Origin of the sequence: Pantoea sp. UBA4549 (genome assembly GCF_002387285.1) — a bacterium.
Classification (GTDB): domain Bacteria; phylum Pseudomonadota; class Gammaproteobacteria; order Enterobacterales; family Enterobacteriaceae; genus Pantoea; species Pantoea borealis.
This window is the reverse complement of the sequence record NZ_DGLH01000005.1, coordinates 56,936-114,606: the sequence shown is the minus strand read 5'-3', so window position 1 is coordinate 114,606 and position 57,671 is coordinate 56,936. Positions and strand designations below refer to the sequence as shown.

The window sequence follows — 57,671 nt, the reverse complement described above, 5'->3', positions numbered from 1 at the left end:
CATCCGGCGCACGTCGCCTGAACTGCCGCCAGGCGAGACGTAAACCCTCCAGCTTTAACGCGGTAACAGCCGGATAATCCACCCACTCGCTGTCACGCGCGGCCGCAAGCCGCTGCTGCGTATCAGGCTGCTGCCACCACGCCTGCGCCGCATCACTGAGCCTGAAATCCTCCACGCTATTGATATCGATATAGAGCACGTTCAGCCAGCGGCGTGAAGAGGGGCTGTAAGGGCTGGCACCGTCAGGATTGGCCGGAAAGAGAGCATGCAGCGGATTGAGTCCGATAAACGCACCGCCGCGCTGTGCGATCTCTGCTGCCATCCGGCGCAGATCGCCAAAATCGCCGATGCCCCAGTTATGCTGCGATCGCACCGTATAGAGCTGCACACAGCAGCCCCAGAGTTTGTCGCCGGCCAGCAGTGCAGGAGGCTCGTAGCAGCGCGACGGCGCAATAATCAGGCTGCAGCGCGACAGCAGCACTGGCTGCGTCAGGGTCAGCTGGTGATAGCCTTCCGGCAGCGCCGGCAGCGTCAGCGTTTCATCAGGCTGACACTCACCTGACCAGCGCTCACCCGCTTCACTGGTCAGCTCCCATGTTGCCGCTGTGCTCAGCACCGGCTGTAATACGGCGGCTTCTCCGTGACGAAAAATCGCGACCGGGGGCAGCGCTGACGGCGTGGCGACTGGCGGCTGTATAACTGAGTGCAGCCATTGTGCGGTAGCTGCGGGAATACGCCGCGGTTTGCCGTGAGCGTCAATATATTCCGGCGCAATCAGCGTATCCGGGTTAAGGGTTGTCATTGTCATGTTTAGCGCGCCGCCTGCCAGATACGTTGCTGATAATCACGGATAGCGCGATCGGCGCTGAACATACCGCAGCGTGCGGTGTTCAGGATCGCCGCGCGGGTCCAGGCTTCGCTGTCAGCCCAGCGTTTTTCTGCATCCTGCTGTGCATTAAGATAGTGACGGAAATCGGCCAGTACCAGATAGGGATCGCCACCCTCCGCCCCGAGACTTTTTACCAGCGCGTCAAACGCAGTGCGATCGCCGTTGCTAAAGGTGCCATCTTCCAGCGCGGTCAGCACCTGATGCAGCTGTTTATCTTTCCTGCGCCACACCGCCGGGGCGTAGCCCGCTTTTTTCAGCGCGCTGACCTGTTCCACGGTATGGCCAAATATAAAGATATTTTCCTCACCCACCTCGCGGGCAATCTCCACATTAGCGCCATCCAGCGTACCAATGGTCAGGGCACCGTTCAGCGCCAGCTTCATATTGCCGGTGCCTGACGCTTCTTTACCGGCCGTAGAGATCTGCTCAGAGAGATCGGCCGCCGGGATCAGCCTCTCTGCTACAGAGACGTTATAGTCCGGGATGAATACCACTTTGAGCCGGTCGCCAACACGCGGATCGGCATTTACCGTCATGGCGACTTTATTGATGGCATAGATAATATTTTTTGCCAGCGCATAACCAGGGGCGGCTTTTGCACCAAACAGCATCACGCGTGGCGTGACATTGGCCTGCGGATCGCTCACCAGCGTTTGCCACAGCGCAATGATATGCAGCAGCATCAGATGCTGACGCTTGTACTCATGCAGTCGTTTTATCTGTACATCAAACAGCGCGTCCGGATTGATCACAATGCCGGTTTTTTGCAGTACCCACTGCGCCAGATCGCGCTTGTTCTGCTGTTTGATGGCGCGATATTCCGCACGAAATGCCGCGTCTTCTGCCAGTGGCTCCAGCGCGCGCAGGGCGTCAAGGTCGGTCAGCCAGGGTGTATCCAGCCTGCGGTTGATAAGCGCAGCCAGTGCCGGATTGCACTGGTTGATCCAGCGCCGCGGCGTGACGCCGTTGGTCACATTGTGGAATTTTGCCGGCCAGAGTGCGTGATACTCCGGGAAGAGATCTTCTGTTACCAGTTTCGAGTGCAGGGCAGCCACGCCGTTAACGGCAAAGCAGGTCACCACACAGAGATTGGCCATACGCACCTGATGATTATGCACCACCGCCAGTCTGGCCCAGAGGGCGGCATTGCCGGGCCACTGCGCCTCAACCTGCTGCTTCAGCGCCGCATTGATCGTATTGATGATCATCATGTGGCGCGGCAGCAGGGTACGGAACAGCGTCAGGTCCCAGCACTCCAGCGCCTCCGGCATCAGCGTGTGGTTGGTATAGGCGAAGGTGCGCTGCGTCAGCTGCCAGGCGCGATCCCAGCTAAAGTCGTATTCATCCAGCAGCAGGCGCATCAGTTCCGGAATCGCCAGCGTGGGGTGGGTATCATTGAGCTGAATGACTTCGTGCCCGGCCAGCGTTTCAATAGGGTGACCCGCCTGCTGATGGCGGCGCAGGATATCCGCCAGCGAACAGGCGCACTGGAAATATTGCTGCATCAGGCGCAGTTTTTTACCCGCCTGATGGTTATCGTTGGGGTAGAGCACTTTAGTCAGTTTCTCTGCATCGATGCCCTGCTTCTCCGCCCGTAAAAAATCGCCGTTATTGAAACGCTGCAGATCAAACGGCTGCGCATGGCTCGCCTGCCACAGGCGCAGCGGCTGCACGACACCGTTCTGATAACCCACAACCGGCAAATCCCAGGCTTCGCCCTGCAGCTGAAACGCCGGGATCCAGCGGGTTTTTTCCTGCCCGGTTTCCACCTTACCGCCCAGACTCACCGTTACCGTCAGCGCTGCATTATGACGGAACCAGGGGTAACGATTTCGCCCCCAGTCATCCGGCTGCTCCTGCTGCGCGCCGTCGGTAAAATGCTGACGAAACAGCCCGTATTGATAGTTAAGGCCGTAACCGATAGCGGGCTGGCCGGTGGTTGCCATCGCATCCAGGAAACAGGCAGCCAGACGCCCCAGCCCTCCGTTTCCCAGCGCCGGATCGGTCTCCTGTTCCAGCACATCGCTCAGCGACTGCCCCTGCTGCTGCAGCAGGTCATTCAGCGCCGGATACCAGCCGAGATTAAGCAGGTTATTTCCGGTCAGCCGGCCGGTGAGAAACTCCATCGAAATATAGTTAACGTGGCGCTGCGGTCCCGTCGCCGGCTGTGCCGGCAATTCGGCCAGCAGTTCGGCCAGCGCACCGCTCAGCGCGTGCCACCACTGCTGCCGGCTCATGGCCTGCGCGTTCTGCAGGCCAAAGCGCTGCCACTGTCGCGTGAGTGCAGCAGAAAAACGGTCGGAATCAAAAGGTAACTGGGTCATGGCTTAAGCATCCGTCAAGGGAAGAGGTCAGTATGTAGTTTGCCTGCGCCGGTTGCGCCTCTCCTCCTCCCCGGCACGATTCCGGCAGGAGGAGTGGGAGGGAGGAGAGGGTAAGGAAACTCCGAAAGCGTGACAGGAGTGTGATACTCCTCGCTTTTGTTAAGCCGCGCTGCTGAGTTCGCTTGCATTAGATGAGCGTATGGATAACGTGTATGTCGAATAATTACGAAGCGTAAAATAATACTGCGCAGACGTTAACGGAGGAGCGTGCGTCGATGTTGATCCCGTCAAAACTGAGTCGTCCTGTGCGCCATGACACTATGGTGATCCGTAGCCGTCTGCTGCAGAAACTGAACGCCGCTGCCGTTTACCGGTTGGTGTTAATTACCAGTCCGGCAGGGTACGGTAAAACCACGCTGATTTCGCAGTGGGCGGCAGAAAAGCGCGATCTCGGCTGGTATTCGCTGGATGAGGGGGATAACCAGCCAGAACGGTTTGCTGACTACCTGATCGCAGCGCTGCAGCAGGCCACTCAGGGCAGCTGCAGTCGCAGTGAATCACTGGCGCAGAAGCGACACTACGTGAATCTGAACGCGCTGTTCTCACAGCTGTTTATTGAGCTGGCCGACTATCAGCGCCCGGGCTGGCTGGTGATTGACGATTATCATCATATTACGAATCCGGTTATTCATGAAGCGATGCGCTTTTTTCTGAAGCATCAGCCAGAAAATCTGACGCTGGTTGTACTGTCACGCGGTCTGCCACAGCTGGGCATCGCCAACCTGCGCGTACGTGAACAGCTGCTGGAGCTGAGCAGTCAGCAGCTGGCCTTTACGCATGATGAGGCGAAACAATTTTTTGATACCCGCCTGCAGGCTCCTCTGGCCAGTGAAGAGAGCGGCCAGCTGTGTGACGATGTGGCAGGCTGGGCAACCGCACTGCAGCTTATTGCTATTTCAGCCCGGCAGGGAGCAGGCTCTGCTCAGGACTCTGCACGCCGTTTATCAGGTATCAACGCCAGCCATCTCACTGATTATCTGGTAGAAGAGGTTCTGGATACTGTCGATGCTGATACCCGCCAGTTCCTGCTGAAGAGTGCGCTTCTGCGATCGATGAATGATGCCCTGGTGACCTGTGTCACGGGTGAAGATAATGGCCGCATGCGGCTGGAGGAGATTGAGCGGCAGGGGCTGTTTTTGCAACGCATGGATAATGCGGGTGAGTGGTTCAGCTACCATCCGCTGTTCGGCAGTTTTCTGCGCCAGCGCTGTCAGTGGGAACTCAGCGCCGAGCTGCCGGCCCTGCACCGTGCTGCGGCGCGCGGCTGGATGATACAGGGCTTTCCGGGTGAGGCTATCCACCATGCCCTGGCGTCGGGTGATACTGAGATGCTGCGCGACGTGCTGCTGGAGCACGCCTGGACGCTGTTCAATCAAAGTGAACTGGCGCTGCTGGAGTCTTCACTGCGGGTGCTGCCGTGGCCGCTACTGCTGGAAAATCCAGAGCTGGTGCTGCTGCAGGCGTGGCTGATGCAGAGCCAGCATCGCTTTTCTGAAGTCAACAGTTTGCTGGCGCAGTTTGAACAGCAGCGCTGCAGCGAGATGGATGCGTCCCTGCAGGGCGAGCTGCATGCGATACGTGCTCAGGTAGCGATTAACGATGGCAATGCGGAGGAGGCCGCGCAGCTGGCCCGCCTCGCTCTGCAGCTGCTGCCGGCCTCGAAAAGCTATAGCCGCATTGTCGCGACCTCTGTCCACGGTGAGGTCATGCATTGCAAAGGTGAGCTGGCTGATTCGCTGGCGCTGATGCGTCAGACAGAGCAGATGGCGCGGCATGAAGAGACCTGGCACTACGTGTTATGGAGCCTGATCCAGCAGAGTGAAATTTTATTTGCTCAGGGATTTTTGCAATCGGCCTGGGAAATACAGGAGAAAGCGTTTCGTCTGGTCCAGGAACAGCATCTCGCCCAGTTCCCGCTGCATGAATTTCTGTTGCGTATCCGGGCGCAGTTATTCTGGGCCTGGGGCCGTCTTGATGACGCTGAACAGGCGGCGCGTGAGGGAATGCAGGTACTGCGCGGCTTTCCGCCGCAGCAGCAGATCCAGTGTCTGGGGCTACTGATCCAGTGCTCACTGGCGCGGGGCAATCTGGATAATGCCCGGACACACATCACCCGGCTGGAGAACCTGCTCAATAACGGTATATTGCATATCGACTGGAGCGCCAACGCGGACAAAGCGCGTATCCTTTACTGGCAGCTGACCGGTGATACTGCCAGCGCCAGCCAGTGGCTGCGCATCACCTCGCGGCCAGCCAGCGCCAACAATCACTTTTTGCAGGAGCAGTGGCGCAATGTGGCACGGGCGCAGCTGCTGGCGGGCGATCTGATTCAGGCGGAAGTTATTCTGGATGAACTCAATGAGAATGCACAGGCGCTTCAGCTCACCAGCGATTTTAACAGCAACCTGCTGCTGCTTAATCAGCTTTACTGGCAGACTCACCGGAAACCTGATGCCCAGCGGGTGCTGATTGCCGCCCTGAAGCTGGCGCGCAGTACAGGCTTTATCAGTCAGTTTGTTATTGAGGGCGAAATAATGGCGCAGCAGCTGCGGCAGCTGTTACAGCTTTCGGTGCTGGAAGAGATAGATGAACATCGCGCCCGCCGTATTCTGCACGAAATTAACAAATATCACCGTCATAAGTTTGCCCATTTTGATGAAGGCTTTGTCAGCCGTTTACTCAATCATCCTGATGTCCCGGAGCTGGTACGCACCAGTCCGCTGACGCAGCGTGAATGGCAGGTGCTGGGCCTGATCTATTCCGGCTACAGTAATGAGCAGATTGCCGGCGAACTTGATGTAGCAGCCACCACCATTAAAACCCATATCCGTAACCTCTATCAGAAACTGGGTGTTACGCATCGCAATGAAGCGATGCACGAGGCGCGATCGATGCTCAGGCTGATGGGATATGTGTAAAAACGATTAAGCAATACGCAATCTCACATTACACGCTATACCTTATCAGTACGCTTTTTTACCAATACTGAGGTGAAGCATGAGTACAGTTGCATCCGCTACAGAGCAGGCTGGCGATCTCTCCGCGTTTATCGGAACCCACTTTGTTTATACCTATGACAACGGCTGGAAATATGAGTGGTATGCCCGCAACGCAACAACCTGCGACTATCGCATTCATCAGGGACTGGTAGGGGGACGCTGGGTTACTCATCAAAAAATGCATGCGGTGCAATTTGCACCCGGCATTTATAAAGTTGACTGGCATGAACCCACCGGCACCTGCGTAAGCCTGCTCTTTGACCTTGATCGTCAACTTATTCACGGTACGATTTTTTTCCCGCAGTGGATCGCCGGAGAAGGGCAGCACCCGGAAAAAACCATCTGTTATCAGAATGAATTTATTGAAGATATGCAGCGTTTTCGCGATGAAGGTCCCGCTTATCCTTATATCATTATCCCGGAATTTGCGCAGGTCACTTACATGAAAAATGAGGGGCCGGATAATGATGCCGTCATTAACATGGCACCCGGGCAAATGCCGGCAGATTACTTTGATAACAAATAACGCCAGGCACCGACATTACCGCTTTAAGTGACAACGTCACATGACGCGGGCAATGTCGGTTTTCTATATAAATTTTCATTTTCTGACATTATTAACTATTAAAAGCAGTTGGTTACAGGCATCCTCGCCAGACTTCGCTATTCTGAATAGTGCGCTACGCTAACATTGTGTTGCATTTACGCTGCGAGGAAAGAGAAGGATGCTGCTGAGAAAAAAGAAGATACGTTCGCACAGCGAAGATCGCCTGCTGGCGCTTACGCTGGCGACTACTGCAGGTATACTTAACGCCATGGCATTCGGTGCTTTTGGCTTTTTCCCTTCCCATATGACCGGTAATACCTCCCAAATCTCTGCTGAAGTTTCAGGTTCCGATCTGCAGGATCTGCTGTTTCTGGCCGGGTTAATCCTGGCATTTGTCACCGGCTCAATGATCGCCCGCCTGACGGTTGCCTGGGGGCTCAGGCGCAATATCAGGACCATTTTTTGTCAGGTACTGTTCACTGAAGGTCTGCTTCTGCTGCTGACATCGGTCGTGGAGATCCTGTGGTACTCAGAACGGAACAACGGTGAAATTCTGGTGACGCTTGGCCTGCTGATGGGGATCCATAACTCCACGTCAACCCAGCTCTCTTCCGGTCGTGTACGCTCAACGCATGTAACCGGTACGCTGACCGATGCCGGTATTGCGCTGGGCTCTTTTCTGCGGGCAACGTTCAGCAGCAGTGAAGCGGGCGAGCGTCATCTGCATCGCAAACTTCTTTATACCCACCTTGTCACGATTTTCTCTTTTCTGACCGGGTGCGTGGCGGGCTATCTGCTGTTCCGGCGCTTTGGCTTTGACGCGATGGCGATGCTGGGCATCGCGCTTTCACTGATTGCAGCAGGCGGTATCGCCCGCACGCTGCACCTTACCGGCGTGCGCTTTTGGTAACAGAGCAGATTATGCAGCGCTCCGGCGCTGCTGTTTGCTGATAAAACCAGCAACGCTGGGTGAATTCTGCAGGGACACAGTGCTGCCAGCACACGCAGAATTCACGTAGCGTTGCCGCTTTTTTAGACATCACCATTCACGCTGTCTGCAATCATTCCGGCACCAGGTTTTATAACTTCATATAAGTCCCATTATATGAAGCTATGGTGGCATAAGATGATTGTGCAATAACAGGCGCTGTTCTCGCTAAACACTACGCGGAAGAGTATTCAAACGTGATCGGTAAGGTATCGGGACACACACGCCGCGCGCGAATGATTTTCCCTGCAGCGTTCATCCGCAGGCAGGTTGCAACTGAAAAAAGATATCGTGTTCCACATATATCGTTCTGCTTAAGCTCTTGCCTTCAGTGAAACGGCGCGCGTGATAACGGAGTGTAATGAGCAATTAACACCAGCTGCTCACGTTGCCCACAGGCTTCAGTTGACACCCTGCAGCGGGTCAGGCCTGAAGCTGGTATTCAGAACCGAGAGGTCAACAGTTTTGGCTGCCCGCTCTAAATCATAAGCGGCCTGAATGCGCAGCCACATCGCAGGCGTACTGCCAATTACGGCCGATAATTTGATCGCCATCTCTGGCGTTACCGCTGTTGCTCCCGATACTATTCTTGAAGCGGTGGAGGGGGCTACCGCTAAAGCACGCGCCAGCTCTCTGATACCGATCTCAAGATCTTCCATAATATCGGCAATGATTTCACCCGCGTGGGGGGGATTGTGCATAATCATTAATGATAATCCTCATAATTCAGAAGGCGCCTTATTTAACATAATCATGATTATGCGCACTTAAACGCGTGTAAGGCACAGCGCATATTCGCGCGTGCCTTACACCTTGCCGGATAAGTTTATCTGCACCAGACTATTTTGCCGTCAGCATGCCATGCGGATCCAGCACATACTTCGCGGCTACGCCTGCGTCAAACTGAGCGTATCCCTGCGCCGCTTCTTCAAGCGGGATCACTTTGGCATTAACGATTTTCGCAATCGGCAGACGATCGTGCAGGATGGCGTTCATCAGCTGTCGGTTGTAACGCACCACCGGCGTCTGGCCGGTATGGAACGACTGCGCTTTAGACCAGCCGAGGCCGAACTTCAGGCTTAGCGAGCCTTCCTGTGCTGATTTATCGTGCGCACCCGGATCTTCCGTCACATACAGGCCCGGAATACCGATATTACCGGCAACGCGGGTGATCTCCATCATCTGATTCAGCACCACCGCCGGCTGCTCTTTACCGGAATGGCCGCGCGCTTCAAACCCGACGGCGTCAATAGCCGAATCCACTTCCGGCGTGCCGGTGATCTGGGCAACCATCTCTCCCAGCCGGTCATGCTGGCTCAGGTCGATCGGCACAAAGCCCATTTTCCTGGCGTGTTCCAGACGCTCTTTGTTGAAGTCGCCTACCATCACTACCGCCGCACCGAGGATCTGTGCTGATGCCGCTGCGGCCAGGCCGACCGGACCGGCGCCTGCGACATAGGTGGTTGAGCCGACGCCCACACCCGCGTTGATCGCACCGTGAAAGCCGGTCGGTAAAATGTCTGATAGCATGGTCAGATCCAGAATTTTCGCCAGCGCCTGATCGCGATCGGGGAATTTCAGCAGATTGAAGTCCGCATACGGCACCATGACATATTTCGCCTGACCGCCTACCCAGCCGCCCATATCAACATAGCCGAACGCGCCGCCCGCCCGCGCCGGATTCACTGTCAGGCAGACACCGGTATCGAGTTCACGACAGCACCGGCAGCGTCCGCAGGCGACGTTAAACGGCACCGAGACAATGTCACCGACGTTAAGCATCTCAACGTCAGCGCCTTTTTCGATAATTTCACCGGTAATTTCATGGCCGAGCACCATACCCGCAGGCGCGGTAGTGCGTCCGCGCACCATATGCTGATCTGAGCCGCAGATATTGGTGGAGAGCACTTTCAGGATCACGGCATGGCCAATCTTTTTTCCGGCCGGATTAGCAAAGACCGGATCGGCAATATCCTGTACCTCGACTTTACCTGGCCCCTGATACACCACACCGCGGTTGGAATTTGCGCCCATAAAATCTCCATTATATGTTGATATGCGTATTAACTGCCGGACACTTACGAAACCGTAAGATAATAAAGAGTGATGACGCGTTAAATCTAATACGCAATACTGCGTAATTAAACAGGGAATGGACTATGCGTACCAGAGTTGTGACTGGCTTCATGAATGCAACAAGCAGCCATACAGAAAAAACCAATAATTACATAAAGATACGTATATTAAATTTAATACACCCGCGTTATGTCGCAAAATGGCAATACAATGTCGCACGGTGATACGCTATTAACTGAAACAGTTATTCTGGCAGGGAATTATCGTTATCACTCCTGCCACTTTCTTTCTTATATTTGAATACAGGATAGCGTAATGAATGGCACGCATTATTTACTGCGCGGCGGTTTCTCAAACCACGGCGTGATCAGTAAATGCGGGATAGCGAGCGCGGCCAGCGCGGCAAACAGTGAACGCACGCCGACGGTATCGGTGGGATGCATCATAAACATGATCAGTACCGCCAGCAAAATAGCCGCCGTCAGCACCGGCCAGACGGCGCGCAGGTAGTCAGCGTAATGTCTGAACCCCAGCAAATCGCGCCGTTCGCGGGTCTGCGGTAGCGCATGCAGGATCAAAAAGCCCACGGAAAAGCCAACAAAAGGCGGCAGAAGCAGCAATGCCAGCGTTCCGGCCAGCAGACGCCTGTCGCGCCGCAGAATGCCTGTCAGCAACAGCGCTGCGGCGGTCAGGCCGCCCGCTATAGCCAGACCCGCGGTCACGCTATCCGGCATGGCAGATGCCAGCCCGGCCTGATGTAAAATCGTTCTGTACGCTGTCAGATGCAGCGCGGCAGGCGTTGCAATCAGACTGATGCCGCGCGCCAGCCGTTCAGCCAGAGAGCCGTGCGGCGCATCTTCCAGCGCAAAATGGATGGCAGAGGCCAGCAGAAAGCCCGGCAGCGCGATTGCCGGACGCCAGTGCCACCAGAACAGGCACAGCACAATCACTACGCCGTAACCTGCCAGAAAAGCGCACTGCTGTTCGCGCCTGACAATCTCAAGATCGCTTGCACCGTGCGCCATGCCGATAATGCCAATGGCCACGACGGCAAACAGCAGCTGAACCGGCAGCGGGCTGAAAGAGGCAGCCAGAGCTGCCCCCCAGAGTGTCAGCCAGCCGGTATGCTGCCGCAGGATCATACCCGCACGGCACCATCGCGTTTTGCATAGCGCAACGCTTTTTCCAGATTCGCCGCCGCGTAAAAGGCGTAGAAAACTTTGGCGATAATATCGAGGATCAGAAATGCCCAGATTGAAGCAGGATCAGAAATGATCTTCAGCCCTTCCGGCCCGATCAGAAATACCACCGGATAGATAAACCAGACCACCGTCAGCAGCGCCACGTTTTTGTTGTAGGCGCCTGCCAGTGCGCTGCCCCGCTCCGCCGCCATCGTACGCAGCGGTCCCCACAGCAGATAGATCACGCCGAGGAATGCGGCGCAGGACCAGAGATACCAGACCCATTTTCCTGCTGCGGTTTCCGCCAGCGAGGAGACAAGACCGGTCACAATCATCATCACATCCAGCACGATAATAGCGGTCAGAAAGCCGCCCATCTCGCCTGGCTTGCCATGCTCATGAAAGGCCAGCATAACCAGCCCCGCCAGCAGAATCGGCGTGGTCACAGACCAGTCAGCATAACGCGCCATATAGACCGTCGTGCCGCTGTCCAGGGTGAGGTTGCCATAGCCAAACGCCATTGCCAGATACGCCGTAGCGGCAATAAAAGGCACTGATGCATGCATCAGGGTGTGGTGACGGGAGGGAAACGTTTTACTGCCGGTGGCATAAATCGCCAGTGATGCAAGCGCCATCACTGAAAATCCAATGAGAAATGCAGTCTGGTCCATGTTGATTGCTCCTGTACAGCGGCGTCATTATCACGCCCGCTGCGCTGCCATAGAAAATTAAAAGGTAATGTTATATTCCGGGAGAGAATACGCTTAAAGTATATGGCGCTATTTGTATTGTGCCATTATTCAAAACCATAATGGTCTTCAGGAGAAAGAACTGGCAAAAAGTATCGTCCTCAGCGGGGCATTATTTGTTTTTAATCAGGCATAAAATGTAATTTTTTATGTAAAGAAGAGTATACAAAATAGCCATTCCCGTTTTAATGAAACAGAAAGTTAATTAATTAACCTTAAAATCAATAAGATAAATAGCGGATACTGCACCAGCCTGATGTAGTGCACAAAAGGGATTGATGCAGGAAATTTATTTACCTGCATCTCTGATTTTCATTTTCTGCTATCAAAGCAATAACGCTGCTTTAGCGCGCAATAAACCTTTCGGGGAAGTCGGGAGAGAGGTGCTTAACGTCGTCGTAACGGCCAAAGAGACGATAGCGGTTTCGGGCAATAAGATTATATATCGCGTTACTTACCGGGTCAGGAAAATAACGCAGCAGCGCAAAGATACGCCAGCGGCTGTGAAGGCTTTTCATCACGCGACAGATTGCCTGAGCACGCAGCCAGTGCCCGCTTTCACCGATCAGTACGATCGTCCGGATATCGTCAACCGGCATCCTGACATGGCGCAGTAACGTTTTACCCTCCTCACTTTGCACGGTGGCAAAGCGTACCCGCCGGTCCAGTTGATGCCGCAGCAGGAATGCCACCCAGCCGTTACAGAGTTTACACATGCCGTCGTAAAGTACTGCCTGTTCACCAGGCCTGAGATAAGGGATTGTCATGATCACGCTCAGAGAGTGAAGCGGCGGCGTCTTCCTGACGCCGCCAGCCTGCATTAATCGAGCAACTTCTCCAGGGAAAGCGGCAGATCGCGAATGCGCTTGCCGGTTGCGTGATAAACAGCATTACTGATAGCCGCAGCCATACCCACAATACCCAGCTCGCCCACGGCTTTTCCGCCCATCAGCGTGGCGTGGTGATCCGGCTCGCCCACGTCGATAGTGATAATCTCCGGTACGTCAGCGTTAACCGCAATCAGATAATCGGCGAGATTATTGTTCACGATGCGGGCGTTACGCGGATCAACCGCCCCGCCCTCCAGCAGCGCCTGACCGAGCCCCATCACCATTCCGCCAATCCACTGGCTGCGCGCTAGTTTCGGATTATAAAGCCGCCCGCTGTCAAAGGCGGACACCATACGCCTGACGCGCACCGTACCGAAATCTTCATCCACGCGCACTTCAACAAACTGCGCGCCCCAGCTGTGTGAAGAAAACTCTTCCGGTGTGGTCATCCGCGACATCGAGTGCACCGCTTTGTCCCGCTCTTCTGCGCTTTCACCCGGCTTAAAGGTGCCGTCCGTTACCGCCAGCGTCTCTTCACCGCTCAGCCGCACCAGATCGCCCAGCGACACCGCACGCTCCGGCTGACCTTTCAGGCACACGCCTCCCGCGCAGAGCGTCAGCTGTTCAGCGTCGGTCTGCGGGAACGGCGCATCTGAAGAAGCGCCTGCCAGCGCGTAGAGCCGGTCACGCAGCGCCACCGCCGTCTTATGCACGGCACCGGTCAGGTTGCCGGCCAGCTGCGAACCGCCCGCCACGCCGGCACGCGGCAGCCGGGTATCACCCAGTTCAACTTTAATGCGGGTAGAGTCAAGACAGAGCACTTCTGCCGCTGTCTGCGCCAGAATGGTGTAGGTTCCGGTGCCGATATCAGCACCTGCACTCTGCACCACCAGCTCACCCTGACTGTTGAGGATCAGGCGCGCCTCAGCCGGGGCTTTGTTTACCGGATAGGTTGCCGTTGCCATGCCCCAGCCAATCAGCTCACGGCCTTCGCGCATTGAGCGCGGTGCCATAGTGCGATCTTTCCAGCCAAACGCTTCAGCCGCTGCGCTGTAAGCCTCTTTCAGACGACGCGTACTCCACGGCAGGTTTTCCTGCGGATCCTGTTCTGCATAGTTGCGCAGGCGCAGCTCCAGCGGATCGATACCCAGCGCGTAGGCCATCTCATCCATCGCCACCTCCAGCCCGAACGCGCTCGGGTTCTCACCGGGTGCACGCATCCAGCCCGGCGTGACGGTATTGATAGCGGCAACGTAATGACGCGAATAGACATTCGGCACATCATAGATACGCCCGGTGACTTTGTTGGTGCCTTCGGCGAACGTGTCTATGAGTGAGGTATCGCTTAAACCTTCATGCAGGATGGCCAGTAGTTTCCCGTCCTGTGCAGCGCCCATCTCTATAGTCTGCTGCGTAGCCGGACGACCGCCAAGTCCGGTAAAGGTCTGCGGACGCGACAGCGCCACTTTCACCGGACGCGTCAGCGCGCGCGAGGCAACGCAGGCCAGCGCTACATGGGTGTAGGGCACGGGTTTAGATCCAAAGCCGCCGCCAACATAGGGTGAAATTACTCTAACCTGCTGCTGTTCGATACCCAGCCACTCGGCTATTTCAGTCTGTGCTCCCATGACCCACTGACTTGGCTCCCACACCGTGAGCGCATTATCCTGCCATGATGCGATGCAGGCATGCGGTTCCATCGGCATGTTGTATTCACGCGGTGTGGCGTAGCAGCTTTTGATTTTCACTTCTGCCTGCGCCATCGCCTGCTGCGCATTGCCCATTTCAACAGTGGCGCTCTCCTGGCGCTCCGCTGCCGGATCATCCATCCAGACCAGCGGCTTCTCTTCCTCATAGCGCACTTTTACCAGGCTGGCAGCCCAGGTCGCCTGTTCAAACGTTTCTGCCACCACCAGCCCGATGTTCTGGCCGTTATGAATGATTTTGTCATCCTGCAGCGGTGTATAGGTGGACTGCGCCGCGCCGCCGTCAGCAATGGCGGTAGGCTTGTTGATCTTCAGCGGATTCAGATGGGTATAAATCGCGACAACGCCAGGCTGCCGTTCCGCTTCTGCGGTGTCAATATCTGTCATCCGGCCGCTGGCAATAGTGGACTGCACCACCACGCCATACAGCATATTCTCAGGCTGATATTCCGCTGCATAGCGGGCGGCGCCGGTGACTTTCACCACGCCATCGCCCCGATCGCGTCCGGCACCGAGTGCCTGATAGTTCTGTTCCTGCTTATCCATAAAATGTCCCCGGTTACGCCTTGCCGCCAGCCTGAAGTAGTGCACGTGCAATCACGCGCGGTGTCAGCACTTTTTTATGCTGATTCTGCGGCAGGGTTTTCGCATCCTGCACAATACGCTCTGCGGCACGCCGCAGCGTTTGTTCATCAAACGGCTGTCCGCGCAGCGCCCCTTCCACCTGCTGTGCCCGCCAGGGCTTCGTCGCCACGCCGCCCACGGCAATGCGCACGTCGCGGATCCGGTCCCCCTCCAGCTCAATGCCGACGGCGGCGCTGGCAGCCGCAAATTCATACGAGCTGCGATCGCGCACCTTCAGGTAATGCGAATGTTTCAGCGCGGCGGTAAGCGGCAGTTCCACCGCGATGATCATTTCATCGCTGGCGAGATCGTGCTCCAGATGGGGCGTATCGCCGGGCAGGAGATAGAACTGGTCAATCGGAATGCGACGCTCGCGCTGCGCAGCATTGCGCACGATGACCACGGCATCAAAAGCGGTCAGTGCAACAGCCAGGTCGCCCGGATAAACCGCAATACAGCTGTCACTGGTACCCAGAATAGCGTGGTTGCCGTTGATGCCCTCGAGCGCGGCACAGCCCGATCCCGGATTGCGCTTGTTACAGGCGCTGAACGTATGCGGATCGCGGAAATAAACGCAGCGGGTACGCTGCAGCAGATTGCCGCCAATCGTAGCCATGTTCCGCAGCTGCGGCGACGCCGCCTGCCACAGACTGTGATAAATCGCCGGCGCATCACGCTGACACTCTGCATGATGCTCCAGTTCGCTCATGCGCGTCAGCGCGCCGATACGCAGGCTGTCATGGCTGAACGCAATTTCACGCATCTCCTGCAGGCCGCTGATATCCACCAGCGCGGCCGGCTGCTCAACGTCGCATTTCATTAAATCTATCTGCGTGGTGCCACCCGCCAGAAACCGGCTGCTGGCATCCTTCTTCTGCTGCAGCGCCTGTTCCGGGCTGCTCGCTGCAAGGTAGTCAAACGGATTCATCGCGCCTCCGAACTGAGATCGGCGGCGGCCTGCTGAATGGCGTCGACGATATTAGGGTAAGCTCCGCAGCGACAAAGATTACCGCTCATATATTCACGGATCTCATCGGCAGAACCGGCATGCCCCTCCGCAATGCAGGCGGCGGCAGACATGATCTGTCCCGGCGTGCAGTAGCCGCACTGGAAAGCATCATGTTCCAGAAAACGCGCCTGAACCGGATGAAGCGTGCCATCAGGACGCGCCAGCCCCTCAATAGTAGTGACCTGCTGTCCATTAGCCTGAACGGCCAGCGTCAGGCAGCTCAGAACCCGCTTGCCATTAATATGAACGGTGCAGGCGCCACACTGGCCCTGGTCACAGCCCTTTTTTGTACCGGTCAGCGTCAGGTGTTCACGCAGCGCGTCCAGCAGCGTCACGCGCGGGTCTACGCTGAGTTCAATGGGCTGCCCATTGACCTCGAGATGCAGTTGTATGTTTTCTGACATAGCTCATTTCCAATAGTGAAAGAATCGATCGGGATGCGCGTTTAAGATGTCGTAGTAGAGTGCGCACCCGCTAAGTCTAGACGCTGAGGGCATTTCGGAAGGCGTTGTCAGAAAAAAGAACAAACTTTGTGGGGGATTACCGTAAAAAAGCCATAGCGCAACGGGCCATGGCTTCCGGAACGGGATTAACGGCGCGCTGCGAGACCGTTTTTGTGGCGCACAATGTCCGCCATAATTGATAGCGCGATTTCAGCCGGTGTTTTGCTGCCAATATCCAGCCCGACCGGCGCGTGAATGCGTGCCAGCTGCTCAGACGTCAGCCCGGCAATCTCCGCCAGACGCGATAGCCGCCGGCTGCTGTTGCGCTTCGAGCCCATCGCGCCGAGATAAAATGCCGGCAGCAGCACGGCCTCCATCATCGTCAGGTCATCAATGCGCGGATCGTGGGTCAGGGACAGGATTGCCGTTGCATTGTGGCACCCTTCCCGTTCCAGATAGCGGGCCGGAAAACAGCGTATGATCCGCACGCCTGTCTGTAAGTCCGCGCCCATATTCTCCAGCACCTCATCGCGATGCTCGCAGACCACCGTTTCAAACCCCAGCGCCTGCGCAAAGTTGGCGCAGTAAACGCCTACGCTGGAGAGACCGGCGATAATCAGACGCGGCGGCGCAGAGAGCGTCAGCGTAACCCGGTCGCCTGCGATCTGCGCGGCGGTCTGCTGCGTATAGGGCAGCGTCTCCACGCCGGCGCAGGCGTGCGGCAGCTGCAGCGTTTTACTGATGGCTTCGGCCCGTACCAGCGCATCGTGCATCTGACGCAGATAGTGAATGGATGCCGCGCCCTGCGGCAGCTTTTCTACCAGAATATCCAGCACGCCGCCGCACGGCAGTGCCCGATCGGGCGTCAGCCCGCCGTCACCGTAGCGCACCACGGCACTCGCCTCTCTGAAGGCGTTTTCCGCAATTCGCTGGCGGAAATCCTCCTCCACACAGCCGCCGGAGAGCGAACCGCAAAAATGCCCGTCGGCGCGGATCGCCATCATGGCGCCCGGTGGCCGCGGTGAAGAACCAAAAGTGCTCAGTACGGTACAAAGCCATACCGGATGTGCTTCTGCCCAGTGCTGCGCGGTTTCGAGAACCTGCACATCAAGGTGATACATGAATTGCTCCGTTGTAATGTCCCTTTTTTACTGGCAGGGATCTGAATCTCCCTATGAGTAAATGTCACATTTGGCGTTTCGTCTAATCGGCCCGGAATTTTCCCGCCCTTAACATTTACCGTCCCGGTTCGCTGCGTCACAATAGCGGGATCGTAAACGCAACCCTCACAGGAGTGATATGAAACCTCTGTTTGTCTACGGCACGCTGCAGCCCGGGCACGATAATGCTCATATTCTGGAGCAGATAGGTGGCGAGTGGCTGGCCGGCAGCGTTAATGGCACCTATTATGCGCGCGGCTGGGGCGCCGCCGCTGACTTTCCTGGCGTGGTGCTGTGCCAGGATGGCGCGCGCGTGCCGGGCTATCTGTTTTTCTCGCCCCATCTCGACGTGCACTGGCCAATGCTCGATGCATTTGAAGAGGGCTATGATCGCGTGCCGGTCGCTGTGACCACCGATCGGGGTGAGCAGATCACCGCCTGGGTTTATCAGCTGCAGCCTGCAACAGAGTAGCTATCCTTATCCCGTCAGCTGATGAGGAGAAACCATGATTACGCTCTGTACTGCCTGCGGCACCTCTTATGCCGCGCCGGCCCCCCGGCACTGCCCCATCTGCGAAGATGAACGCCAGTTTATTCCGCCAGGCGGACAGCGGTGGATAACGCAGACTGATTTGCGCGCCGCGCACACCAACCGGTGGCAGCAGCATCTGCCCGGCCTGCTTTCACTGCAGAGTCTGCCGGCATTTGGCATCAATCAGCGCGCCTTTCTGCTTTGCACTCCGCACGGCAATATTCTCTGGGACTGCATCGCCCATCTGGATGAAGCCACGGAAACGCTGATCCGCGCGCTGGGAGGATTGCAGGCGATAGCCATCTCTCATCCCCACTACTACACCACTATGCAGGACTGGGCCGCCGCATTCAGCGCACCGATCTGGCTGCATGCCAGCGACAAAGCGTGGATTATGCGCGACAGCCCGTGGATACGTTTATGGCAGGAAGAGGAGCATGCCCTGCTGCCAGGCATCACGCTGCTGCGTCTTGGCGGCCATTTTGCCGGTGGCACGGTGCTGCACTGGCAGCGTGATTCGGGGGTAATGCTGAGTGGCGATATTTTGCAGGTAACGCCAGGCGCGGATGCCGTCTCGTTTATGTGGAGCTATCCCAACATGCTGCCGCTCTCCGCACAGGCGGTGCGCAACATGATGCAGCCGTTACGGGATCGCAGTTTCACGCAGCTCTACGGCGCTTTTGACGGACGCGAAATTCTGCAGGATGCCGATGCGATTGTGACGCGCTCTGCGCAGCGCTATCTCAGCTGCCTGAAGTAGAGCATAAGTTATGCTGTAAAAGCATAAGCGCCCTGCCCAATATGGATGTACAGACGTCTGGACGTATATTATAGTCCGGGGCTGACAAGAATAAGGATGCTGCAAACATGAAAAAACGTTTACTGACCGTGCTGCTGGCCGCTTCTGTGACGCTGCTAAGCGCCTGCGATAACAACAACGACGAAAAAATCAAAGTTGCGATTAACAGTGGGCCGGACGAACAGCTCTGGCAGACAGTGAAGCAGGTCGCGCATGACAAATATAAGCTGGACGTTGAGGTGATTGCGTTTAACGATTACGTGCAGCCCAACGAAGCTCTTTACAATAAAGATGTGGATGCAAATGCCTTCCAGAGCCTGCCCTACCTTGAGATGCAGTCAAAAGAGCGCGGGTATAAATTTGCCGTCATCACCAATACCTTTGTGTTTCCGATTGCCGGCTATTCCCGCAAAATCAAAAGTTTGAATGAACTGCCGGATGGCGCGACGATCACCCTGTCAAATGAAGCCACCACGCTGGGTCGCAGCCTGCTGCTGCTGCAGGCGCAGGGGCTGATCACGGTTAAACCTGAAGCGGGTCTGCTGCCCACCACGCTGGATATCACCGCCAATCCGAAAAAGCTGAAGTTTGTTGAAGTGGATACGCCGCAGCTGGCGCGTACGCTGGACGATCCGCAGGTTTATCTTTCCATCATCAATAACAACTTTGCGGCGCTGGTGAACCTCTCCGCCTCACGCGACGGTATGTTTATGGAAGGTAAAGCATCACCCTACGTGAATGCCATCGTGGCGCGTGAAGATAATAAAGAGAGTGCGAACGTGCAAAAGCTGAAAGAGGCATTCCGCTCGCAGCCGGTGCTGGACAAAGCCAACGAGATCTACAAAGGCGATATTATCAAAGGCTGGTAAGCGTCCTGCACGCTCCGGACAGTGACCGGGTGTGCCGGAGGTGCAGAGGCATGCGCAATTACCCGGTCCATCCGTTATGTCTGCAGCGGCAACCTGTTCGGGTTACCGCTGCAGATTTTCCGGATTTAAGCATAAAAATGTATTACCGGCGTTGTGCATCATTTCACATTTATCCGCAATCATCTCTGCCGCATAAATTGATACCAATGACTTACAACCGTTCCAGGCTTTAATTGAGTGCAGAAATTAAACTGCAGCTGAAACAGCGTGCTGGCCGGTTAACAACATAAACAGCAGGGTTATCGCGCTTAATCATCAACCTCTCTGTTTTTTTATTTGGCTAAATATCTACGATTGTAACTTTCGCTATCCGATTCACAATTGCTGTAAAACCCGCTAAGTTTGACTTAAGTGTGGCCATTCCTGACTTCTCTTGTCACAACCACGCACCCTTATTTTATATTTAAAAAAATCCCAGACTGTGAGTTCTCATCCACTTAACACGGTGATCGCGTTGTGTCGCCGGGTACACTTTTACCGGAGGATGTATGCGATTCACCCTGAATCCCATTGCGTTAGGGATCGTGGCTGTACAGACCGCGCTCTCTGTTCCACTTGCCAGCCAGGCCGTTACGCTCACTCCTTATAATCCCCGCAACAACGATCAACAAACCGGCGCGCTGATTGTTAACAGCGGCAGTCAGACCCTGACCGGTAATCAGGCGTTTGAAGCAGGCACTGATGGCGCAACAAATACCACGCTCGGGCAGGTAAACATTGTCTCCGGTGCAGCGTTTATCGATCGGGCGAGACTGGATACCGGCCCGCAAAACGTTGCCATTACCGTGCCGGATCTCACCACCGGCGGCAATACGACCTTTCAGGTGTTTGATTCAGCCAGCCTTGTAGCACAGACGCCCGTTAGCAGCAGTACCGTGGTGCCGGATCTGCAAAACGTAAATAACAATCAATATATCAACGCGCGCGTAGCGGATGTGACCGGCAGCGGCAGCGTGCTGGATGTCAGCATCGGGCAACTCACTGCCAGCAGCAGTGCCAGTACCAATGCCTGGACCATGGCGGCAAAAAGCACCACGCTGTTTCAGGCGAGTAATGGCGGGGTCATTAACTGGAACAGCAACAACCGTGTCGCATTCACCGGTTCAGCGGCAGAGGTCGGCGGTGGTGGCGCAACTGACAGTCTGAGCGTGCAAAACCTCGCCACTTACACTGGCAGCTTCAGCGTACAAACGCTGGATGGCAAAACCACCTCTTTTAGCGTAACCAATGCCAGCCAGCTGCAGCGCTACAACACCTGGCTGGTGAGTCAGCTGCAGAGTGGCAACCTCGCCACCGCCCGTTACCTTAGCGAATTTAACAAAGCCGTTACCCTCACCGATGAGGAAATAGTTTACAGCGTCAGCGCCACGCCGCCGGATGAGGTCACGCAGCCCCTGGGTAACCGTGTCGTGATCAACGCTGAGGGTATTGGCTCACAGATTACTATTGCCGCAGACAAAACGCTGGAGGCGACCGGCGCGAACGGCGGTGCCGTGCGGGTTGCGTCCGGTGCCAGCGCCACCGTGGATGGCAAACTGGCCAGCCGGGGTACGGCGCTCGCGCTGGACGATGCCCGCGCGACTAACAGCAGCAGCGGAGTCATCAACGGCGGCTTTCTTAACCGGATCGACGGCACCGGCGTGGGCGCGGCCAGCAGCAACGCGACGGCGGTCACGGTGCAAAACAACGGCAACTTTATCAATAATGGCGTGCTGAACCTCGGCACCACCGGCAGCAATCTGACCAGTGGCGTGGCAGGTATCCGGCTGGATGCCAGCGCGCAGGCGAGTAACAGCGGGAATATTAACGTTGGCGTTAATGGTTCCGCCGCACGCGGCACCACCTCTGGCGTTCTGCTCACAGCCGATAGCAGCCGCTTTACCAACACCAGTGCGGGCACCCTTTACATCGGACGCGGCCCGCAAAACAGCCTGAGCGATAACGTAGCGGAAACCGCGATGAATCAGAGCGGTCTGACCAGCGGTATTGCCCTGCTGGCGAACGGCAGCGCGATCAGTGAAGGCCGCATCGTGCTCGGTTCCCGCGTGCAGAATGCGGCCGGCATGTCAGTCAGCGGCGCGAACAACGCCACGCTCATCAACAGCGGCACTATTGATATTAACGGCAGCGCGGCGCGCGTGCCGCGCGAAAACACCGGCATGCTGGTCAGCAACAGCAGCGGCACGCTGGAGAATCGTGGCACCATCAATCTCAACGGGGTTAACGGCACCGGCCTTAAAGTACTGGCTGGCAATGGCAGTACGGCGGCGGCAAGCTCTACCGGCACAATCAATGTGGCGGGCGGTGCCGATCCCGCCAGCGGCACACGCAATTTTGGCGTATGGGCAGAGGGACAGGGTAGCGGCACAGCACTGGCCAGCGTGGATGGTCGCATCAATCTGACAGGCAACGGGGCGATAGGCGTACACGCACGCGGTAATGCCACCATTAATGTTACGCAGGATGCGATCCCGGTATTCAGCACCGGCAGCCAGCAAATCGGCTTCTTTGCTTATGGTCCGAATGCGCTGATCAACGTAGCGGATAATAATGCTTTTGACGTCACCACCCGTAATTCCACCCTGTTTCGTATTGAACAGGGCGCCGGTTTTGATGGTTCAGATACCACGCTCACTGCTTCCGGCGCGGGAAGCGTGGCGATCAACGGCACCGGCGCTGATGGCACCACGGTTAACACCCGCAATGCCACGCTGAACGTCAGCGGTAGCGGTGCGGCTGGCGTAAACATCGAAGGCGGTGCACTGGGCAATATCGATGCCGCCACCACCATCAATCTCACCGGCAGCAATGCTATCGGGGCGATTGCCGACGGACAAAAACATACGCTGACCGGTGCCAGCAGCCGCGCTCCGGTTGCCGGCACCCGACTGATTTCAGCAGCAGAGCTGGATTCAGCGCAGGACACTATTACAGGCTATCTGGCGCGTAATCGCGCCCGGCTCACCAACAGTGGCAATATCACGTTCAGCGGCGCCAGCACCACCGGGATACGCGTGGAGAGCGGTGCCAGCGGCAGCAACAGCGGCAATATCAGTATCAGCGAAGGCGGCAGCGGCATTGTGGTCAACAGCGTGGGCAGCCCCTTTGCCACCACCGTCAGCAACAGCGGTAACATTGAGGTAAATGGCGGCAGCATCCGTAACCGTACGCGCGGCGTAACGGCCGGTGGCGCACAGGCTGTCGCAAATCTTGACGCCGGCACGCTTACTCTTAATGGTATTGGTGCAATGGGTGCCGAAGCGCTCAGCGGTGCGCAGGTTAATATCGCTGCGGGATCAACGCCGGTTTTCAATAACAGCAATCAGATCGCTTACCGCGCAGCGGGCAGCGGCTCCCGTATCAGTTCGGCAAGTCGTACGCTGAACATCACGACTGCGGGCTCCACCGGCTACCGCATTGACGACGGTGCTGCGCTCGGTTTCAGCGCCGCCAGTACGCTCACCGCCAGTGCGGCAAACGCCACCGGCGTCATTGTTTCCGGTAATGGCAGCAGCCTGAACAGCACTAACGCCAGTTTTACCGCCAGCGGCACGGGCAGCACGGCGGTTCGCGTTGAAGGGGGTGCGGCAGCCACGCTGGACAGCAGCAGCACGCTTAATCTGAGCGGTAATAATGCCGTCGGCATCCTGGTGAACACGCTGCGCAGCGACCTCAGTAATGCGCTGGATGGCAGCGCTGCCGCGACCCGGGTAACCAGCAACGCCAGCATCCGTGGGGCCGGCAGCGGCGCTACCGGCGTCGACATTACCAACGGCGCGACCCTGATCAACAACGGTGCGCTTAGTCTGACCGGAAATAACAGCATCGGCATCCGCTCCCGTGCCGGCAGTACGTTAACCAATAACGGTGTGGTAACAGTGACCAGCGGCACCGGTCTGGATGTTTCCGGCCGCGGCAGCACGCTGGCGCAGGGCGGCGTCATCAATGTTGAAAACGGCGTGGCTGGCGTACGTATCAGCGAGGGCGCCCGGCTGGCGCTGAACGGTCGCACTACAGCGATTACCGCGCGCGGAACCGCACACGGGATTTTACTTGACCAGGGCGCCGCGGCACTCAGTGCCGCAGATGCCAGCATCAGCGTTTCCGGCAGCGGCAACGGCATTGAGAACCGTGCAGAACTCAGCAATGTCAGCCTCAGCAACCTGACGCTTAACGTCGGCAACGGCAGCGGCATTCGCACCAGTGTGGCATTCGATCCCGCTTCCACCGTTACGGCAAACGTCAGGGGTAGCGGCAACGGCCTTAACATTGCTAACGCCGACGGCAGCACTACGCGTGGCGATCTGACGCTGGGTCCAGGCTACGTGTTTAACGTCAGCGGCGCAGGCGGTAGCGGTATTCGTGCCAATACCACGGGTGATATTTTCACCGCTGCCAGCGTAAACATTGATGATCCCGCTGGCGGATCGGCGCTGATCTCCGGTACGGCCGGCACCATTGTGAATACCGGAACGCTCCGCTCTGCCAGCCTGCGCGCGCCGGTAGTGGATCTCCGCGGGGGGAAAACGGTGTTTGAAAACGTCGGCACCATTATTACCGCCACGCCACAAACTCAGGCAGTTGCCGGCAGCAATGCCGACGACGTCATCTTGCTGACAGAAGGCGACGTGCGCGGCGATATCAATCCCGGCGGCGGGTCCGACACGTTTCGCTGGAGCGGCGGCAGGCTTAACGGCAGTCTGACGATGGGCAATGGTAACAACAACCTGGCGGACATCAGCGGCGTCAGTCTCAGCACCACTTACCATCTCACCAGCGGCAGCGGAAGCGGTAACAGCCTGACATTCAGCCAGATTGACGGGCGTGGCGGCAGCTTTAGCGCCGACGATCGCCGCAAAGGGGTAAACCTTGGCACGGGCTGGAGCACGATCAACTTTGCAGATACGCGCTGGACGCTGACCGATAATCTGCAGCTGGCGCGCAGCACAATTAATATTGATAAGGCGTCCACCTTATATGCGGGTAACAATGTACACCCGCTGCTGGCAGGCGGTACGGCAGGGTCGCTGGTGGTTAACAACAGCGGCACGCTGGATCTCACTAACGGCGCTGGTTCACCGGGTAATACGCTGGCGATCAACGGATCGCTGGCGTCTGCGGGGGGTCAGGCGAACCTGATCACCCGACTGAACCGGGGTGGTGCGCTGAGTAACCAGTTTACCGATCGCATCAGCGTAACCGGCAATGCCAGCGGCACCACGCTGCTGAATGTACAGCCGGATGCTGCCAGCAGCGGTACGCTGACCGATCTTGATCGCAACGGTGGCGTAGAGGGCAATGAAGGTATTTCGCTGGCGCAGGTGGGCGGTAACGCGGCTGCCGGCAGTTTTGCACTGGCGGACGGCTATCTCGGGGCCGGGCCGTGGCAGTATCGGTTGTATACTTTCGCGCCGGGCAGCAGCGATCCGGCGCAACGCCTGGTCAGCGGCAGCGGGAATAACTACTGGGATTATCGCCTGGCAAACTATCTTGTGTGCGAGAACAGCAGCAGCTGCCAGCCTGCGCTGATTACCGATGCTTTTGGCAGCGAGCAAGCTTATAACGCACGTCCGGCTGTGGTACCACAGGTGCCTGCTTATGTATCGGCGCCCACCGGCCTCGCCTATTACACCACCGGCATTATCGATGACCTGCATAAACGTCTGGGTGAGCTGCGCCACGGACAGCAGCGCGCTGACGGCAATGGCGGCGAGATGTTTCTGCGCTATATCGGCTCAAACCTGAAATACCAGAGCGATCGCAGCTTCCGTGATTATGGTTATGATTTTGATCTCAATTACAGTGCGGTGCAGCTGGGTGGCAATGTGCTGCGGCTTGATGGCGCAAGCGACTCCCTGCGCGGCGGCGTGGCATATACGCGTGGCAATACGCGTCTGCGCCCCAAAGCGGCAGATGGCTATAGCAGCACCACTTTTGACAGTGATAGCCTGGCGCTCTACAGCACCTGGCAGCGTGATAACGGCTTCTATCTGGATGGCGTGCTGTCATTTGACTGGCACCGCGGTGAAACCGATATCGCGCGGCAAAAACAGGTGGCGAAGCTGAAAGGACGCGGCTGGACTGCCTCACTGGAGAGCGGCTATCCGTTTACGCTGGGTGACGGCTATCAGCTGGAACCGCAGGCGCAGCTGCTGTATATGCAGCTTAACATGAATGACTTCACCGATAAGGATGGCAGCAAGGTTCGCTACGGTGATTATGACCAGACGATTGGCCGGCTGGGTGCGCGTCTCAATCGCACCTGGAGTGATGACAATCATCGCCAGTATACGCCTTATCTGCGCGCAAATTATTACAGAGGCTGGGGCGGCGCAGCCACTACCTCGGTCGCTGCTGCAGATAATCCGGCGCTGGGGGCCACGTTTACCAGCGGGCATGTTGGCCAGATGTGGGAAGCGGGGGCAGGCGGCACGGTAACGCTGCACAACGACGTTTCGCTCTATGCTGAAGCCGATTACCGTAAAGCGATCGAGGGTAACGGCGCTAAAGGATGGCGCTACAACGCTGGCGTGCGCTGGGAGTTCTGAACCAGCCCGATACACGGGACGCCGGACAGTCCGTCCCGTGTAAGCACGATCCGGCACCTGTAGTGATAAAAGAGGTGACGTGCTCTGCCAGCGCTTCAGGCTGACGCAGTCTGAAGCCTGTTTTTCTGCCTGATAAACGCACAGCGGTATAAAAATCGCGTAAAAATTTGCGCTCACGGCGTAAAAATGGTGTGTGAATAGTCGCCACCCTCTCCCTGCCTGTGCAGAAAACCGCTATCTTCGCCGGTATTACTCCGGCGCTGAAGAGATATAGCGCCCTTCTGTTAACCTGAGCAGGAACCCCATGAAACACCCGCACAAAGCCTCGCTGCCTGCCGGCATGCTGGCCGCTGCCGGTATCGTCTTTGGTGATATCGGCACCAGCCCGCTTTATACCCTGAAAGAGTGTCTGTCGATTCTGCCCGACGGCAGTGTCTCACCGGCTGCAGTCATGGGCTTTTTATCGCTGATCTTCTGGGCGCTGACGTTGATCGTTACGCTGAAGTATGTCTGTTTCGTTATGCGCGCGGATGATGACGGAGAGGGGGGCATCCTGACGCTGATGGCGCTGGCCCGACGCGGCGTCAGCAGCAAAGCGGGACACGTTGTCATGCTGGCGGGCCTGATTGGCGGCGCGTTCTTTTATGGCGACGGCGTGATCACCCCGGCGATTTCGGTGCTTTCCGCCATTGAGGGCATAGAGGTCATCTCACCGGCGCTGAAACCGTTTATTGTACCGCTGGCGCTGGTTATTCTGACGCTGCTGTTTGTCATTCAGCGTCAGGGCACCGACAAGGTCAGCCGCATATTCGGGCCGGTGATGTTTATCTGGTTTGCCGCCATTGCGCTGCTTGGGGTGCGCGGCATTTTGCTTCATCCGCAGGTGCTCCAGGCGCTGAGCCCGCACTATGCGCTCGGTTTTCTGCTCAGCCACCCTGCGCTGGCGCTGGCGGCGCTTGGCATGGTAGTGCTGGCCGTCACCGGTGCCGAGGCGCTCTATGCTGACATGGGGCATCTGGGTAAAACCCCTATCCGCCTCGCCTGGCTGGTTGTCGCCATGCCCGCGCTGGTACTCAACTATTTTGGTCAGGGCGCACTGGTCATTGCGGATAGCACCGCGCTCAGTAATCCCTTTTATCTGCTGGCACCGGCGTGGGGGCAAATCCCGCTGATCGTGCTCTCTACGCTGGCAACGGTTATCGCCGCGCAGGCAGTTATCTCGGGTGTCTATACGCTGACGCATCAGGCGATACGGCAGGGTTTTCTGCCGCCGATGCGCATTATCTTCACGTCGCATACCGAGTCAGGTCAGATCTATATTCCGGTAGTGAACTGGCTGCTGTTTACCGCAGTGATGCTGATAGTAATAACCTTCCGTGAGTCGTCGGCGCTCTCCTCTGCTTACGGCATTGTCGTAACCGGAACGATGGTGATCACCGCCGGACTGGCAGGTGTAGTGGCGCGGCGCAACTGGCACTGGCCGCTGCCGCTGGCCGGGCTGTTCTTACTCATCATGCTGAGTATCGATGTGCCGCTGTTTATCGCCAACCTGATGAAGCTGCTCTCCGGCGGCTGGATCCCGGCGCTGCTGGCGCTGACCATGATGGCGCTGATGCTGACCTGGAGCAGCGAACGCAACCGGCTGATCCGGCGGCTCGACAGCAGTCAGGCCAGCCTGCTGGCGCTGGTCAGCTCGCTGGAAAAAAGCCCGCCCAGCCGCGTGGAGGGTACCGCCGTGTTTCTGGCGCGTAAAGAGTTTGAGATCCCGCAGGCGCTGCTGCATAACCTTAAGCATAACCGCGTGCTGCACCGGCGCGTTGTGCTGCTGCATATCCGCACTATCGATACGCCGCGCGTGCATAATCAGCAGCGTATTACGCTGACGCCGCTCTCTGCTTCCTTCTGGCAGGTGACTGCGGCCTATGGCTGGCGTGAAACGCCGTCGATGACAGAGATCCTGCATCTGTGCGGACTGGAGGGTTTTGGCTGCTCGGTTAATGAAGCGTCGTTTTTCACCTCCCACGATACGCTGGTGATGAAGCAGCGTCATGGTCTGGCGCGCCTGCGCGGCGGTATCTTTCACTTTTGCCAGCGTAACGCGCTGCGGGCGCATGAACAGTTTCATATCCCGCCAAACCGCGTCATTGAGCTGGGTGGTCAGCGCGAGTTTTAACCCGTGAACGCATTAGCATACGGCGTAAACCTGTAAGCAGATGCAACCAGGTTACTGCTGAAGTGACAAAGTTGTGGCAGAACTTTTCTTAACAAGATATTAGCAATTAAAGCTAAACCAGACGGCGCGGCAGGGTGTTTAGTCACCTTGTCGCCCGCGCTTTTTTAAACCGGGCAGAAAAATGCATAACGGATCCCCATCGTGCAATTATCTCAGGAGCAGGCTTATGAAAGCGTTAATCAATGATGTTATCTCAATCTTCACTCCGCAGGATGTCCAGCCGGTACTGGTTCGTGCCGATCTGACACCCCAGCAGATCGCTTCACTGCGCCCTACCAGCGTGACCAGCGTAAGCTGGGCAACCTCAATGGATGAGTTAACCGATGCGGTGGTCAAAAAGGCGCTGGCAGCAGGCGCAGCGGGATATCACATCAGCGATGTGGAATCGCATGAACCGGCACATGACGGGCATCCGGTACTGGCAGCGAAAGCAACGCTCTATCATATCGGTGATGACATTGCGCTGAATGGCTAACGCTGACGTCTCTGCGCCTGCTGAATAACTGGCGGGCGCCTGACGCAAATTACCCGCAGTTTTATTTGCTTTACGTTCAGCCTGTGGTTATAAAGAATAACCGCGCAACAGAAGCGGTTATCCTGCTGATATTTACCCTACTCTTCCCGCCTTATTTGCTGCTTATTTAGCCTGAATATTGTTATGTAACTTAATTAACCGGTGTAAATACTTAAATAACTAAAAACAGGTTAATCTTTCCGTAACAATATTTTAATTTGCCATCCGAATTTTTAACGTTCATCTGCACTGAATATAGAACAGGACTGGCATGAATCAGACCAAAAAAATTGTGTCCGCGCTTTCGCTGACCGCACTGCTTGTTTCTTCAGCGGTTCACGCTGAAAATGCACCAGAAAAAACCGACGTGCTGCTGATTGGCGGCGGGATCATGAGTGCCTCTCTGGGCACCTGGCTGCAGGAGCTGCAACCGGGCTGGAAACAGCTGATGGTTGAGCGTCTTGACGGCGTGGCGATGGAATCGTCCAATGGCTGGAACAATGCCGGTACCGGTCACTCTGCTAACATGGAGCTGAACTACACGCCAGAGCGTGCAGACGGTTCAATCGACGTTAGCAAAGCGCTGGAAATCAATGAGTCTTTCATGATCACCCGCCAGTTCCTGACCAGCCAGGTTGAGCGCGGTGTGCTGCACGACCCGCGTTCCTTCATCAACTCTACGCCACATATGAGCTTCGTCTGGGGTGATAAAAACGTTGAGTATCTGACTAAACGCTATGCGGCGCTGCAGAAAACTACCCTGTTCCAGGGCATGAAATTCTCAACCGATCACAAGCAGATTGAGCAGTGGGCACCGCTGGTGATGGAAGGCCGCGATCCGGCGCAGAAAGTTGCTGCGACCTGGACGCCAGTCGGTACTGACGTCAACTACGGTGAAATTACCCGTCAGCTGATCGGCAGCCTGAAAAAAGATCAGAACTTCACGCTGGAGACCTCGTCTGAAGTCACCGACTTCAAACGTAACGGTGATAACTCCTGGCACGTCACGATTAAAGATGTGAAGAGCGGTAAAGATCGCAGCGTTGATGCGAAATATGTCTTTATCGGTGCCGGCGGCGCGGCCATCAAGCTGCTGCAGAAAACCGGCATTCCGGAAGCGGACAACTACGGCGGCTTCCCGGTAGGCGGCTCATTCCTGATGACCGAAAACCCGGCGATCACCAGCCGTCACCTGCAGAAAGTGTATGGTCAGGCTTCCGTGGGCGCACCGCCGATGTCGGTTCCGCATATCGATGCGCGTAACCTCGACGGTAAAAAAGTGGTGCTGTTCGGGCCGTTCGCGACCTTCTCAACCAAGTACCTGAAAAATGGTTCGCTGTTTGATCTGCTGAGCGCAACCACCACCAGCAACGTTATGCCGATGACGCACGTGGGTATCGATAACTTTGACCTGGTGAAATATCTGATTGGTCAGGTCATGCTGACGGATGATGATCGCTTTGCCGCGCTGAAAGAGTACTATCCAAACGCGCGCAAAGAGGACTGGAAACTGATTCAGGCGGGTCAGCGCGTACAGATCATCAAGAAAGATGCGGATAAAGGCGGCGTGCTGAAACTCGGTACGGAAATTGTTACCGATCAGCAGAAAACCGTTGCGGCCCTGCTGGGTGCGTCACCAGGTGCGTCAACCGCTGCGCCTATCACCCTGAACGTGATGAAATCGCTGTTCCCGCAGCAGTTTGCTTCACCGGAGTGGCAGGAAAAAATCCGTTCTATCGTTCCGAGCTTTGGCCAGAAGCTGAATGGTAATACCGCGCTGACGCAGCAGGTATGGGATAACACCGCTTCTGTACTGCAGCTGACCAAACCACCGGTCATTACTATGAGCGAGCCGCAGGCCGCGCCGATGCAGGCGAAGCCGCGTGAAGAATCTGCTAAACAGGATATGGCGCTGTAATCGCGGCCAGCCCTGAACCTGCAAGCCGGACACTGTCCGGCTTTTTTTATGCCGGTAACCCGTCAGCAGAGCGCGCAAAATAGCTGTTCAGCAGCCGCCAGAGATAGTGTGCAGCAGGCGTCATGCGGTGATCGGCGCTGTGCAGCAGCTGACACTGGCTGTCGCGCGCGATGCGATGATCAAGCGGCACTGCAACCAGCCGATCGTGATCGAGAATACTTTTCAGCGTCTGCGGCGTCATAAACGCCACGCCCTGCCCGGCCAGCGCCAGTGAAATTGCGCTGGTAAACAGGTTACAGCTGCAGGCAGGCGTAAAAATCAGTCCTTCACTCCTGAACATGGCATTGAGGTAGCGCTGCAATCCAAACTGTTCATCCATACCAATAAGACGATGCGCGGCCAGCTGTGACAACGTCACCTTTTCCAGCGTGGCCAGGGGATGCGAGGGCGGGACTACCGCACAGATAGGGCCGCGCCTGAAGCTGTTACAGCGCAGTCCGGGCGGACCTGAGGGGCCAAAACTGACCGCCATATCCACCTCCCCTTTTGCCAGCAGCGTCAGCGTGGTTTGCATATCTCCCGACTGAATATTGACGAACACCGCCGGATAAGCCTGCGAAAACTCGGCTATAACATGGCGGATCACTTCATCCGCCATTCCCTGGCCCACGCGCAGCGTGACGCTGCCACCGCGCATATGACGCATATCCTGCAGCTGCCGCTCCAGCTGCCGGCGGCGCTGGCTGGTCAGCGCATAATCCTCTGCCAGCAGTTTACCGGCGTCGGTCAGAACGACATTTCTGCCACGTCGTTCCAGCAGCGGCAGCTGCAGTGCGCGCTCAAGCTGCGCCAGCTGGCGGCTAATCGCAGAAGCGTTTACCCCCAGTGCGTCTGCAGCGCGGCGAATACCGCCATGCATCCCGACCTCATATAAGTAACTTATCGATTTTTCCGGATAGCTGGATAACGTCATACTTTGCGCTTATCTGTTGACCTGAGAGCAACAATAATAACCAGCGCGGCTTATTTTTCTACCGTGTTTTTTCTGCGCATACTGCCAGTGCAAACCCGACAGACAGGAAAAATATAAAATGAAAGCGATCGCCCTTTATCTGGAACAGCACGCCGCAGACATTCTGGCGGATATTAAAAAACTGGTAGCGGCTGAATCTCCCTCTGACGATAAGCCTGCCGTCGACGCCTGCGGTGAGGTGCTGCAGCAGCTGTTTCAGCAGCGTCTTAACGTACGGGCTGAAATAACACCGCAGCAGCACTACGGCAATCACCTGAAATTTTCGCTGGGCGGACAAACGCCGCAGAGCACCATTATTGGTCATTTCGATACCGTCTGGGATACAGGTGAACTTACGCTGCGTGAAGAAGCGGGACGCTTATACGGTCCCGGCATTCTTGATATGAAAGCGGGACTGGTACAGGCGATCTGGGCAGTACGCGCGCTGCAGCAGCTTAACCTGCCCGGCTGGCAGCAGGTGGTGTTTCTCTGCAACAGTGATGAAGAGCTGGGCAGCCCCAGCTCACAGCAGTGGATTGAAACGCATGCGCAGGGCTCCGCACAGGTCTTTGTTGTGGAGCCCGCAGTGGCGGGCAGCGGCGCGCTGAAGGTCGCCCGCAAAGGCACCGGCCGCTATGACCTTACGCTGACCGGCCTGGCCGCGCACGCCGGCAACAATCCGGAAGAAGGCGCCAGCGCGGTTCAGGAGATGGCGCAGCAGATTCTGGCGCTGCACGCGCTCAACGCGCCTGACCGTGGCACTACGGTCAACGTCGGCGTTGCCAGCGGCGGCAGCCGGGCGAACGTTGTGGCGGATCGCGCCCGTCTTGAAGTGGATACGCGCGTCACCTCAGAAGAGGAAGCGGCGCGCCTGCATGCGGCGATCATGCAGCTGCAGTCGCACGATCCGCGTGTGACCCTGCACATCAGCGGTGAACAAAGCCGTCCGCCTATGCGCCAGAGCGCGGCATCACGCGCCTTGTTTACCCGCGCGGTGCACATTGGTCATCAGCTGGGACTGACGCTGGAGGGAGCCTCCGTTGGCGGCGGCAGCGACGGCAACTTTACCGCGGCGCTCGGGCTGCCCACGCTGGATGGACTGGGGGCAACCGGTGCCGGGATCCATGCACGTCATGAGCATATTATTGTCGCGGAGGTGGTGCAGCGTACCGCGCTGCTGGCTGGCCTGCTGAGCGGAGAGACGCCATGACACAGATACCGCTGGAAAAACCGGACACCGCTGTGCGCCAGCGGGAGGGCCTCAGCCCCTACCTGCTGCTGTTTATTATCCTGGTGCTGGCCGCTGTGTCGACCTGGCTTATCCCGGCAGGCGTCTACGATTATGAAACGCGTGACGGCATTAAGTTTGCCGTAAAAGAGAGTCTGCATGCGGTGCCGCAGAGTGGCGTGCTGCCCCTGGAGATCTTTATGGCGATTGCCGCAGGCATGGTCAAACAGGCACCGATTATCTTTCTGATCCTGTTTACCGGCGGCGTACTGGCGGTGATTGAGAAAACCGGTGCGATAGCCACCGCTTTGCAGGCGCTGTCGCGCAGCAGCACGCTGAGCGATACGCGCATCATCATTATTTTCGCCGCGATTTTCTCCCTGCTGGGCACCACCGGCGTGGTTGTTAATGCGGTGGTCGCCTTTGTGCCAATCGGAATGCTGGTGGGGCGTTCACTCGGACTCTCCCCTATGCTTGGGGCCTCACTGGTCTACCTGACCTGCGCCGCTGGCTACAATGTTGCCATTTTAAATCCGGCCACCACCGGGCTGACACAGCATCTGGCGCAGCTGCCGCTGTTCTCCGGCATGCTGCTGCGCGCCCTGACCTGCCTGCTGTTTGTGGTCAGCGCCGCGCTTTACCTGATCCACGCGGTGCGCCGGGCGCGTAAAAACGGTGAGTACCGGCCAGCGATGCGTGCCGAAGCAGAGAGTAGTGCACCGGTGACCGGGCGCCATAAGCTGATTCTGGCGACAACAGCGCTGGCGCTGCTGCTCTTTATTGCCGGTACGGTGCGCTATCACTGGGGCACCCGTGAGATGTCAGCGATGTTTATTCTGCTGACCATAGTGATCGGGCTGCTGGGCCGCCTGTCCGGATCGGACATTGCCAACACCTTTCTGGCAGGCTGCGCCACGCTGGTTAAAGGGGCGTTTATCGTGGGTATGGCAGCCGCTATTTCGCTGGTGCTGCAGCAGGGTAATGTACTCGACCCCATTGTCGGGTTTCTTTCCGGCCTGCTGGAGCCGGTGCCCGCCTGGCTGGCCACCATTGGCATGTTTATCAGCGCAGCGCTGATCCACTTTGGTATCTCATCCGGTTCAGGGGAGTCTGCGCTTTTGATCCCGATTTTCTCACCGCTGGGCGATAACCTTGGCCTGACGCGTCAGGTAATGGTGCAGTCGGTGCTGCTGGGTGAAGGGATCGTTAACTGTATGAGCCCGACCTCCGGCGTGCTGATGGCGGTTCTGGCTACAGCTGGCGTCTCTTTCGGTCAGTGGCTGCGCTTTGTTGCCCCGGTCATCGCCATCTGGTTTGTGATCTGTGTAGTGATGCTGCTGATTGGTGTGGCTATCGACTGGGGTCCCTTCTGACCGTGCCCTGCTCAGGCAGCGCCCGCTTTATTCAGGGGCTGCCTCTTTCTTTCCCGGAGATGATCTGTTTATCGGCTGCAGTACTATTTTTAACGGGTTCGTATTGTTCTGGATCAATATTTTTATTCTTATAAAACGTTGAATGTAAAAAATTATAATCACTTCATAAAATACTACTCCGCTAACTAAATAATTACAGCAACGCTAAAAATAGCTATCAAGCTTCCGTTAGCCGTGACGATAGTAAATTGACGGCAGAGCATGAAGTCCGCACGGCTCTGGCCAGCATTTCAATATCTCACTAAAGGTGAATGTTATGGGCCTTGCTCACTCCCTCTCAAATATTAAAATCGGAAAGAAACTGGGAGCCGGTTTTATTATTGTGATTGCCGCCTCACTGGCAATAACTGTTATAGCATTTGATTGTTTTCGCAGTATTAAAGATAACTCAGCCCGGCGTACGGTCACGGTTGAGATGGTGAATACGCTCAGCAAAGCGCGGCTGAATCGCACCCTGTATCAGTACACAAAAGATGAGCAGTTTGCCGTGCGGAACGTTGAAGCGCTGAAAGAACTCGCTTCACTTTACCAGCGTCTGGGTACGTTCAGCTGGGACGCAGAGGGTCTGCAGAAAGTGAATCAGCTGGGCGAACTAATGCGCAGCTATCGGGACCAGCGCGAAAAATTTGTCGCTGCCGCCAAAGAGACCACCGGCACCTTCAGTGCAATTACGCCCGCCACGCTGATCAAGCTGGCGCATCAGCTGGAATCGCTGAACCGCGGCCTGACGCCAGAGACCGCGCCGCCGGTTATGCAGCTCACCGCCACGCTCTACGATACCGCGAATATTGAAGAGAACTTCCTGAAAAACCCGGGTGAAACCAGCAGAGATGCCATCACGGATAAATTTATTACCATCACCACCCTTACCGAGCTGCTCGGGAGTTTTAATCAGGGAGATATCACGACCGCAACCCAGGCTGTGCTGGCCACCATTAATCAGCAGCGCCCCGCCCTGATACCGTATATGAACGCCTTCAGCACCGAAAAAAGCGAATCCACGAGCCTGACAGCAGCGGCGGAACGACTGAACGCAGGCGTGGCTGAGATGTTCAGTTATCAGTCGCAGCTTTCTGCCTCGTTTATTAAAGGCGCCGAGTGGCGTATCGCTATTGCCGCCCTGATCTGTGTGGTGCTGAGCCTGCTGATTGCCTGGCGCATTACGCGCAACATTACCCACCCGCTGCGTGAAACGCTCAGCGCGGCACAGCGTATTGCCGCCGGCGATCTGACCATCTCCCTGAATACCACCCGGGGTGACGAACTGGGCCAGCTGATGCAGGCGGTCGACACCATGAACCATAGCCTGCAGACCATTATTGCTAATGTGCGCAGTGGCGTCAGCAGCGTGGCGCGCGCCTCCGCAGAGATTGCTGCCGGAAATACCGATCTCTCTTCCCGTACCGAACAGCAGAGTGCCGCCGTGGTGCAGACCGCCGCGAGTATGGAACAGCTGACCTCAACCGTGAAGCAGAATGCTGAAAACGCCCATCACGCCAGCCAGCTGGCGACCGACGCTTCCGGCAATGCGGGCCGCGGCGGCGAGATTATCCGTGACGTGATCACCACCATGAGCGGCATCAGCCAGAGCTCCGGTAAAATCGGTGAAATCATCAATGTCATTAACAGCATCTCGTTCCAGACCAATATCCTGGCGCTGAACGCGGCGGTTGAGGCGGCGCGGGCCGGAGAACAGGGACGCGGCTTTGCGGTGGTGGCGGGCGAGGTCAGGAATCTGGCGCAGCGCAGCTCCGTGGCGGCAAAAGAGATTGAGACGCTGATCCGTGAATCACTGGATCGCGTTAACGACGGCTCCGCGCTGGTGGATCGCGCCGGCACCACAATGAACGATATTGTGCAGTCGGTGACGCAGGTCCGCGACATTATGGGGGAGATTGCGGCCGCGTCTGACGAACAAAACCGGGGCATTTCGCAGATTGCGCAGGCGATGTCGGAGATGGATACCACCACTCAGCAGAATGCTGCTCTGGTTGAAGAGTCCTCGGCCGCCGCGAGTTCGCTGGAATCTCAGGCGATTGAACTGGAGAAAACCGTGGCTATCTTCCGTTTGTCAGCAGAACAGGAAAATGCGGCGCGGGTTGCACCGAAGCCTGCCCTCGCACCATCAATGGTTAAACCCAAACCTGTCGCCACCGCCGACGCCAGCTGGGAAAGCTTTTAATCGGCTCTGCGCAGACAAAAGCCCGTAAGCGGATGAAAAGCTTACGGGCTTTATTTTTGGCCTGCGTCAGCCGGAACGCCGGCAGAATGTGATCAGATCAGAAATCGTAACCCACGGTCGCCACAATTGAGCGCTCGGCGCCCCAGTAGCAGTAGCCTGTACCGTAACAGGCAGAGACATATTCGCGATCGGTAAGGTTATTGGCATTGACCTGGACATAAGCGCCTTTCAGCTGACTGTTCCAGGCACCGAGATCGGCGCGTACCGAGGCGTCAAACAGGGTAACCGAAGGCAGCCGGCGGGTGTTTTCATTGTCAGCCCACTGCTTGCCGATATAGCGCACGCCGGCACCCACGCTCAGGCCGTAGTCAAACTGATATTTACTCCAGAGCGAAGCCATAGCGTTGGGGGTAACATACGGCGTATGGCCATCATTACCATCCACTGAATCTTTATACCGCACGTGGCTGAGCGTGTAGTTGGCGATGGTGCTGAGGCGCGGCGTCAGCTGAGTGTGCGCTTCCAGCTCCAGCCCCTGCGAATGCACCTTACCGGCAGGAACAAAGTAAGATCCCTGCACGATACGGTTGCCGACATCTTTCTGCGTAAGATCGTATACCGCAGCGGTGTAGAGATCGGATGTACCCGGCGGCTGGTATTTCACGCCCGCTTCATACTGCTCAGCGGTAGTGGGTTTCAGCAGGTTGCCGTTCTGGCCCGAGAGCGACTGCGGCGTAATAGCCTGGCTGTAACTCACATAAGGTGAGATGCCGTTATCGAAGGCATAAAGCAGTGCTGCACGCCCGCCCACGTGGTCATCCTGACGCCGGTTTTTGGTTGCCTGATCGTAGTTCTCGGTCTGCGACACAATGCGATCGTAGCGACCCGACAGATCAAGATGCCACTTATCCCAGAGCATCTCATCCTGCAGATAAACGCCGGTCTGATAGTAGTAGCGCTGCGAGCGCTCGAAGGTGTACACGTCGTTGGCGCCCACGGAGGCGCCGGTCCGCGCATTCAGCTGGCTGGCGTTACCGCTTGCATCATGCAGATCGTTTTTATACTGGTGATACTCCGCGCCCAGCACCACTTTATGCTCTACCGCGCCGGTGGCAAAATCCGCCTCCAGCTGATTATCAATGGCGTACGCTTTCAGCGATGAACGCGAACCGGAGTAGTAGCGGTTCAGCAGATCCGAATTATTCCCTGTCCAGCCGATTTGATACACCTGATCGAGATCGACGTTTGAGTGAGAGTAGCTGGCATTAGAGCGGAACGCCCAGGTGTCATTAAAGCGGTGCGCAAATTCGGCGCTGTAGATCTGCTCGCGGCGCTTGAACTGGTCGAGTGAACTCTGCCCGTCGTAGAAACCGTTGCTTAGCTTATAGCCGTTATGTTCGGTGATGCTGCCCTCACCCGGCACCGCGCTGTGGTAGCCGCCTGAGGGATCTTTCTGCAGATACGCGCGCAGCAGCAGCGAAGTATCTTCCGACGGCTGCCAGAGCAGCGAGGGTGAAATCGCATATTTCTCTTCCCGCGTGTGATCGTACTGCGTATCGCTGTTGCGGGTAATACCGGTAAGGCGGAACGCCAGCTGATCGTTCAGCGCATCGGTGTAGTCAAACGCGGCTGAGCTGGTATTGTTGTTACCCGCCGAGAGACGGAAATGCCCTTCCTGCCGGAACTGCGGACGTTTTGACGTCTCCATCACCAGCCCGCCCGGCACCGTCTGACCATACAGGGCAGAAGAAGGGCCTTTAATCACATCAATGCGCTCAAGGAACCAGGGATCAACCTGCAGCACGTTATAGCTGCCGGGATCGCTCATCAGCCGCAGGCCATCCAGAAAAACATTATCAACATCGCCACCGTGGAAGCCGCGCAGCGAAACGGTGTCGTAACGCGACGCCGCACCGGCGAAGTTTGTAAAGGCACCCGCGGTGTAATTCAGCGCCTGATTAACGTTCATCGCGCCCTGATCTTCCATCTGCTGACGCGTAACCACTGATACTGCCTGCCCGGTGGTAACCAGCGGGCGATCGGTTTTAGTCGCGCCCTGGCTGGTTTTTGCCGTATAGCCTGAGGTGGGAGTGGTGGCCGTTTCAGCCGGCTGAGCGGTGACAACCAGAGTTTCAGCCGCATAAAGCAGCGGTGATGCAGTTAAGGCGACGGAGCAAAGCAGTACAGAACGCTTCAGAGTAAAAGGCACTCGCATGGTTAATTCCCTTAAAAACACGCAGTTCTCTCCGGTACAGCCGGAGAGCCGATGGACGCCAGAGGCAATGGTAATGCTAATATTAATGAGAATTATTATCTTTTTGGCGGGAACATTTCAAGATGTGTATGCGGTAAAATTTCTGCCTGAAACCAGCTGAAAAGTGAGGAATGGCTGAAAAGCGAGCCGCAGCTCGCGTCAGAGGTGAGGCTCAGGCCTGCTGCAGAGTCAGCTGTCGCCGCCGGTTTTCACGCAGGAATGCGCGGATCAGCCCCAGCCAGAGCAATCCGCAGATCAGATTAATCAGGCTAAAACCGGTACTGTAAAAACTGAAATAGGCGTATTTTGCGGCTTCAATGCCGAGTGCGAAAATCAGAATGGTCACCATGCCCACCATCGCTGCCACGCTGCCCTTACCCGCCTGACTGGAAAACAGCGTCATACGATAAAGTCCGGCGTTAACCAGTCCGGTGCCAAAACCATACAGGCTCAGGCCAGCGGTCAGCCATAAATAGCTGTGCCGATCGGCCATAGTCGCTACGGCCGCCAGCGCCAGACCGGCGACCACCGGCCAGGCTCCCAGCTGCAGCGGTCGCTGGATCGGCAGCCGGCTGCTGAGGCGACCCAGCGTAACATTCCCCGCGATCATCGCCAGAAACACCGGCAGCTGCAGCAGCGCATAATCCATACGGCTGAGACCGGCATCATGCATCAGAATAACCGGCGACAGCGCTACCCAGGCGAGACAGGGAATAGTCACCAGGCCGATTGCCAGTGAACCGCGCATAACCTGGCGATCGCGCAGCAGCTGATAGTAGCCTCTGCCCAGCGCGCTGAGTGAAATCGAGCGGGTACGATCGCCTGCGGTTTCCGGCATGGTGCGCCACAAACCCAGCAGGGCCAGCGCCGTCACCCCGCCGAACAGCCAGAACAGGGTACGCCAGTCGCTGACGGTCAGAAAAGCGGCGCCGGCCAGCGGTCCCGCCAGGGGGGCCAGCAGAGCGACGTTTGCCATCAGCGCCATGATCTTTATGCTCAGCGCTTCACTGAACGCTTCCTGAATAGCGGCATAGCCTACCGAGCCGATGAAACAGAGACTGACCCCCTGCAGAAAACGCAGCAGCACAAACTGCTCAATGCTTTGAACCCAGTGGGTGGCAATGCAGGTCAGCATAAAAAAGGCTACGCCGCTGAGCAGTACCGGACGTCGTCCGATGCGATCGGAAAGCGGCCCCAGCAGCCACTGCAGCATCATGCCGCCGATAAGGTAGGCGGTCAGTGAGGCGGAGACCCATTCAGGCCCGGCTCCAAACTCTTCTGTGACCAGCAGCATACCGGGCTGGATCATGTCATGCGCGATATAGGTAGCGAATTCAAACAGTACCAGTGAGAGCGGAAAAATTATGCGGCGGCGCGTAAGCTGCGACACCGGTTCATACAGGGCCATTACCGATCCTTATCCGTTTCAAAATACTAAAAAACGCGGTCGCCGGCGCGACCGCGTCACTTATGTCAGTCAGTGAGCGCTCTGTCAGCGCCAGCGGGCAATCGGATTATCCAGCGTACCGGCAAACTTCAGATTCTCAGCCGGGTCGGTGAGGTTGATCATCTGCTGATTATTCGCCAGCTGCAGCCGGTTAAGGCAGGAGCGGGTAAACGCCGGGGTAAACATATCAAAACGTGCAAATTTAGCCGCCAGCTGCGGATGCGCCTGCTGATACTCTTTCACGCACTGCGCCACCGCCTGCCAGAACTGATCCTGCGACAGCGTGCCGGAATCGTGCAGAATGGCGCTGATAAAACGGAAAATGCAGTCAAATACGTCAGTAAAAATCGACAGCAACTTGAGATCGTCCGGCACATCCACCGCCAGCCGGGTGACCTTTTCCGGCAGCTGCGCGTCCGGGTTCATGACGGCGATCTCTTCGCCAATGTCTTTCATATAGGCGCTGACCGGCACATTGTTTTCCAGCAGCATGATCAGGTTTTCGCCGTGTGGCATAAAGGCTAAATCGTACTGGTAGAAGCAGTGCAGCAGCGGACTGAGATAGCAGTCCAGGTACCGCGCCACCCACTCTTTTGCCGGCAGACCGGAGTCTGCAATCAGCGCCGGCAGCAGCGCCTGCTGGTGGTGATCGACGTGCAGAAAAGCGGCCATGGTCATCAGGCGCTGCCCCGGCTGCAGGCTGGCCGCCGGATTATCACGCCACAGGGCAGCAAACATCTTCTTATAAGCAGAATCACCGCTGATGGCCTGCTCGTAGTAGCGATTATGGTAGCCCACCGCCGCAACCTCCCGCAGAATGCGGAAATCGCAGCGCTGCAGCCACGCGTCGCCGCTGACCAGCTGTTCCAGCCATTCATTAATGGCGGGCGTGGTAGCCATATAATAGGGCGACAGGCCGCGCATAAAGCCCATGTTAAGTACCGACAGCGCGGTTTTAACGTAGCGCTTTGCGGGCTGACTGCGGTTAAAGAAGGTGCGGATCGATTGCTGCGCCTGATAGCGATCGTCGCCCTCGCCGAGCCAGACAATATCCTGATGAGCAATATCGGCCGCGAACACCGTCAGCAGTTTGTTTTGCCACTGCCACGGATGCACCGGCATCAGGATATACTCATCCGCATTCAGCCCGCGCGCGCTGAGCTGCTCTGTAAACCGGGCCAGGGTCTCTGCACCCAGCTCATCACGCATCAGCTGCTCGTAACTCAGCGTGCTCAGACTGGAAAAATGGGCGTTGCGCTGGTGCACCGCCACCCAGATAAGCTGTACCGGGGCGGCAGCCTCTGGCGCAAAAGCGAGATAGTCGCGGGCGTCGAAACCGATACGGCCATTATTGGCGACAAAACAGGGATGCCCCTCGGTCATTGCCGCTTCTGCGGTCTGAAAATCAGCGTGCACCAGGGCCTGCACATCCGGGTTCTGCTTCTGCAGCTTATAGACGCTGCTGCTGAGCGTGCTGCTGATCTCTTCCATATAGGTCGCCAGCAGCGCCTGCGGAATGCCTATTTGCTGATTAAATTCCACGATAAACTGCAGCGCATCCAGCGTCAGCGGACGACCATTTTCCTGCTTCTGCAGCGATGTGGCGTCAATATTCCAGTGGTCCAGCGCCAGACGTTCTGCGCGGAACTGATAAGTTGCTTCGCCGCCCGGTACGGCCAGCGTATAGCAGCCGTCGCCGTTTTCAGCGGGCGTAACCAGCTTTTCGTGGGCAAACTCGCTGATCGCTTTGCGGATCAGCATCCGGTTTGCCTGTGCCCAGTTATCGCCGGTAAGGTGGGATCCTGTCAGCAGCGCAGAGGGTGTGTTCATGGTCAAAATATCCTGCTCAAGAGCCTGTTGATAATCTTCGCGCTGGCAAAAGGCCAGCCAGGCGGTTTTATGTCCGAGATCGAGTGTGTGCTGATAGTGAAAGCCGGCCCGTTTGTTGAGCCGGTGAATTTTCTCATTGCGTACGTCAGGCTCCACCACCACGCGTCCGACCTGCGGCAGACTAAACAGGTAATCCATCGCGACGGTAAAGACCTGCCAGCTGAACTGCCGGATCGGCGTGCTGGCGGGCGCAATCAGAATATGCATCCCGTAATCATCGGGCGCGGCCGGATAAAACCGTCCGATTTCATCCTCGCTGGCGCGATAACACTCCATCAGAAACACCGGCGTTCCTTCGCAGCAGCCAATCAGGGCGGCATGCGGGTGAGTTGCGATCAACCCGTTATAAAAAGCAGCAACCTGTTCCGGCGTGTCATTCTGCATGCCCCAGAAGCGGGCGTAATCGCGCGTTACCCAGCTGTGGATCAGGGCGGCATCGGCGGCCTGCATCGGGCGCAGGCTGAAGGTACCCGCCGGTCGCTGAACGCTGTAAATTATCTCTGTGCTCATGTCAGCGCTCCGTCTGTGCCGGGAAAGTCTGAAACGCGATCTGCTGCTCTACCGGATAGACTTCGCGTCCGGTAATTTCGCGCAAAATAACCGAGTTGCGGTAGCAGGCCATGCCGAGGTCCGGTGTCACAAACCCGTGCGTATGCAGCTCTGCGTTTTGTACAAAAATCTGGTTGTGATGATCGATGCTGTAATTACGCTGCACATCGTAACGACCCTGCTCGTCCCAGCGTAGCCGCTGACTGATGCCTTCAATAAACATCGGCGGCCGGTAGTGATAGCCGGTCGCCATCACCAGCCCTTCGGTACGGCGGGTGAAGGCGCACTCCTGCTCCTGCTGCCAGAGCGAAAGTTCAAACTCTCCTGCCGGCAGCCAGCGCAGATCGGTCAGCGCTGAGTGAGTAAAGAGATTGACGTTAAGCGGGCCATCGAGCTGTTTGACGTACATCAGATCATAGATATCGTTAATCAGGCTGCTGTTGATGCCTTTATAGAGATTTTTATGATTTGCATTGAGCCGGTCGCGCTTTGCCGGCGGCAGCGCATGGAAATAGTCGACCCACTCCGGCGACGTCATCTCCAGCGTCAGCTTGGTGTACTCCAGCGGATAGAAGCGCGGCGCCCGGGTGATCCAGTTCAGCTGATAATTAAACCGATCGATATCGCTGAGCAGGTCATAGTAAATTTCAGCCGCGCTTTGACCGCTGCCCAGCACGGTGATGGAGCGTTTCTGCTGCAGATCTGCTTTATTTTTCAGGTAGTCGCTGGAGTGCGTAATACGCTGACGATGCGGCTGAGTGCACTCCGGCAGCCAGGCCACCGGGCCGGTGCCGAGGATCAGATGACGCGTCAGCCACTCTTCGGTTGCGCCGCTCTGACGATTCACCGCCTGTACGCGGTAAACCGCCTGCTCAGCATCGTAACTCACATACTCAACGTGACGATTCCAGCGCAGGTTACTGAGACGTTCACAGGCCCACTGGCAATACTGGTTATACTCTTTACGCATCAGGAAAAAGTCTTCCCGGATGTAAAATGAGTAGAGCTTTCCTCTCTCTTTCATATAGTTCAGTAAACTATAAGGGCTGGTAGGATCCGCCAGCGTCACCAGATCGGCCATAAACGGCGTCTGCAGGTGGGCGCTCTCCAGCATCATGCCGGTATGCCAGTCAAAGCCCGCATTCTGATCGAGAAATACGCCGTTGAGTCCCTCTACCGGTTCGCTGAGACAGGCCAGTCCGAGGTTGAACGGGCCAATTCCGATGCCTATAAAATCGTAAACGGTGTTATTCATAACAAAGCTCTCACTGATTAACCGCATGGAGCGCGGTCGTGCGCAGCTGCTCGCGCCCGTAATGCGCAATCAGGTTAATAACCTCTTCCAGATCTGCAGCGGTGGTCGCAGGATTTAATAAGGTGAACTTCAGATACTGACGGCCATCGACTTTGGTGCCTGCCACAATGGCGTTGCCGGAACGGAACAGCGCTTTGCGAATCGCGGCGTTGATATCGTCGAGCTGCGGGCCGCTGAGCGACTGGCGCGGCACAAAGCGAAATATTTGCGTGGTGAGTTCAGGCGCGTGCAGCACTTCTATTGCCGGATGTTCGCGCAGCAGCTGATGCGCGCGCTGTGCAAGGTCAATCAGCGTATCAAAGGCTTCACCCAGCGCGGCCGGGCCCATGACGCGCAGCGTCAGCCACATCTTCAGCGCATCAAAGCGACGCGTGGTCTGAATACTTTTATTGACCAGGTTTGGCGTCCCTTCCTGCTGCGCGCTCAGCGGATTGAGATAGTCAGCATGGTGCGTAACATGCTTCAGATGATCTTTATTACGCACAAAGAATGCCCCACAGCTCACCGTCTGGAAGAACGATTTGTGGTAGTCAACGGTGACTGAATCTGCCTGTTCAATACCGCGCAGACGCTGGCGATGCTGTTCTGAAACCAGCAGACCGCAGCCATAAGCGGCATCAACGTGCATCCACAGTCCATTGCGCTGACACAGCGCGGCGATATCTTTTAGCGGATCGATGCTGCCAAAATCGGTCGTACCGCTGGTCGCCACCACTGCAATCGGGATCAGCCCCTCTTCACGGCAGCGCTGAATTTCCTGTTCCAGCAGATCGGCATCCATACGATAATCTGCGTCATGGTCAACCGGCACAACGGCATCGTAGCCAAGACCGAGGATCGCCATCGATTTCTGAATACTGAAATGGCTTAATTTGGAGGTAAATACGCGCCACTTTCCGGCGGTCTCAGGCAGGCCACGATATTTAATCAGATGCCCCGGATGATGCGTTTCGCACCAGCTGTCGCGGGCCAGCAGCATCGCCATCAAATTAGACTGTGTCCCGCCACTGGTAAAAATACCGTCAGCGGTAGCGGGCAGGCCAATACGTCCCAGCGTCCAGTCGATAACTTTTTGCTCAATCAGCGTGCCGCCAGCGCTCTGATCCCAGGTATCAACCGAGCTGTTCACTGCGGCCATTACCTGCTCTGCCATCAGTGACGGCAGGACAACCGGGCAATTCAGGTGCGCAACATATTTAGGATGATGAAACCAGACTGCATCGCGCAGATAAAGCTGAGCCAGCTCGGCCAGTGCAGCTTCGTTATTGCCCAGCGGCGAATCAAGATCCACACTGCGGAACTCGTTTGCCAGCTCGTGTGGCAGAATACCGCTGAACGGCTTTTCAACGCCCTGCACCGTATGAGTCAGGAGCTTAAGCACCTCCTGCGTCTGTCCGGCCCATGCATCAAGCTGACGATCGTTAAAAAGCCAGCTCTCCGGCGCGCCAGACTGCGGCTCAGAGGTAATGTTTGGTAATGATTGCGCAGATGAATGTGTAAACATAATCCTTTCCCGTTACTAAAATTCTTGAGTGCCTGCTGATCAGTCAGTCAACAGGTGTCATAGGCTCTGCTGCTCCAGCGAAAATATAAAAAATATAAAGCATTAAAATCAGTCGCATATGTCTTGCATCGACCTGTAACGACAGACTTCTATTCCTCTGCCTTAAAATTTGAATGAGATTATAAATAATAATTATTATCATTCAATAGTCTATTTTCAGTTAGTTTTACATCAGCGTTGCTGAAGATTGCATTTGTGATCTTCATCACAAATCAAAATGGCACGTTAAGAGAAGAGCGAATGAAGCGTGGGTTTTAACCCCTTCCGGCTATGTCCGGACAGTGAAAACCAGTGCGGGCAGTGCTGAACGAGGTGTTAAACGAGGTATTAAAGGCAATGTAATATAAGTGTTGCTAAACCGGATCAGGTGTGGCTTAATAGCGTCATCGGTTTGGAATACAGACCTTATGAAGCAGTTTTAGTAAAGCAGTCCTCAGTTCAAGTGTTATCCACAGATACCCCTTCTTCATGAGCCTCCTCCTAAGTGCCCAATAAGTAACGCTCTGATACAGGCCACCATCGCCATAGTTTATGGCTCATCAATTAAGGAAGTATCTATGTCTAACAAAATGACTGGTTTAGTAAAATGGTTCAACGCAGATAAAGGTTTCGGCTTTATCACTCCTGAAGATGGCAGCAAAGATGTATTCGTACACTTCTCTGCAATCCAGAGCGATAACTTCAAAACCCTGGACGAAGGCCAGAAGGTCTCTTTCACCATCGAGAATGGTGCTAAAGGTCCAGCTGCTGCTAACGTTACCGCACTGTAAGTTGCGCTGACGATCGGCAGCGCTTACGATAGCGATGAAGACAGTAGTCTGAGCAGTTAAATGCTGCTGATAAAAAAACCCGCCGCGTGCGGGTTTTTTTGTACCCGTAACCGGGTGAAAAAAGAGCCCGACACCCGGCTGGGCGTATCGGGTTGGCATAAGCGCCAGTGAAATTCGCGACTTAGAAAAGTACGCGGATCCAGTATAACACAGCTTACCTGCCGCCTCGTTTTACTTACCTGTAACTGTATATGGCAGCCCGCTGCTACTTTTTCTTACTGATAAGCGATTTCAGATCGGCGAACGGATTATAGGTCGCTGCACCTACCTCATCCTGCGCATCTTCTCCGGCCACTACCCGCGTACCATACTGATCGGCTTCGGTATATTTTGCGTGTTCATGGTCGTGACAGTAAAGGCAAAGCAGCTCCCAGTTACTGCCATCTTCCGGATTATTGGTGTGATCGTGATCGATATGGTGAACCGTCAACTCGCGCAAATTTGAGTAGACGAACTCCCGGGCGCAGCGCCCGCATACCCACGGATAGATTTTAAGCGCTTTTTCACGGTAGCCGCTCTCCAGCCGTGAGTAATTTTTCGGAATAACTGCCATTAGCGTGTGCCTGTACGTAACGTGATTATTTCAACGATCAGCAGGCTAGCCCGATTGTCATTTGATAGCAAGCAGCAGGTTATCCGGTGGCGTCATCGTAAATCATGCAGCGCTTTATCAACGGGCGGCCCCAGCCAGAAATCACTGAACGTCACCTCAAGCCCTCCCCGCTCCGGGGTACAGGCCATGATCCCTGCAAAACGCGAGGGTGCCGCAGGCCAGTGGCATAGACGCAGCAGCGGCCAGACATTGCCATCTGCTGAGTATTGAATGCGCAGCGCCTCATTGCGCAGCGTGACGCGCAGCCAGAAATTACGGGCATCGCCCGGAAAGAGACCGGTTGACCAGTCGGAAAATTGCCGTGTTACGACACAGCCGATAGCGGGACGCTCGTCATTAAACTCAATGCCCGCTTTCACCCACTGCTGCTCATTTTCGCCTATAAAGATGCCTGCCTGATCGTAAAGCGTTGTGAAATCTGCCTCCACCCTCACCTGCAGCGTGAAATCTTCTGTGACGTCAAACCCAAAGGCGTGACCGCTATGGCGCTCAAAACCATACCAGGTGCGCTGCCAGAAATCGGTGCGGGCGGCAGTCGTCAGCTGTAATCTGTTTTGACTGAATAAACACGCCTGCGGTGGATTAAGCCAGCGTCCGTTTGCCGCTTCCTGTAACGTCATCGCGTTCATTATCGATACCTGCCACGTTATAAAGAGAATGGTTGTATAGCATCAGTCAGGCTGCCCTGGCCAGACGCCGCATGCCACTCTGTGACCAGCTCCCGGATCACATCTGCCGCCGGTAGTTCACGTGCCAGAGGCGCTCCTTCCCCCGCCCAGTAGGCACCAAATCCGGTCTCACCCTGCGCAAGCGCAGCCTTAGCCAGCGCTTTACCCAGTGAATAGGCCAGCGGATAAGCAGGGATCTCTGTCCGGGGAATAGCGTGTGCGATCTTGCAGAATGTGTTGCGCAGACAGCGCGCCTCACGACCGGAAATCGCCGCAGTCATGGTGGTGCCCGTCACAGCCGCATCCCGGAGCGCCTGACGCCAGGCTGGCGTGGTAGCGGATTCAGGGCAGAGAAGAAAAGCGGTGCCGGATTGCACGCCGCTGGCCCCCAGGGCCAGCATCGCGCTGATTGCCGCACCGTTCATGATCCCGCCTGCTGCAATCACCGGCAACGCAACCCGCGCGTTTATTGCCTGTATCAGCGTCAGCGTAGAGAGCTGATGATCGTCTCCCTCCGCGGCAAAACTGCCGCGATGACCCCCGGCTTCATAACCCTGCGCCACAATCATATCGATCCCCTGCTGCGCTATCTCTTCCGCTTCCGCCACGCTGGTAGCCGTTGCCAGCGTAACAATCCGGCATGCTTTCAGCCGGCGCAGGGTATCCGCCGGCGGTAAACCAAAGTGAAAACTCACTACGGCCGGACGCGTTTCTTCAATCACCTGCAGCATCGCTTCATGGCCGCAGAAAGTGGGATAGATCTCCTCCAGGTGTACAGGCGCCTGCGCGCCCAGGGCAGCAAAACGATCGGCGAAACGTGCTATCCATGCCTGTTCGACCGCTTCATGGCGTATAGCGGGCGAATGGCAGAACAGATTGACGTTAAAAGGCTGGCGGGTAAGCGCCTGGGTCTGACGTATCAGACGCGCGGCCTCTTCCGGAGAGCAGGCGCCCAGACCCAGCGAACCAAGCGCACCGGCATTGCTGACTGCTGCCGCCAGTTCCGGTGTCGAAACGCCTGCCATAGGAGCCTGAATAATCGGATAGCGCAGAGGGAGTTTTTTACACAGGGGTGTCGTCATCACAAAGCTCTTCGTTGGTGGCAGCCAGTCTGGCTTATCCATTTTGTACAGCACAGGTAACCTATATTTAAATTACCCTTTTAACAAGAAGCCTGGCGTTTTTTGCGGCAGCGCTGGAGCACCTGACAGAGCGGCACCCTCACTCTCCTCAGGCGTCTGACGGTAAAATTACCTCAATGCATTTTAATTAGAATTTTTACTCATTTTTTGTTTTTTGCCGTCGATAACATAGATTCAGCATCACCTTAATTGCCAGCACCAGGAACCTGAACTGATTAAAAATGCCCCCTGACTGATGCCCGTTTTCGCTTAACGGCTGCCAGTGCTCAGGACAACATGGAAAGTGAGGGGAAAACATACAGCGCGACACACGCTCTTTGCTGGATGAAATTACGCGACCCTTTTTGAAGCAGTCGCGCTACTTAACTGCACACTATCTGACAGAGGTCATCTATGTTTGGGGTGAACACTTCACGCCTGACGCTGCCGTTCAGTCACAGCGCTGGCGTTCATCGTGATATCAATGCTATCAGACAGCATGTTGCCTGGATTGAATTTACGCCGGACGGTGAAATTGTTGATGCTAACGCGTTATTTCTGACACTGACGGGTTATCAGCTGCAGGAGATCCAGGGCCAGCATCATCGTCTCTTCTGTTCGCCGGTTTACAGCCAGACAGCAAGCTATCGCCGTTTCTGGCAGACGCTGGCGCAGGGAGAGTCGATCACCGGCATTTTTGAGCGCTTCAATCGTCAGCAGCAGCGCTTTTATCTGAGCGCCACCTACTTTCCGGTCAGCGATGATAAAGGCCGGGTGTATAAAGTGATCAAAGTCGCCAGTGATATCACCGCGCGCCATCAGGAACTGGAACACAAAGAGGCGATCATCACTGCACTTGATCGCTCCATGGCGGTGATTGAGTTTACGCCTGAAGGTGAAATTCTCAGCGCCAACGCCAATTTTCTGCAGCATATGGGGTATGGCAGCGAAGAGATTATCGGCCAGCATCACCGCCTCTTCTGCTATGACGATTTTTATCATCTTCATCCCGATTTCTGGCAAAAAATTGCCCGCGGGCAACATTTTGTCGGCCGTTTTGAGCGTAAAACCGCCAGCGGTGAGCGCATCTGGCTGGAGGCGAGTTATAACCCGGTTGTGGATGCGGATGGCCGGGTCTATAAAGTGATCAAAATCGCTTCTGACATCACTGCGCGCGTGGAAGCGGCTAAGCGGGTGGCGGATATCGCTCTGACCACATCAGGCGAAACCTCACAGATCACCGACAATGCCAACGACGTGCTGGATGAAACGGTGCGCAATTCAGGTCTGGTGGCTCAGCGGGTTAATGCAGCAACCGAAATTGGCATGCAGCTTAATGCGTCTGCCAGGAACATTGGCGAGGTGGTTAACAGCATTAATCTTATCGCATCGCAAACGAATATTCTGGCGCTGAATGCCGCTATTGAGTCAGCGCGTGCAGGTGAAGCAGGCCGCGGCTTCAGCGTCGTTGCTGCTGAAGTGCGGCGGCTGGCCGCTTCCACTGCCAGCGCTACCCGGCAAATCACCGACGTTGTGCAACAGAACAGCTTGCTGATAAAAGAGATGTATCAGCAGCTGGACGAAGTGCGGGAATTTGTGATGGCGGAACAGGAGAAAATTGGCATGCTGTCACGCAGTCTGCGCGAGATTAACAGCGGCGTTCACGAATTTGTTAACGTTATTCACCGCCTTGATGTCTGAAACGGGCGGGAGGCTGTCGCTTCCCGCTCACTGTCAAACGTCGCTGCCCGTGGCCGGTGTGGCCGGCAGCCGTTTTTTCTGCAGCGCGCGGCGCAGCGCCGGCTCTGCGTACCGGGTGATCAGGTAAGCTACACCTGACAGCACAATAACCATAACCGGCGGCAATATCATCATGACAGTGTCACTTTTAATAATGTGATTCACCTTAATCAGCATCGCTATCATCAAATTTTCATGGATCAGATAGAGGGCATAACTGATGAAACCTGTAGCGGTAAACAGTCGCAGTGACAGGAAATGCTGGATCCGCGTCATTCTGAAGCTGGCAATAAAAAACAGCAGCACCGCTACCAGCGGTATCAGCGCAACTGCCCCGCTGTTCTTAACGTAGTAGCTAAAATTAATCAGCAGCGCGAGCGCAACCAGCAGATAGTGGTAGCGTCTGTCGCGTCCGTGCAAGCGTTCATAGACCAGGCAACCCACCATAAACCAGGCGTAATGAATAAATCCCAGTTTGGAGATAATGTCCACCAGCAGCGGATAACCGAGTGACTTAACCACTGAAGCAGCAGAGAGTAACAGCATCGGCAGAATCAGCGCCGGCAGACAAAATTTACGTCCCGCAGTGAAATAGACAGCGCCGATAATCAGATAAAACAGCGCTTCAACGTAGAGCGACCAGAATGAGCCCGCCATAGAGTGAAACGAAATGCCGGTTAACTGCGTCAGCGTCTCAGGATTAATAAACAGTAGCCCCGGCAGCAGGTTTTTCGCATAGGGAGTCATAAGCGACCATTCCGGAAAAAATCCTCCGGCTATATAGAGCAGCAGGCTGGCAATTAACATCGCCGGAAATAGCCGCAGCCAGCGCTTTTGCAGAAAGCTAATATAGCTCTCTGATTTATCAAGCGTCATAAAAATAACAAAGCCCGAGATCATAAAAAAGAGCTGCACACCAGCCCAGCCAAAAGAAAATAGCGGCAGATGCTGAGTAGCGGCGACATAAGGCAGCAGTTCTGGCCAGCGCGCCCAGGCGTGATAGGCGATAACCATCAGAATAGCTAAACCGCGCATCCCGTCGAGGTGAGTAATACGAGCCTGCATGATGTTCTCAGTAAAAGTAAGAGGTAGACATAAGTCAAATTATCACTGACACAGATTTACAATCAATCAGGCTTATTCCTATTAAGATTAAAATTATCTTAATTAAAAAGAAAAGCGTTATAAAAATTTATGGCCACACATTTCAGTCATTTTGCTCCCCCATCATGCCTGCGGAGCTGACTATACTTGTGCTGAAGAACCGGAGCGCACGTTTATTCAGGGCCGGTCATTAACTATGCCCCGTCAGATTCAGTTTTACAGCCTGCATATTTTTTCGCACTGGCTCTCAGGCAGGGTTGTCGCGGCGTAAAATCGCGCTTATGCATCAGGTTTTACTGACCTATGCCGATAACCTGAACATACTTTTGTAATGTCATTTTACTCAGCGTATTAAGCCTATGATAGCGAAGACCTCTTTTGTCGACTCCCCCTCACGTGGGCAAATGCGTGGACTGATCCGTCAGCCAATGATGATGATGGTATTACTGATCCTGCTGGCCTTTACCGGTGCGTTTATCAGCCTGATGTTTATCGCCAGCGATTTAAATCAGCAATCGGATCGCCAGCAATCTTTGCTGCTGGATAAGGCGCTTCAGACGAGACAAGCGGTGATGCAGTTTCACCTCTCTGATAATGCCGGATGGGGTGAGGCATACCAGAACCTGCACCGCACGCTGAACCGCCGCTGGGCATGGGATAATCAGAATCTTGGCGCGTCGCTGTTTGATACCTTCGCCTATGAGGGAGTATTTGTGATCTCGCCGCAGGATGAAACGCGCTACAGTGTGATCCGTGGCCGGCCGGAAGCGCGCTCACTTGCCCTCTGGCTGGGCACCGATCCGCTGCGCCGCATTAAAGCACAGCTGCAGGCGAGCGCGGGCAATGCGATCAGTGACTACGTACTGGCGGACGCGCAGCTTACGCTGTATAGCGCGGCATGGATTACGCCAGGTGGCGACCGCAGCGTAACGACGCTGCCTGGCCCGCCCTCGCTAATGGTTTTCACAGATCGCCTGACGCCACAGAAGTTGCTTAAGCTGGGTCAGGAGTATGGCATTCACAATCTTCATCTGGACGCATCACCTGCTGCCCGGCCTGCCTCTCCGCACCTGCTGATCGCTGTGGGTGATAAGCAGGTTGCGCTGATCTGGCGCAGCGCGAATCCCGGCGGTGCGCTGCTGACAGGATTACTGCCTCTGCTGGTGCTGATTATGCTGCTCTCGCTGTTTACCGCACTGATGCTGATGCGCAGCGCGCTGCGCAAAGCGCAGCTTAATGATGAAAGCACCTGGTTACTGGGACAGAGCCAGCTCGCCCTGAGCGCCAGCGAACGGCGCTTTCGCGACATCGCAGAAACCACTACGGACTGGATCTGGGAAATGGACAGCCAGCTGCGTCTGGTCTGGATTTCAGGACGTTTTCCGGTAGTAACCGGCTTCAGCAGCCAGGAGTGGATACAGCGGACGCTGGCGGATTTTCTGCTTGATTACGAGAAATATCGCAGCCGCCTGATGCTGTTTCAGCAGTCCGGCGGCCAGCTAACCTTGACCGGTTGCCGCTATCGCTCTGCGCAGGGACACATGCGCTACTGCAACCTGACGCTGAAAGAGGTGATGCTGACTCAGGGCGTCAGCGGTTTTCGCGGCAGCGCTACGGACATCACGCTGGAGTATGAGGCGCAGGCGCGGGCGCACTACCTCTCCCATTTTGATGAGCTGACCGGGCTGGCTAATCGGGTGCAGATGCAAGAATTCCTGACGGGAAAACTCAGTCTGCCATCCGATCCGCAACATCGCCTGGCGATTATCATGATCGATCTGGATAAGTTTAAACCGGTCAATGATATCTATGGTCACACTGCAGGCGACAAGGTTCTGCATGAAGTATCGGGCCGTATTCGCGCCTGCCTCGGCAGTCACGGACTGGTGGCGCGCCTGGGGGGCGATGAGTTTGTGGCAATCCTGCCTGAAATGAACAGCCGCGATCGTATTGTCGCGCTGTGTCAGCAGCTGATAGCGCGTATCAATGACGCATTTGAGGTCTGTGACAACACGCTGCACATCGGGGCCAGTCTGGGCATTGCACTGGCGCCGCAGGATGCCGATAACGCCAGTGATTTGCTGCGTTATGCCGATATTGCTCTGTATAAGGCGAAAAATAGCGGACGCAATCAGTGGGTCTTTTTTGATCGCGATATGGAAGAAAAAATTGTGCAGCGCCGCGAGCTGGAGCATGAACTGCGCGATGCGATAAACAGTGAACAGCTGGCACTGGTTTACCAGGCGCGCTATGCGCTGGCAGCCGGAGAGGTCACAGCAGTAGAAGCGCTGGTACGCTGGCAGCATCCGCGACTGGGTCTGCTGATGCCCGATCAGTTCATCCCGCTGGCGGAAGAGACCGGCCTGATCAGCGCGCTAAGCGACTGGGTGCTGCTGCGCGCCTGCAGCGATATTGTTCAGTTTGAGCCAGCGCTATCCGTATCAGTCAATATCTCAGCGACGGAACTCCAGAATGATGCGCTGCCGTCACGTATTGCGCAGGTGCTTCAGCTCAGCGGCCTGCCCAATCACCGGCTGGAGATAGAAGTCACAGAGAACGCACTGCTGAGCGATCCTGAAAAAACGCTGGCGACCATGCAGGCAGTTAAAGCCCTCGGCGTAAAATTTCTGATTGACGATTTTGGCACCGGTTACGCTTCGCTCTGTTATCTGCGCGCGTTTCCGTTTGATGGCCTTAAGATCGACAAATCGTTTATTTTCCCCCTGGGTGAATCACCACAGGCGCGTCAGGTCGTGGAGAATATGATTGGGCTGGGCAGAGCCTATTCGCTGTCAGTTACGGCTGAAGGGGTGGAAACCCCCGGACATATGGCGCAGCTGCAGGCGCTTGCCTGCGACGCGGTACAGGGTTACTACATTGGACGTCCGGGTCCGCTGGCACAAATTGTGATGACGGTGCCGGACGATAATCCGATGCGGAAAAATGCGGCGGTCCCTCGCCAGCGACATTCATAGTGGCTTGTGCGCAGTCTCTTTCGCTTTCCACAGGGCAAGCAGCGTGATCAGCAGCGCCAGGGACACATAAAGAGATACCCACAGAGTGCTACCCGACTCACGGTATAGCGAAGTGATAATCAGCGGCGCAAAGCCGCCGCCGATGATACCGGCCAGCGTGTAGGCGAGTGAGGAGCCGGCATAGCGCACATGACCGGGAAACTGCTCGGTCACAAAAGCTGCCTGCGGACCGTACATAATCGCATGGATCAGTAGCCCGACTATCACCGCCAGTACAATCAGCACCGGCTGAGAGCTGTCGAGCAGGACAAAAAAGACAAAGCTCCAGATCACGCCCAGCATTGCACCGCCAATATAGACCGGACGGCGGCCCAGACGATCGGATAAGGCGCCGAACATCGGTACCGTAATCGCATTGCCGATGGCACCAAGCATGGTGGCCAGCAGCGCTAACGGACGCGGCAGCTGCAGCACCGTGGTCACGTAGGTCAGCGTAAAGACCACCACCAGCGCATAGAGCACATCAGAGCCGATACGTGAACCACCGGCAATCAGCAGCGCACGTCGATGATGGGTAAACACCTCTTTAAGCGGGGCCTGAGTGGTTTTATCAGCCTGTTTCATTGCCCTGAAAGTCGGTGTCTCATCAACACCCCGGCGCAGCCACAGCCCAAACATAACCAGCAGCAGGCTCAGCAAAAACGGTATGCGCCAGCCCCATTCCTGAAAGGCCTCACCGCTCAGTGACAGGGTCACAAGCGTGATAAACCCGGTGCCAATCAGCGTACCGCACGACGGCCCTACCTGCGCAAATGAGGCGTTACGCCCGCGCTTGCTGGCTTCACCGTGTTCCATCGAGAGCAGTACTGCGCCAGCCCATTCGCCGCCCAGCGCAATGCCCTGAATAAACCGCAGCGCGACCAGCAGCACCGGACTCCAGATCCCCCAGCTGGCGTAACCGGGCAGCATCCCCATCAGGGCAGTCGTGACGCCCATGATCACCAGCGTCGTAACCAGCACCGCTTTGCGCCCGGCCACGTCGCCAAGATGCCCAAAGATAAAGCCGCCTACCGGACGGGACACATAGCCAACGGCATACGTTGAGAACGCCAGAATGGTGCCGACCAGCGGATCGAAGCTGGGGAAAAAGACATGGTTAAACACCAGCGCCGCCATGATGTTGTAAACGGTAAAGTCGTACCATTCCAGCGCCGTACCGATGGAACTGGCAGCGGCCAGCCGCCGGGTTTTACTTGCGCCTGTAGCGGCAGAGTGCGTGACGTCAGGCTGTGATACCTGTGGCAGAGTGGAGTCGTTATTACTCATAGGAGATCTCCTGTCGGGTAAGCTGCCAGCTCAGCGCATAGCGCTCGGCATCAGCATGAAATGCCTGGGCGGCCCGATCGGCCAGCGCGATGCAGGCGGTTTCATCAGCACAGTGCAGCAGCAGCATGGACTGCATCGGACGATGGGCATGGGTTTCGCGCGGCAACGGCGTGCTGAGCGACACATCCGGCGTCAGCAGGCAGGAGGAGATATAGCCCGGTACCTGCTGCAGATGCTGCTGCCACGCCTGCAGCGCCGCGCCGTCAGGACCTGCGGGCAGGGTCAACATGGCAAGGTGCGCGCCCTGACCCCGGCCATGCCGGTGCGTCACGGCGCAAACCCGCCGCATCGGATCAATCATCCGGTTAAGATTCGCGACTGACCATTCCGTCTGGCGCGTAAAGGCGGCGTGATAAGCGGCGCTGGTAAAAGTCTCCAGGGAGGCGGTTTCATAAAGGCCCAGATAGCGGCGCGCAGCGGCTACGGCACGATAGCGCGTGCCGCTGAGAAAGCCTTCGATGGCGACGCGCTCTTCAACGTGTTCATGGTCATACCATTGGTTAAAATCAGCCTCATCTTCGGGTGCTACATTGGTGGCGACAAACAGCATACCGTGGGGATTACTCATGGGATAAACTCCGTTGCAGGGCAGATTCGGCAGCAGCGGCCCAGCTAAGCAGCGCTGCATCCTGGTTATGAACTGAGGCGATCGTCAGGCCGACAGGCGCATCGCCGGGCGTATGACAGGGCAGTGAAATGGCGCAGCCATCCAGCATGTTGATCACGCTGGTGTTGCGCAGCATCAGCAGGTTGACTTCGCGGTAGCGCTCTTCATCCTCCAGTTCGGTAATGGTGGGGGCGATCAGCGGCACGGTGGGCATCAGCAGCGCGTCAAAAGGCAACAGGGCCGCGCTGACCTGCTGCTGCCACGCCCGGCGCTGCTGATAGAGCTGCGCGGCGTCCTGCTGTGTCAGCGCGCTGCCGCGCCGGATCCGTAGCAGCACCTGTGGATCGTACGCTGCCGGATAGCTCTCCACCCACGCCTGGTGCCATTGCCAGGCTTCATACGCGGTGATACCGCCGCGCGCGTTGAGGGTATCCAGCTCGTCCAGCAGAGGCATCGGCTGCTCTGTCAGCGTCGCACCCGCTTCGCGCAGTATTTTGAGCGCGCGCTGCCAGCCTGCGCTGACGCTCTCATCCAGCCCGTCGAGCACGCGGGTTTGGGGGATCAGGAACCGGGCGTCAGCCAGACTGCGCGGCTCAGGCGTCAGCGGCGCGTCGGCAATAACGCTATCCAGCAGCCAGCAGCTCCGGACGTCATGAGCAATCGTGCCGATACTGTCGAGCGACGGTGCCAGCGGC

At 56.4% G+C, this 57,671-nt stretch carries 40 protein-coding genes (2 of these 40 running past the window's edge); 16 read left to right on the top strand and 24 right to left on the bottom strand.

The genetic code is table 11. The features are described 5' to 3' along the window. Nucleotides 1-808, bottom strand: partial view of a 4-alpha-glucanotransferase gene (gene malQ, locus B3041_RS01735; RefSeq protein WP_414692344.1) — the beginning only. 1,253 nt of this gene lie to the left of the window's left edge; 808 of the gene's 2,061 nt are visible here — the first part of the coding sequence; it begins with the start codon at nucleotides 806-808; its stop codon lies off the left edge, out of view. Nucleotides 809-810: 2 nt separating this feature from the next. Next, on the bottom strand, nucleotides 811-3,213 hold the full coding sequence (gene malP, locus B3041_RS01730; protein WP_292968720.1) for a maltodextrin phosphorylase: 2,403 nt from the start codon (nucleotides 3,211-3,213) through the stop codon (nucleotides 811-813). A 275-nt stretch (nucleotides 3,214-3,488) separates the two neighbouring features. Here malP and malT point away from each other — a divergent pair, with 275 nt between their 5' ends. The 3 genes from malT (at nucleotide 3,489) to B3041_RS01715 (ending at nucleotide 7,729) form a co-directional block, all read left to right on the top strand. Continuing rightward, nucleotides 3,489-6,191: an HTH-type transcriptional regulator MalT gene (malT, locus tag B3041_RS01725; protein ID WP_292968718.1), complete on the top strand. Its 2,703-nt coding sequence runs from the start codon at nucleotides 3,489-3,491 to the stop codon at nucleotides 6,189-6,191. A 79-nt stretch (nucleotides 6,192-6,270) separates the two neighbouring features. Further along, on the top strand, nucleotides 6,271-6,798 hold the full coding sequence (locus tag B3041_RS01720) for a phenolic acid decarboxylase (RefSeq protein WP_292968716.1): 528 nt from the start codon (nucleotides 6,271-6,273) through the stop codon (nucleotides 6,796-6,798). A gap of 199 nt (nucleotides 6,799-6,997) precedes the next feature. Continuing rightward, nucleotides 6,998-7,729: a YoaK family protein gene (locus B3041_RS01715; protein ID WP_065647389.1), complete on the top strand. Its 732-nt coding sequence runs from the start codon at nucleotides 6,998-7,000 to the stop codon at nucleotides 7,727-7,729. A gap of 479 nt (nucleotides 7,730-8,208) precedes the next feature. On the opposite strand, the gene B3041_RS01710 is transcribed toward B3041_RS01715, so the two are convergent. From B3041_RS01710 to B3041_RS01670, 9 genes are all read right to left on the bottom strand, one after another. Beyond that, the gene (locus B3041_RS01710) at nucleotides 8,209-8,514 is read right to left on the bottom strand and encodes a HigA family addiction module antitoxin (RefSeq protein ID WP_292968713.1); all 306 of its coding nucleotides are present in this window, start codon (nucleotides 8,512-8,514) and stop codon (nucleotides 8,209-8,211) included. A gap of 133 nt (nucleotides 8,515-8,647) precedes the next feature. Next, a complete protein-coding gene (fdhA, locus tag B3041_RS01705; protein WP_065647391.1) occupies nucleotides 8,648-9,841 on the bottom strand; it encodes a formaldehyde dehydrogenase, glutathione-independent in 1,194 nt (397 codons plus the stop codon). 371 nt (nucleotides 9,842-10,212) lie between these two features. After that, on the bottom strand, nucleotides 10,213-11,025 hold the full coding sequence (locus tag B3041_RS01700; protein ID WP_292968710.1) for a Brp/Blh family beta-carotene 15,15'-dioxygenase: 813 nt from the start codon (nucleotides 11,023-11,025) through the stop codon (nucleotides 10,213-10,215). After that, nucleotides 11,022-11,735, bottom strand: a complete 714-nt coding sequence (locus tag B3041_RS01695; protein WP_065647393.1) for a bacteriorhodopsin — start codon at nucleotides 11,733-11,735, stop codon at nucleotides 11,022-11,024. The genes B3041_RS01700 and B3041_RS01695 overlap by 4 nt, the downstream gene beginning before the upstream one ends. 422 nt (nucleotides 11,736-12,157) lie before the next feature. Then, complete coding sequence (locus B3041_RS01690; protein WP_065647646.1) at nucleotides 12,158-12,580, bottom strand: thiol-disulfide oxidoreductase DCC family protein; 423 nt, start codon at nucleotides 12,578-12,580, stop codon at nucleotides 12,158-12,160. Nucleotides 12,581-12,633: 53 nt separating this feature from the next. Next, nucleotides 12,634-14,895: a xanthine dehydrogenase family protein molybdopterin-binding subunit gene (locus B3041_RS01685; protein ID WP_065647394.1), complete on the bottom strand. Its 2,262-nt coding sequence runs from the start codon at nucleotides 14,893-14,895 to the stop codon at nucleotides 12,634-12,636. 13 nt (nucleotides 14,896-14,908) lie between these two features. Beyond that, nucleotides 14,909-15,901: an FAD binding domain-containing protein gene (locus B3041_RS01680; protein ID WP_065647395.1), complete on the bottom strand. Its 993-nt coding sequence runs from the start codon at nucleotides 15,899-15,901 to the stop codon at nucleotides 14,909-14,911. After that, entirely contained in the window at nucleotides 15,898-16,386 is a 489-nt protein-coding gene (locus B3041_RS01675; RefSeq protein ID WP_071668343.1) for a (2Fe-2S)-binding protein, read from the bottom strand. Before B3041_RS01675 ends, B3041_RS01680 begins: the two co-directional genes overlap by 4 nt. A 185-nt stretch (nucleotides 16,387-16,571) precedes the next feature. Continuing rightward, entirely contained in the window at nucleotides 16,572-17,546 is a 975-nt protein-coding gene (locus B3041_RS01670; RefSeq protein WP_292968699.1) for an XdhC family protein, read from the bottom strand. Nucleotides 17,547-17,724: 178 nt separating this feature from the next. On the opposite strand from B3041_RS01670, the gene B3041_RS01665 reads away from it, so the two are divergent. The 7 genes from B3041_RS01665 (at nucleotide 17,725) to mqo (ending at nucleotide 31,058) form a co-directional block, all read left to right on the top strand. Then, nucleotides 17,725-18,057, top strand: coding sequence for a gamma-glutamylcyclotransferase family protein (locus tag B3041_RS01665; protein ID WP_292968698.1), 333 nt, complete (start codon nucleotides 17,725-17,727; stop codon nucleotides 18,055-18,057). Between the two features lie 34 nt (nucleotides 18,058-18,091). Then, complete coding sequence (locus tag B3041_RS01660; RefSeq protein ID WP_065647399.1) at nucleotides 18,092-18,877, top strand: MBL fold metallo-hydrolase; 786 nt, start codon at nucleotides 18,092-18,094, stop codon at nucleotides 18,875-18,877. A 107-nt stretch (nucleotides 18,878-18,984) separates the two neighbouring features. After that, nucleotides 18,985-19,785 carry a MetQ/NlpA family ABC transporter substrate-binding protein gene (locus B3041_RS01655; RefSeq protein ID WP_292968697.1) on the top strand — a complete coding sequence of 267 codons (801 nt, stop codon included), beginning with the start codon at nucleotides 18,985-18,987 and terminating at the stop codon, nucleotides 19,783-19,785. A 548-nt stretch (nucleotides 19,786-20,333) separates the two neighbouring features. Then, the gene (locus B3041_RS01650) at nucleotides 20,334-26,393 is read left to right on the top strand and encodes an autotransporter outer membrane beta-barrel domain-containing protein (RefSeq protein ID WP_292968695.1); all 6,060 of its coding nucleotides are present in this window, start codon (nucleotides 20,334-20,336) and stop codon (nucleotides 26,391-26,393) included. 304 nt (nucleotides 26,394-26,697) lie between these two features. After that, a complete protein-coding gene (kup, locus tag B3041_RS01645) occupies nucleotides 26,698-28,566 on the top strand; it encodes a low affinity potassium transporter Kup (protein WP_065647402.1) in 1,869 nt (622 codons plus the stop codon). A gap of 226 nt (nucleotides 28,567-28,792) precedes the next feature. Then, nucleotides 28,793-29,101 carry a YdgH/BhsA/McbA-like domain containing protein gene (locus B3041_RS01640; protein ID WP_292968692.1) on the top strand — a complete coding sequence of 103 codons (309 nt, stop codon included), beginning with the start codon at nucleotides 28,793-28,795 and terminating at the stop codon, nucleotides 29,099-29,101. Between the two features lie 310 nt (nucleotides 29,102-29,411). Further along, nucleotides 29,412-31,058, top strand: coding sequence for a malate dehydrogenase (quinone) (mqo, locus tag B3041_RS01635; RefSeq protein ID WP_292968690.1), 1,647 nt, complete (start codon nucleotides 29,412-29,414; stop codon nucleotides 31,056-31,058). 46 nt (nucleotides 31,059-31,104) lie between these two features. Here mqo and B3041_RS01630 read toward each other — a convergent pair whose 3' ends face one another. Next, a complete protein-coding gene (locus B3041_RS01630) occupies nucleotides 31,105-32,031 on the bottom strand; it encodes a LysR family transcriptional regulator (RefSeq protein ID WP_065647405.1) in 927 nt (308 codons plus the stop codon). Nucleotides 32,032-32,149: 118 nt separating this feature from the next. On the opposite strand from B3041_RS01630, the gene B3041_RS01625 reads away from it, so the two are divergent. The 3 genes from B3041_RS01625 (at nucleotide 32,150) to B3041_RS01615 (ending at nucleotide 36,913) form a co-directional block, all read left to right on the top strand. Further along, nucleotides 32,150-33,280, top strand: coding sequence for a M20 family metallopeptidase (locus B3041_RS01625; RefSeq protein ID WP_292968688.1), 1,131 nt, complete (start codon nucleotides 32,150-32,152; stop codon nucleotides 33,278-33,280). Further along, entirely contained in the window at nucleotides 33,277-34,671 is a 1,395-nt protein-coding gene (locus B3041_RS01620) for a YfcC family protein (protein ID WP_292968687.1), read from the top strand. Before B3041_RS01625 ends, B3041_RS01620 begins: the two co-directional genes overlap by 4 nt. A 316-nt stretch (nucleotides 34,672-34,987) precedes the next feature. Next, nucleotides 34,988-36,913, top strand: a complete 1,926-nt coding sequence (locus tag B3041_RS01615; RefSeq protein ID WP_292968685.1) for a methyl-accepting chemotaxis protein — start codon at nucleotides 34,988-34,990, stop codon at nucleotides 36,911-36,913. 97 nt (nucleotides 36,914-37,010) lie between these two features. On the opposite strand, the gene B3041_RS01610 is transcribed toward B3041_RS01615, so the two are convergent. From B3041_RS01610 to B3041_RS01590, 5 genes are all read right to left on the bottom strand, one after another. Then, the gene (locus B3041_RS01610) at nucleotides 37,011-39,128 is read right to left on the bottom strand and encodes a TonB-dependent siderophore receptor (protein ID WP_292968683.1); all 2,118 of its coding nucleotides are present in this window, start codon (nucleotides 39,126-39,128) and stop codon (nucleotides 37,011-37,013) included. A 211-nt stretch (nucleotides 39,129-39,339) separates the two neighbouring features. Next, nucleotides 39,340-40,575 (bottom strand): MFS transporter, encoded by a 1,236-nt coding sequence (locus B3041_RS01605; RefSeq protein WP_292968682.1) that lies wholly within the window; start codon nucleotides 40,573-40,575, stop codon nucleotides 39,340-39,342. A gap of 84 nt (nucleotides 40,576-40,659) precedes the next feature. Further along, nucleotides 40,660-43,014, bottom strand: coding sequence for a GNAT family N-acetyltransferase (locus B3041_RS01600; RefSeq protein ID WP_292968680.1), 2,355 nt, complete (start codon nucleotides 43,012-43,014; stop codon nucleotides 40,660-40,662). A 1-nt stretch (nucleotide 43,015) separates the two neighbouring features. Beyond that, nucleotides 43,016-44,308, bottom strand: coding sequence for a lysine N(6)-hydroxylase/L-ornithine N(5)-oxygenase family protein (locus B3041_RS01595; protein ID WP_292968678.1), 1,293 nt, complete (start codon nucleotides 44,306-44,308; stop codon nucleotides 43,016-43,018). A gap of 10 nt (nucleotides 44,309-44,318) precedes the next feature. Continuing rightward, complete coding sequence (locus B3041_RS01590; RefSeq protein ID WP_065647412.1) at nucleotides 44,319-45,872, bottom strand: pyridoxal phosphate-dependent decarboxylase family protein; 1,554 nt, start codon at nucleotides 45,870-45,872, stop codon at nucleotides 44,319-44,321. Nucleotides 45,873-46,489: 617 nt separating this feature from the next. Here B3041_RS01590 and cspE point away from each other — a divergent pair. Beyond that, nucleotides 46,490-46,702, top strand: coding sequence for a transcription antiterminator/RNA stability regulator CspE (gene cspE, locus B3041_RS01585; protein ID WP_065647413.1), 213 nt, complete (start codon nucleotides 46,490-46,492; stop codon nucleotides 46,700-46,702). 265 nt (nucleotides 46,703-46,967) lie between these two features. Here cspE and yajD read toward each other — a convergent pair whose 3' ends face one another. From yajD to B3041_RS01570, 3 genes are all read right to left on the bottom strand, one after another. Next, nucleotides 46,968-47,315, bottom strand: coding sequence for an HNH nuclease YajD (yajD, locus tag B3041_RS01580; RefSeq protein ID WP_292968677.1), 348 nt, complete (start codon nucleotides 47,313-47,315; stop codon nucleotides 46,968-46,970). Nucleotides 47,316-47,407: 92 nt separating this feature from the next. Then, the gene (locus B3041_RS01575) at nucleotides 47,408-48,004 is read right to left on the bottom strand and encodes a DUF1349 domain-containing protein (protein WP_292968676.1); all 597 of its coding nucleotides are present in this window, start codon (nucleotides 48,002-48,004) and stop codon (nucleotides 47,408-47,410) included. A gap of 17 nt (nucleotides 48,005-48,021) precedes the next feature. After that, nucleotides 48,022-49,125 carry an NAD(P)H-dependent flavin oxidoreductase gene (locus B3041_RS01570; RefSeq protein WP_292968675.1) on the bottom strand — a complete coding sequence of 368 codons (1,104 nt, stop codon included), beginning with the start codon at nucleotides 49,123-49,125 and terminating at the stop codon, nucleotides 48,022-48,024. 453 nt (nucleotides 49,126-49,578) lie between these two features. Between B3041_RS01570 and B3041_RS01565 the strand changes: the two genes are divergently transcribed. Continuing rightward, the gene (locus tag B3041_RS01565; protein WP_292968674.1) at nucleotides 49,579-50,865 is read left to right on the top strand and encodes a methyl-accepting chemotaxis protein; all 1,287 of its coding nucleotides are present in this window, start codon (nucleotides 49,579-49,581) and stop codon (nucleotides 50,863-50,865) included. Between the two features lie 33 nt (nucleotides 50,866-50,898). On the opposite strand, the gene B3041_RS01560 is transcribed toward B3041_RS01565, so the two are convergent. Continuing rightward, nucleotides 50,899-51,969: an acyltransferase family protein gene (locus tag B3041_RS01560; protein WP_065647417.1), complete on the bottom strand. Its 1,071-nt coding sequence runs from the start codon at nucleotides 51,967-51,969 to the stop codon at nucleotides 50,899-50,901. A 443-nt stretch (nucleotides 51,970-52,412) separates the two neighbouring features. On the opposite strand from B3041_RS01560, the gene B3041_RS01555 reads away from it, so the two are divergent. Beyond that, complete coding sequence (locus B3041_RS01555) at nucleotides 52,413-54,983, top strand: bifunctional diguanylate cyclase/phosphodiesterase (RefSeq protein ID WP_240484862.1); 2,571 nt, start codon at nucleotides 52,413-52,415, stop codon at nucleotides 54,981-54,983. On the opposite strand, the gene B3041_RS01550 is transcribed toward B3041_RS01555, so the two are convergent. The 3 genes in view from B3041_RS01550 to B3041_RS01540 are tightly spaced (each overlapping or abutting the next) and all read right to left on the bottom strand, a layout consistent with a single transcriptional unit that may run on beyond the window. Continuing rightward, nucleotides 54,978-56,309 (bottom strand): MFS transporter, encoded by a 1,332-nt coding sequence (locus B3041_RS01550; RefSeq protein ID WP_292968672.1) that lies wholly within the window; start codon nucleotides 56,307-56,309, stop codon nucleotides 54,978-54,980. The two genes, B3041_RS01555 and B3041_RS01550, sit on opposite strands and share 6 nt — an antisense overlap. Continuing rightward, nucleotides 56,302-56,937 carry a DUF4286 family protein gene (locus B3041_RS01545; RefSeq protein ID WP_065647420.1) on the bottom strand — a complete coding sequence of 212 codons (636 nt, stop codon included), beginning with the start codon at nucleotides 56,935-56,937 and terminating at the stop codon, nucleotides 56,302-56,304. Before B3041_RS01545 ends, B3041_RS01550 begins: the two co-directional genes overlap by 8 nt. After that, on the bottom strand, nucleotides 56,930-57,671 hold the 3' portion of the coding sequence (locus B3041_RS01540) for an amidase (protein ID WP_292968671.1). The gene runs 608 nt beyond the window's last position; 742 of the gene's 1,350 nt are visible here — the last part of the coding sequence; its start codon lies off the right edge, out of view — the gene reads right to left on this strand; its stop codon occupies nucleotides 56,930-56,932. The genes B3041_RS01545 and B3041_RS01540 overlap by 8 nt, the downstream gene beginning before the upstream one ends.

Excerpts from the sequence above, each read along its gene's own strand:
- malP (WP_292968720.1), bottom strand. The coding sequence starts at position 3,213 with ATGACCCAGTTACCTTTTGATTCCGACCGTTTTTCTGCTGCACTCACG.
- malT (WP_292968718.1), top strand. The coding sequence starts at position 3,489 with ATGTTGATCCCGTCAAAACTGAGTCGTCCTGTGCGCCATGACACTATG.
- B3041_RS01720 (WP_292968716.1), top strand. The coding sequence starts at position 6,271 with ATGAGTACAGTTGCATCCGCTACAGAGCAGGCTGGCGATCTCTCCGCG.
- B3041_RS01715 (WP_065647389.1), top strand. The coding sequence starts at position 6,998 with ATGCTGCTGAGAAAAAAGAAGATACGTTCGCACAGCGAAGATCGCCTG.
- B3041_RS01710 (WP_292968713.1), bottom strand. The coding sequence starts at position 8,514 with ATGATTATGCACAATCCCCCCCACGCGGGTGAAATCATTGCCGATATT.
- fdhA (WP_065647391.1), bottom strand. The coding sequence starts at position 9,841 with ATGGGCGCAAATTCCAACCGCGGTGTGGTGTATCAGGGGCCAGGTAAA.
- B3041_RS01700 (WP_292968710.1), bottom strand. The coding sequence starts at position 11,025 with ATGATCCTGCGGCAGCATACCGGCTGGCTGACACTCTGGGGGGCAGCT.
- B3041_RS01695 (WP_065647393.1), bottom strand. The coding sequence starts at position 11,735 with ATGGACCAGACTGCATTTCTCATTGGATTTTCAGTGATGGCGCTTGCA.
- B3041_RS01690 (WP_065647646.1), bottom strand. The coding sequence starts at position 12,580 with ATGACAATCCCTTATCTCAGGCCTGGTGAACAGGCAGTACTTTACGAC.
- B3041_RS01685 (WP_065647394.1), bottom strand. The coding sequence starts at position 14,895 with ATGGATAAGCAGGAACAGAACTATCAGGCACTCGGTGCCGGACGCGAT.
- B3041_RS01680 (WP_065647395.1), bottom strand. The coding sequence starts at position 15,901 with ATGAATCCGTTTGACTACCTTGCAGCGAGCAGCCCGGAACAGGCGCTG.
- B3041_RS01675 (WP_071668343.1), bottom strand. The coding sequence starts at position 16,386 with ATGTCAGAAAACATACAACTGCATCTCGAGGTCAATGGGCAGCCCATT.
- B3041_RS01670 (WP_292968699.1), bottom strand. The coding sequence starts at position 17,546 with ATGTATCACCTTGATGTGCAGGTTCTCGAAACCGCGCAGCACTGGGCA.
- B3041_RS01665 (WP_292968698.1), top strand. The coding sequence starts at position 17,725 with ATGAAACCTCTGTTTGTCTACGGCACGCTGCAGCCCGGGCACGATAAT.
- B3041_RS01660 (WP_065647399.1), top strand. The coding sequence starts at position 18,092 with ATGATTACGCTCTGTACTGCCTGCGGCACCTCTTATGCCGCGCCGGCC.
- B3041_RS01655 (WP_292968697.1), top strand. The coding sequence starts at position 18,985 with ATGAAAAAACGTTTACTGACCGTGCTGCTGGCCGCTTCTGTGACGCTG.
- B3041_RS01650 (WP_292968695.1), top strand. The coding sequence starts at position 20,334 with ATGCGATTCACCCTGAATCCCATTGCGTTAGGGATCGTGGCTGTACAG.
- kup (WP_065647402.1), top strand. The coding sequence starts at position 26,698 with ATGAAACACCCGCACAAAGCCTCGCTGCCTGCCGGCATGCTGGCCGCT.
- B3041_RS01640 (WP_292968692.1), top strand. The coding sequence starts at position 28,793 with ATGAAAGCGTTAATCAATGATGTTATCTCAATCTTCACTCCGCAGGAT.
- mqo (WP_292968690.1), top strand. The coding sequence starts at position 29,412 with ATGAATCAGACCAAAAAAATTGTGTCCGCGCTTTCGCTGACCGCACTG.
- B3041_RS01630 (WP_065647405.1), bottom strand. The coding sequence starts at position 32,031 with ATGACGTTATCCAGCTATCCGGAAAAATCGATAAGTTACTTATATGAG.
- B3041_RS01625 (WP_292968688.1), top strand. The coding sequence starts at position 32,150 with ATGAAAGCGATCGCCCTTTATCTGGAACAGCACGCCGCAGACATTCTG.
- B3041_RS01620 (WP_292968687.1), top strand. The coding sequence starts at position 33,277 with ATGACACAGATACCGCTGGAAAAACCGGACACCGCTGTGCGCCAGCGG.
- B3041_RS01615 (WP_292968685.1), top strand. The coding sequence starts at position 34,988 with ATGGGCCTTGCTCACTCCCTCTCAAATATTAAAATCGGAAAGAAACTG.
- B3041_RS01610 (WP_292968683.1), bottom strand. The coding sequence starts at position 39,128 with ATGCGAGTGCCTTTTACTCTGAAGCGTTCTGTACTGCTTTGCTCCGTC.
- B3041_RS01605 (WP_292968682.1), bottom strand. The coding sequence starts at position 40,575 with ATGGCCCTGTATGAACCGGTGTCGCAGCTTACGCGCCGCCGCATAATT.
- B3041_RS01600 (WP_292968680.1), bottom strand. The coding sequence starts at position 43,014 with ATGAGCACAGAGATAATTTACAGCGTTCAGCGACCGGCGGGTACCTTC.
- B3041_RS01595 (WP_292968678.1), bottom strand. The coding sequence starts at position 44,308 with ATGAATAACACCGTTTACGATTTTATAGGCATCGGAATTGGCCCGTTC.
- B3041_RS01590 (WP_065647412.1), bottom strand. The coding sequence starts at position 45,872 with ATGTTTACACATTCATCTGCGCAATCATTACCAAACATTACCTCTGAG.
- cspE (WP_065647413.1), top strand. The coding sequence starts at position 46,490 with ATGTCTAACAAAATGACTGGTTTAGTAAAATGGTTCAACGCAGATAAA.
- yajD (WP_292968677.1), bottom strand. The coding sequence starts at position 47,315 with ATGGCAGTTATTCCGAAAAATTACTCACGGCTGGAGAGCGGCTACCGT.
- B3041_RS01575 (WP_292968676.1), bottom strand. The coding sequence starts at position 48,004 with ATGAACGCGATGACGTTACAGGAAGCGGCAAACGGACGCTGGCTTAAT.
- B3041_RS01570 (WP_292968675.1), bottom strand. The coding sequence starts at position 49,125 with ATGACGACACCCCTGTGTAAAAAACTCCCTCTGCGCTATCCGATTATT.
- B3041_RS01565 (WP_292968674.1), top strand. The coding sequence starts at position 49,579 with ATGTTTGGGGTGAACACTTCACGCCTGACGCTGCCGTTCAGTCACAGC.
- B3041_RS01560 (WP_065647417.1), bottom strand. The coding sequence starts at position 51,969 with ATGCAGGCTCGTATTACTCACCTCGACGGGATGCGCGGTTTAGCTATT.
- B3041_RS01555 (WP_240484862.1), top strand. The coding sequence starts at position 52,413 with ATGCGTGGACTGATCCGTCAGCCAATGATGATGATGGTATTACTGATC.
- B3041_RS01550 (WP_292968672.1), bottom strand. The coding sequence starts at position 56,309 with ATGAGTAATAACGACTCCACTCTGCCACAGGTATCACAGCCTGACGTC.
- B3041_RS01545 (WP_065647420.1), bottom strand. The coding sequence starts at position 56,937 with ATGAGTAATCCCCACGGTATGCTGTTTGTCGCCACCAATGTAGCACCC.